39 protein-coding genes (2 of these 39 only partly in view) are annotated in these 57,671 nt (G+C 52.6%); 28 read left to right on the top strand and 11 right to left on the bottom strand.

From position 1 onward, the window contains the following. From MHH78_RS07830 to MHH78_RS07845, 4 genes are all read left to right on the top strand, one after another. Positions 1–404 carry the end of an ABC transporter permease gene (locus MHH78_RS07830; RefSeq protein ID WP_083685724.1) on the top strand. 565 nt of this gene lie to the left of the window's left edge, so 404 of the gene's 969 nt are visible here — the last part of the coding sequence; its start codon lies off the left edge, out of view; it ends in the stop codon at positions 402–404. Between the two features lie 21 nt (positions 405–425). Next, the gene (locus MHH78_RS07835; protein ID WP_036732546.1) at positions 426–1,301 is read left to right on the top strand and encodes a carbohydrate ABC transporter permease; all 876 of its coding nucleotides are present in this window, start codon (positions 426–428) and stop codon (positions 1,299–1,301) included. Between the two features lie 67 nt (positions 1,302–1,368). Next, positions 1,369–2,478, top strand: coding sequence for a glycoside hydrolase family 88/105 protein (locus MHH78_RS07840; protein ID WP_076085043.1), 1,110 nt, complete (start codon positions 1,369–1,371; stop codon positions 2,476–2,478). 101 nt (positions 2,479–2,579) lie between these two features. Next, positions 2,580–3,923 carry a glycoside hydrolase family 28 protein gene (locus MHH78_RS07845; RefSeq protein ID WP_341167050.1) on the top strand — a complete coding sequence of 448 codons (1,344 nt, stop codon included), beginning with the start codon at positions 2,580–2,582 and terminating at the stop codon, positions 3,921–3,923. Between the two features lie 483 nt (positions 3,924–4,406). On the opposite strand, the gene MHH78_RS07850 is transcribed toward MHH78_RS07845, so the two are convergent. Genes MHH78_RS07850 through MHH78_RS07860 form a run of 3 tightly spaced genes read right to left on the bottom strand, consistent with a single transcriptional unit; the run spans position 4,407 to position 6,133 of the window. Continuing rightward, positions 4,407–5,045 carry a hypothetical protein gene (locus MHH78_RS07850; RefSeq protein WP_341167051.1) on the bottom strand — a complete coding sequence of 213 codons (639 nt, stop codon included), beginning with the start codon at positions 5,043–5,045 and terminating at the stop codon, positions 4,407–4,409. Further along, the gene (locus MHH78_RS07855; RefSeq protein WP_341167052.1) at positions 5,042–5,551 is read right to left on the bottom strand and encodes a flavodoxin family protein; all 510 of its coding nucleotides are present in this window, start codon (positions 5,549–5,551) and stop codon (positions 5,042–5,044) included. Before MHH78_RS07855 ends, MHH78_RS07850 begins: the two co-directional genes overlap by 4 nt. A gap of 12 nt (positions 5,552–5,563) precedes the next feature. After that, complete coding sequence (locus MHH78_RS07860; protein WP_341167053.1) at positions 5,564–6,133, bottom strand: TetR/AcrR family transcriptional regulator; 570 nt, start codon at positions 6,131–6,133, stop codon at positions 5,564–5,566. Positions 6,134–6,337: 204 nt separating this feature from the next. Here MHH78_RS07860 and MHH78_RS07865 point away from each other — a divergent pair, with 204 nt between their 5' ends. Next, positions 6,338–7,354, top strand: a complete 1,017-nt coding sequence (locus tag MHH78_RS07865; RefSeq protein WP_341167054.1) for a ketoacyl-ACP synthase III — start codon at positions 6,338–6,340, stop codon at positions 7,352–7,354. 242 nt (positions 7,355–7,596) lie between these two features. Here the strand turns inward: MHH78_RS07865 and MHH78_RS07870 are convergent, their stop codons facing one another. Then, positions 7,597–8,622, bottom strand: coding sequence for a LacI family DNA-binding transcriptional regulator (locus MHH78_RS07870; protein WP_340958360.1), 1,026 nt, complete (start codon positions 8,620–8,622; stop codon positions 7,597–7,599). 315 nt (positions 8,623–8,937) lie between these two features. On the opposite strand from MHH78_RS07870, the gene MHH78_RS07875 reads away from it, so the two are divergent. Beyond that, a complete protein-coding gene (locus MHH78_RS07875) occupies positions 8,938–14,103 on the top strand; it encodes a carbohydrate binding domain-containing protein (RefSeq protein ID WP_341167055.1) in 5,166 nt (1,721 codons plus the stop codon). Between the two features lie 614 nt (positions 14,104–14,717). On the opposite strand, the gene MHH78_RS07880 is transcribed toward MHH78_RS07875, so the two are convergent. Next, positions 14,718–15,272: a GbsR/MarR family transcriptional regulator gene (locus tag MHH78_RS07880; RefSeq protein ID WP_036732568.1), complete on the bottom strand. Its 555-nt coding sequence runs from the start codon at positions 15,270–15,272 to the stop codon at positions 14,718–14,720. A gap of 255 nt (positions 15,273–15,527) precedes the next feature. On the opposite strand from MHH78_RS07880, the gene MHH78_RS07885 reads away from it, so the two are divergent. The 17 genes from MHH78_RS07885 (at position 15,528) to MHH78_RS07965 (ending at position 42,123) form a co-directional block, all read left to right on the top strand. Next, positions 15,528–16,727, top strand: coding sequence for a quaternary amine ABC transporter ATP-binding protein (locus MHH78_RS07885; protein ID WP_076085023.1), 1,200 nt, complete (start codon positions 15,528–15,530; stop codon positions 16,725–16,727). Beyond that, positions 16,724–17,560 carry an ABC transporter permease gene (locus tag MHH78_RS07890; RefSeq protein ID WP_036732574.1) on the top strand — a complete coding sequence of 279 codons (837 nt, stop codon included), beginning with the start codon at positions 16,724–16,726 and terminating at the stop codon, positions 17,558–17,560. The genes MHH78_RS07885 and MHH78_RS07890 overlap by 4 nt, the downstream gene beginning before the upstream one ends. A 15-nt stretch (positions 17,561–17,575) precedes the next feature. After that, positions 17,576–18,460, top strand: coding sequence for a glycine betaine ABC transporter substrate-binding protein (locus MHH78_RS07895; RefSeq protein WP_076085017.1), 885 nt, complete (start codon positions 17,576–17,578; stop codon positions 18,458–18,460). A 208-nt stretch (positions 18,461–18,668) separates the two neighbouring features. After that, positions 18,669–19,283 (top strand): TVP38/TMEM64 family protein, encoded by a 615-nt coding sequence (locus MHH78_RS07900; protein ID WP_076085014.1) that lies wholly within the window; start codon positions 18,669–18,671, stop codon positions 19,281–19,283. A 127-nt stretch (positions 19,284–19,410) separates the two neighbouring features. Next, on the top strand, positions 19,411–20,049 hold the full coding sequence (locus MHH78_RS07905) for a hypothetical protein (RefSeq protein WP_341167056.1): 639 nt from the start codon (positions 19,411–19,413) through the stop codon (positions 20,047–20,049). A 383-nt stretch (positions 20,050–20,432) separates the two neighbouring features. Continuing rightward, complete coding sequence (gene yunB, locus MHH78_RS07910) at positions 20,433–21,263, top strand: sporulation protein YunB (RefSeq protein ID WP_445668088.1); 831 nt, start codon at positions 20,433–20,435, stop codon at positions 21,261–21,263. 441 nt (positions 21,264–21,704) lie between these two features. Further along, a complete protein-coding gene (locus MHH78_RS07915) occupies positions 21,705–23,300 on the top strand; it encodes a response regulator (RefSeq protein ID WP_341167057.1) in 1,596 nt (531 codons plus the stop codon). Continuing rightward, the gene (locus MHH78_RS07920; protein WP_341167058.1) at positions 23,297–25,063 is read left to right on the top strand and encodes a sensor histidine kinase; all 1,767 of its coding nucleotides are present in this window, start codon (positions 23,297–23,299) and stop codon (positions 25,061–25,063) included. The genes MHH78_RS07915 and MHH78_RS07920 overlap by 4 nt, the downstream gene beginning before the upstream one ends. A 127-nt stretch (positions 25,064–25,190) precedes the next feature. Next, positions 25,191–26,594 carry an ABC transporter substrate-binding protein gene (locus MHH78_RS07925; RefSeq protein WP_340938224.1) on the top strand — a complete coding sequence of 468 codons (1,404 nt, stop codon included), beginning with the start codon at positions 25,191–25,193 and terminating at the stop codon, positions 26,592–26,594. Between the two features lie 100 nt (positions 26,595–26,694). Next, entirely contained in the window at positions 26,695–27,582 is an 888-nt protein-coding gene (locus tag MHH78_RS07930; RefSeq protein ID WP_076085002.1) for a carbohydrate ABC transporter permease, read from the top strand. 56 nt (positions 27,583–27,638) lie between these two features. After that, positions 27,639–28,409 (top strand): carbohydrate ABC transporter permease, encoded by a 771-nt coding sequence (locus MHH78_RS07935; protein WP_341170295.1) that lies wholly within the window; start codon positions 27,639–27,641, stop codon positions 28,407–28,409. 18 nt (positions 28,410–28,427) lie between these two features. Beyond that, on the top strand, positions 28,428–30,269 hold the full coding sequence (locus tag MHH78_RS07940; protein WP_341167059.1) for a glycoside hydrolase family 127 protein: 1,842 nt from the start codon (positions 28,428–28,430) through the stop codon (positions 30,267–30,269). A 33-nt stretch (positions 30,270–30,302) separates the two neighbouring features. After that, a complete protein-coding gene (locus MHH78_RS07945) occupies positions 30,303–31,193 on the top strand; it encodes a glycoside hydrolase family 43 protein (protein WP_341167060.1) in 891 nt (296 codons plus the stop codon). A 360-nt stretch (positions 31,194–31,553) separates the two neighbouring features. After that, positions 31,554–32,141, top strand: coding sequence for a hypothetical protein (locus tag MHH78_RS07950; RefSeq protein WP_341167061.1), 588 nt, complete (start codon positions 31,554–31,556; stop codon positions 32,139–32,141). Continuing rightward, the gene (locus tag MHH78_RS07955; protein ID WP_341167062.1) at positions 32,138–35,311 is read left to right on the top strand and encodes a non-contractile tail sheath protein; all 3,174 of its coding nucleotides are present in this window, start codon (positions 32,138–32,140) and stop codon (positions 35,309–35,311) included. The genes MHH78_RS07950 and MHH78_RS07955 overlap by 4 nt, the downstream gene beginning before the upstream one ends. Positions 35,312–35,335: 24 nt before the next feature. Then, entirely contained in the window at positions 35,336–41,770 is a 6,435-nt protein-coding gene (locus MHH78_RS07960; RefSeq protein WP_341167063.1) for a polymorphic toxin-type HINT domain-containing protein, read from the top strand. 14 nt (positions 41,771–41,784) lie between these two features. Then, a complete protein-coding gene (locus tag MHH78_RS07965; RefSeq protein WP_341167064.1) occupies positions 41,785–42,123 on the top strand; it encodes a hypothetical protein in 339 nt (112 codons plus the stop codon). 337 nt (positions 42,124–42,460) lie between these two features. On the opposite strand, the gene MHH78_RS07970 is transcribed toward MHH78_RS07965, so the two are convergent. The 4 genes from MHH78_RS07970 to MHH78_RS07985 all read right to left on the bottom strand — a co-directional run bounded on the left by MHH78_RS07970 (position 42,461) and on the right by MHH78_RS07985 (position 50,490). Beyond that, entirely contained in the window at positions 42,461–44,620 is a 2,160-nt protein-coding gene (locus MHH78_RS07970; protein WP_341167065.1) for a glycosyltransferase, read from the bottom strand. Positions 44,621–45,139: 519 nt separating this feature from the next. Then, positions 45,140–46,957 (bottom strand): tetratricopeptide repeat-containing glycosyltransferase family 2 protein, encoded by a 1,818-nt coding sequence (locus MHH78_RS07975; RefSeq protein ID WP_341167066.1) that lies wholly within the window; start codon positions 46,955–46,957, stop codon positions 45,140–45,142. After that, positions 46,957–49,026: a glycosyltransferase family 2 protein gene (locus tag MHH78_RS07980; RefSeq protein ID WP_341167067.1), complete on the bottom strand. Its 2,070-nt coding sequence runs from the start codon at positions 49,024–49,026 to the stop codon at positions 46,957–46,959. The genes MHH78_RS07975 and MHH78_RS07980 overlap by 1 nt, the downstream gene beginning before the upstream one ends. A gap of 162 nt (positions 49,027–49,188) precedes the next feature. Beyond that, a complete protein-coding gene (locus tag MHH78_RS07985; RefSeq protein ID WP_341167068.1) occupies positions 49,189–50,490 on the bottom strand; it encodes a DUF6385 domain-containing protein in 1,302 nt (433 codons plus the stop codon). 311 nt (positions 50,491–50,801) lie between these two features. Between MHH78_RS07985 and MHH78_RS07990 the strand changes: the two genes are divergently transcribed. From MHH78_RS07990 to MHH78_RS08000, 3 genes are all read left to right on the top strand, one after another. Further along, the gene (locus tag MHH78_RS07990) at positions 50,802–51,338 is read left to right on the top strand and encodes a hypothetical protein (RefSeq protein ID WP_341167069.1); all 537 of its coding nucleotides are present in this window, start codon (positions 50,802–50,804) and stop codon (positions 51,336–51,338) included. 23 nt (positions 51,339–51,361) lie between these two features. Next, entirely contained in the window at positions 51,362–51,940 is a 579-nt protein-coding gene (locus tag MHH78_RS07995; RefSeq protein ID WP_036724879.1) for a hypothetical protein, read from the top strand. Positions 51,941–52,023: 83 nt separating this feature from the next. After that, positions 52,024–52,695 (top strand): alpha/beta hydrolase, encoded by a 672-nt coding sequence (locus tag MHH78_RS08000; protein ID WP_076081537.1) that lies wholly within the window; start codon positions 52,024–52,026, stop codon positions 52,693–52,695. A gap of 179 nt (positions 52,696–52,874) precedes the next feature. On the opposite strand, the gene MHH78_RS08005 is transcribed toward MHH78_RS08000, so the two are convergent. Beyond that, entirely contained in the window at positions 52,875–53,903 is a 1,029-nt protein-coding gene (locus MHH78_RS08005; RefSeq protein WP_341167070.1) for a LacI family DNA-binding transcriptional regulator, read from the bottom strand. Between the two features lie 116 nt (positions 53,904–54,019). Between MHH78_RS08005 and MHH78_RS08010 the strand changes: the two genes are divergently transcribed. Next, complete coding sequence (locus MHH78_RS08010) at positions 54,020–55,720, top strand: alpha amylase N-terminal ig-like domain-containing protein (protein ID WP_341167071.1); 1,701 nt, start codon at positions 54,020–54,022, stop codon at positions 55,718–55,720. 60 nt (positions 55,721–55,780) lie between these two features. Here MHH78_RS08010 and MHH78_RS08015 read toward each other — a convergent pair whose 3' ends face one another. Beyond that, positions 55,781–56,896 carry a M23 family metallopeptidase gene (locus MHH78_RS08015; protein ID WP_341167072.1) on the bottom strand — a complete coding sequence of 372 codons (1,116 nt, stop codon included), beginning with the start codon at positions 56,894–56,896 and terminating at the stop codon, positions 55,781–55,783. A gap of 233 nt (positions 56,897–57,129) precedes the next feature. Here MHH78_RS08015 and lipA point away from each other — a divergent pair, with 233 nt between their 5' ends. Then, positions 57,130–57,671, top strand: partial view of a lipoyl synthase gene (lipA, locus tag MHH78_RS08020; RefSeq protein ID WP_341167073.1) — the 5' portion only. The gene runs 364 nt beyond the window's last position; the window shows 542 of its 906 coding nt (coding positions 1–542); the start codon lies at positions 57,130–57,132; the stop codon falls past the right edge of the window.

Here is a 57,671-nt window from a genome sequence, read left to right on the forward strand (position 1 = left end):
AGGTCATTTGGCGGGAAGCAGGCTGGGGCACGATTATCTATCTGGCTTCCATTGCTGCTATTGATCCGGGGCTCTATGAAGCTTCGCGTATGGATGGAGCCGGACGGCTCAGACAGGTCTGGCATATTACGCTTCCGGCCATCCGGGGAGTGATCATCACCCTGTTTATTCTGAAAATCGGTTCCGTTCTCGACCTGGGCTTCGAGCATGTCTACCTGCTGCTCAACTCCATGAACCGCGAGGTTGCGGAAATTATCGATACGTATGTCTACACCGCCGGTCTGCGGCAAGGGCAGTTCAGCTACAGTACAGCCATCGGCTTCTTCAAGTCGATTGTGGGCCTGATCATGGTCATGACCGTCAATAAGGTGTCCAAGAAAATAGGAGAAGAAGGCGTATATTAAAATGCCGCAGGAGGAATTCAAATGGTAGAAGACCGCACGTTCAGCGGCAGACTATTCTCTGCCGTCAACTTTATACTGCTTGCCCTTATCGCGCTGGTAACGGTGCTGCCGTTCATCCACGTTGTAGCAGGCTCCTTCACAACCAGTGCTGAGCTGGCTGCCAACAAGTTTGTGCTGATTCCGAAGGTATGGAGCTTAGAGGCGTACAAATTTATTTTCTCCACGAATACGATCTTCAGAGCCTTAGGGGTATCGATTGGAGTCACGCTGATAGGCACGCTGTTCAGTATGTTCATCACGGCGCTGATGGCCTACGGTCTCTCCCGCAAGGATCTGGACGGCCGCCGGGTGTTCAACTTCCTGGTGGTGTTCACGATGCTGTTCCACGGGGGAATGATTCCTACGTTCCTCGTGGTGAAGGAGCTGGGGCTGATCGACTCGTATGCGGCGCTGATTCTTCCTTCCGCGATCAGTGCGTTCAATATGATTATACTCAAGAACTTTTTTCAGAACATTCCGGAGGGGCTGGAGGAATCGGCCAAGATCGACGGCTGCAATGACTTCGGGATTCTGTTCAAAATCGTACTGCCCCTGTCGCTGCCGGCGATTGCCACGATCTCTCTGTTCTACGCCGTGACGTATTGGAACACGTATATGAGCGCCATTCTCTATCTGGATAACAGCGCCAAATGGCCGATTCAGGTCCTGCTGCGGCAGATTGTCGTGCTGGCCAGCGGGATGGATCACAGTGCGACACTGGACGGCACGGTTCCGCCGCCGGATCAGACGATCAAGATGGCCGTTATCGTGGTCGCTACGCTGCCGATTCTGATGGTGTATCCGTTCCTGCAGAAGCATTTTGCCAAGGGTGCGATGCTGGGCTCGATGAAGGGCTGATGACTGACAGATGTTGACGGACGCCGAGGGACGGTGGAACCTTCTAAACGATGAAAGGGGTATTATCATGATTGGCAGTCTGCCGCAAACACCGATTGAATGGGCGCAAAAAGCCTGTGATTCATTAATGGATACGTATCAGGCGTGGGAACTCCCGCCTGCACACCGCTGGCATTATCATCAGGGCGTATTCCTGTGCGGGATGGAGCTGCTGTGGAAGACGCTCCGGGAAGACCGCTATATCGATTATATTAAGCAGTATGTGGATGATCTCGTGGATGAGCAGGGGAATTTCGACTTTGCCCGGGATGAGCTGGATGCCGTACAGGCCGGGCTGCTGCTCTTCACGCTGTATGAACGGACCGGCAAGCGGAAATACCGGGAGGCGGCGGTCAAGCTCCGCCATCTGCTGCTGACGCTGAACCGGACCTCCGAAGGAGGGTACTGGCATAAGGACAAATATCCGAACCAGATGTGGCTGGACGGGCTGTACATGGCCGGGGTGTTCTCGCTGAAATACGCGAATACTTATAGAGACGATGCTTTGCGGGCCGAAGTCCTTCATCAGGAGCGCCTAATGCGCAAATATATGAAAGACGAGGCGACCGGCCTGCTCTACCATGCCTGGGATGAGAGCCGCCGTATGCCATGGTCGAATCCCGCCACCGGCTGCTCGCCGGAATTCTGGAGCCGCTCGCTTGGCTGGTACGGGCTTGCCGTCTCACAGTTCATGGATGAACTGCCGGAGACTGATCCTGGACGGGCCGAGCTTGCAGCCGAGCTAAGCGGATTCGTACAGGCGTTGATCCGTTATCAGGACCCGCAGAGCGGCCTGTGGTATCAGGTGGTGGATAAGGGACATGAACCTGATAATTGGCTGGAGACCTCCGGCTCCTGTCTGTTCGTCTACACGATTGCCAGAGCAGTGAAGTTGGGTATCCTTCCGGCTGAAGCTATAGATGAAGCGGCGGAAGCAGCGCGTAAAGGCTACGAAGGCTTAATTCAGGTGCTCCAGTGGGATGAGCAGGGCCGGCTGCTGCTGCCGGATATCTGCATCGGAACCTCGGCGGGAGATTACCGTAACTATGTAACCCGTCCGAAGGTCAGCAATGATCTGCACGGCGTGGGCGCGCTGGTGATGGCCTGTGTGGAGATGCAGGATTTGTATCCGGCATAAGCGGAGTGGAGTTAGAGGGCTGACGGTTCTGACATAGGCACAATAGAGCCGGAAGCTGCCTGGATCAGCCCGGCAGCGGATGACAAGAATGGAGGCGGACAGTGTATAACATAGTAGACTACGGAGCGCAGCGGGACAGCGGGTTGCCAGCAACGCAGGCGATTGCAGATGCTATTGCAGCGGCGGACCGTGACGGTGGAGGTACAGTGTATATTCCGGCTGGGACCTTCCTGACAGGTGCAATCCGTCTATACAGCAATATTGAGCTGCATCTCAGTCCTGGTGCGGTATTGTCCTTCAGTACCGATCCGGCGGATTATCCTGCCGTGGAATCACGGTGGGAAGGGGTGAAGCGGGAGGTTCATGCCGCCTGCATCTACGGAGCGGGCCTGACTAATGTCTCGATTACCGGGAGCGGAACCATTGACGGGAATGGAGAACCTTGGTGGAAAAAGCATCGGAACCGCCCGGAAGAGCTGGAGTATCCCCGTCCAAGACTGATTGGCTTCGACGATTGCAACCGGGTGACGCTCCGCGATCTAACGCTGGTGAATTCCCCAAGCTGGACGGTGAATCCGATAAATTGCAGCAATGTGATGATCGATAATCTGTCGATCCTGAATCCGGCAGATTCGCCGAATACCGATGGAATCAATCCCGAATCCTGCCGCGATGTGCGTATCAGCAACTGCCATATCGATGTAGGCGATGACTGTATTGCCATTAAGGCAGGCACCGAGGATACCCGGGAGCGGATTCCCTGCGAGAATATCACGATTACGAACTGCGTGATGGTTCACGGCCACGGAGCGGTGGTGCTGGGCAGTGAGATGAGCGGCGATATCCGCAATGTGACGATCAGCAATTGTGTATTTAAGCAGACGGACCGCGGCATCCGCATGAAGTCCCGGCGGGGACGGGGCGGGATTATTGAGGATATCCGGATCAGCAATATTGTGATGGAGGATGTGATCTGTCCCTTCACGCTGAATCTCTACTATTTCTGTGGGCCCCGGGGCAAGGAGAAATACGTCTGGGACAAGAACCCGTATCCGGTGACGGAGGAGACCCCGCAGTTCCGGCGGATTCATTATGCCAATATTACAGCACGCAATGTCCATGCGGCGGCGGGATTCCTGTACGGGCTGGCGGAGCAGGCGGTCTCGGAAATCACCTTCACCAACATCGATATCTCGATGGCGGAGCACGCGGTGCCCGGCCAGCCGGATATGATGGCAGGAATTCAGGACATGCAGCGTCGTGGCTTCTTCCTCGGCAATGTCCACGAGGTGCAGTTTCAGCAGGTCACAATTGAGAACCATGACGGCCCGGCCTTTTATGTTGAGAATGGGGAAGAAGTGGAGTTCCTGAACTGCCACTCCAGGAACACGGCCAAGCCGGAGAAGCTGGTGGAGCAGGTTACAGTATCGCTGGCGGAACGATAAAAGCCTGGGGGGCGGTGAGATCAGGGGTAGGCATTCCTTTGGGCATGCGAATAGAGGTTGTAAGTGAAAGAGCCTGGTCCTGTTGGGGGACCGGGCTTTTAAGGTTAAATAGAAGTTTGTACTATTTTACTTGAATTTTTAAGGCATAAATAGCAGTGCCTATTACCCCGTAGATGTAGGTGCCGGGACGATTGGGAACATTAAATTCGGCGGATAAGGGATAGTTGCATTCCATACATTTAAAAACAGTGAAAAGGAGGGTTTTCTGTTTCTAACTGTAGTTTGTACAACTAAATCTGCCCGAATGGGGGAGAAGCCCGGTATTGATGGATTTTAGGTGTACGAAATACAACTAAACGTATCATTGGTGCAATATCAGGTGATTTAAGTGTACGGAGTGCAACTAAGTCCTATATTAATTCCTCCACTCGTATCGTAATTGGGTACAGCAACCCACCAGTATGCAATGGGTTACACTTTTCGCTACATCCTCCGCCGCAGATCCTTCGGCTTCAGTCCGTTCTCCCTGGCTGTGCGGTGCCAGAAGGAACGGGTGGAATAGAATTTCCAGGCAAAGCGGGGGAAGTTCGGGCTGAAGAGCAGGGATTCCCCGGTGCTTCTGGACTGGATGCTCTCGGCCAGGCTATGCATGGCACGGCCCAGATTCTTCAGCGGCCCCCGGCCCAGAGGCACCTTATCCATGGAGCCCAGCATTTCCCCGGCGCCTTGGCCTATGGCTTGCCCGAAGTGAACACCGGCGCGCGCGCACCAATTCTTAAGGATCTCTACCGCGATGTGGTTCTGCTGTCCCTCGTAGAAGCCGTTGTTAATCAGCGCATAGACGTAAATCTCCCGTTCGCGCTCGGTCTTCAGATATTCTTCCAGGGTGACCAGCAGCTGGAACAAGTGTGACGGAATTCCGTCATAATACAGCGGGAAGGCCAGCACGAGCACATCCATGCCGCATAGCTCGCTGTATTGCCCGGGGGCGAGCGGTCTTTTATTCGGTGTATAGGTGTGCAGTTCATTCCCGTCCGCAATCAGCGGCTCCAGCATGGACAGCAGTATGCCCGAATTGCTGCCGTTTGGCTTGGGGCTGCCGTTAATCAGCGCGATGTTCATTGGAGGGCCTCCTTAATGTGCTGCGGGCTGGTGTGGAAATAGACGTTGTTCTCTGACGAATACAGATTCAGGCCGTTTGCCGCGACCAGCATTCGGGCCGTATGCTGCTCAGCCTCCGTAAGGTCACCGCCATAGAAATGTACGGATAATGTGAACTGGTGTTGATAGCGGGGCCGGTGATGTGTCTCCCCGTGTGTGGTGACAAAATAGGGCAGCATGTAGGAGAGGCTCCGGTTCAGCACATTCAGCACAAAGGGGCTATAGCTGCCGTACATACATTTACTGATGATCATAAGCTCATCGCTGCGGGAGAACAGCTCGCCCAGATTGTCGTAGCCATCTCTCTTAATGACGCATGTCCCGGGAGTCCGGGTCCAGCAGCCGAAGCAGCCCATGCACGAACGGATCGCACCGCTATCCGAGATGACCGTTACTTCCTCTTGCGCCGTATCCCCCAGCCAGCCCGCGAATTCTTGCTCCTGCAGATCGTGTATGATCGTTCTCAAGACTTCATCTCCCTAAAAGATAGATTTAAGCTCCAGCAGATCGCGCCAGTTGCCCGAATAACGCACTCCGTTATTAGTAAGCAAAGCCGTAATTCCATGCACCATGGACCAGAGTGTAACTAAGTGCTTGGTGAATTCTGGCTCCGGCAGCCCGCTGCTGCGGAACACTTCATAGACCGTTGTCCGGAATAGGGCAAATGGCGGATAGCTGTCAGAATCGTAGTTGTCCAGATCAATAACGATGCCTGAATGGTAGAACAGAAACTGGAAATACTGTGGATGCTCTATGAAAAAATCAATATAGGCCTGCCCCAGCAGGATAATCGTATCAGGGTTCTCCGCCTGTCCTTGAACGGAGGCATGCAGGGTGTCCATAAACTGGCTCGTGACATGTTCTCCCATGGCGGCTACCAGTTCATCTATATTTTTGAAATGGCTGTAGGGGGCGGTGTGGCTGACTGCACATTCGGCGGCTACTTTGCGCAGGGAAAAGCTATTCATGCCGTCCAAGTTAATCAGCTTGATGCCGGCTTCGATCAGCTGGTTGCGTAAATTGCCGCGGTGGTAAGGTTTATCTTTCAAGGTATGCATGCTTCCTTTCATACTTGCCTGTTATCTTAACATTGTAAAGATTGTAGCATGTGTTTGTGATCTTTACAATGTTAAGATGTGATTGCTGCTGGGCGATTCCGGGTATACATTTTGCAAAATAGTCAGGAGCAGGTTATAATTAGTACCAAGTACTAATATCAGATACTAATAAACTGAAAAGCTGAGGTGTTTCACATGACAGGTGCAAAAATAACAGCGATCGGATCTTACGTGCCGGCCCGCAGACTTACGAATCAGGACCTGGAGCAGATGGTGGATACCAATGATGAGTGGATTGTGCAGCGGACGGGTATCCGGGAGCGCAGGATCAGCCGCGCGGATGAATATACCAGTGATCTGTGTACAGCTGCCGTCCGGGATATGATGAAGCGTTATGGCAAAAGTGTGCAGGATGTCGATATGGTGCTTGTGGCGACCAGCACGCCTGACTTCTCTTTTCCATCTGTGGCGTCCATTGTGCAGAATACCCTTGGCATTCCACTGACTGCGGGAGCGATCGATCTGAGCGCCGCCTGCGCCGGATTCGTATATGCTCTGCATACGGCTCATGCGCTGGTGTCTTCGGGACTGCATCATAAGGTGCTGGTCATCGGTGCCGACACGCTATCCAAGATCACAGATTATACGGACCGCAGTACCTGCATTCTTTTCGGGGATGGAGCAGGGGCTGTGCTGGTGGAGAGCAGCGGGAGCGGGGCGTCAGACGACTTCATGGGATACCATCTCGGCAGTGACGGAAGCGGAGCGCAGCATGTCTATCGCACAGGGCTGGCGGAGAAGGTGAACGGAGTGGAGCTTGCCGGTTCAGGCATGCTGGTACAGAACGGGCGTGAGGTCTTCAAGTGGGCGGTCCGTACGGTTCCGCAGGGAGTACAGCAGGTGCTGAAGAACGCCGGAGCAGAGCTTGCGGAAGTAGACTGGTTCATCCCGCACAGCGCCAATCTGCGGATGATTGAACCCATCTGTGAACGGCTGAACTATCCGTTGGAGCAGGCACTGTACAGTCTTGAAGCCTTCGGTAACACCTCGGCTGCCAGTATTCCGCTTGCGCTGGATCTGGGCATCCGCGAAGGGAAGGTGCGCAGCGGCCAACAGGTGTTGCTGTACGGCTTCGGTGCGGGTCTTAGTCATGCGGGCCAACTGGTCAGACTGTCGCTGGACCCTCAGGCAGCTGAGCCTGCTCCGCTGTAATGCGGACAGGATAGAGAAGCAAGGACAGGCCAATGTGGGGGCCAAGCCGAAAAATGGTCCCCAAAACCAGAAAAACGGTGCCTTGAAGCTGTCCGGTAAATGAGCGATTATAGTATCGAAAGCGTTCTCAGGTAGTTGCGGAATGCAGCCAAGCTATTGTTCTGGGCTGGAGGGGAGGGATTGAAGGGCAGATCCGGGAAAGGCAGAAGTTCAGCGTTACGGCGATCCAGTGGTTTAGGCGTTCAGCGGTTCAAGCGGTTCAGCCCGCTGCCGCAGGATTCACGGACGATCAGCGCCGGTTCAACTACAAATGAGCCGCCTTCAGACTGGTTATTGATGAGATCGAACAGCATATGGGCGGCGAGCACACCCAGGCGTTCTTTGTTCTGGCGGATGGTAGTTAGCGTAGGGCTGGTATACTGGCAGGCCTCGATATCGTCACAGCCGATGATGGCCACATCCTCGGGAACACGCAGACCCTGCTCCTTCAAGGCGCGGACTGCGCCGAGAGCGAGGAGATCGGAGGCGGCGAAGACCGCTTTTGGCAAATCTCCCGATGCAATTAACGAGTTCATTGCCGCATACCCGCTGGGCTCGAAGAAATCGTCACCATGCACGAACCACTTAGGATTCATAACCAGGCCGAAGCCGGCAATGGCTCTGACATACCCTGCTTCGCGCCGGTTGGAGATATCCGAATCCGCTCTGCTGCCTATGAAGCCAAGCTCCCGGTGTCCGAGCAGGTAGAAATGCTCCACCACCTTGGAAGCAATCTGGTAATTATCTGACATGACATAGCCGGATTTCCTGCCGGTCAGCTCCAGGTCAACGCCGATGCAGGGAATATGGCTCCGGTCGAGTTCCTGTATCGCAGGCTCCATCTGTTCTCCCGAGATAATGACACAGCCGTCCACATGGAAATGCAGGCAACGCGAGTAGTAATCGCCGCTGTTAATGAACTTCTCATTCGAGAAGAAAATCAGATCATACCCCAGTACGCCCATCTGCTTCTTGAACGAATTCAGCACCTCTACAAAAAAAGGATGGGTAAATTCCACATTCAGCTCACCGGCAAAAATAACCCCGATCAGATTCGACTTCTTGGTAGCCAGCGTCTTGGCGGAGCTTGAGGGGGTATATCCGGTTTGTTCGATGATTTCGAGCACTCTTCGTTTCGTTTTTTCGGAAACATCGCTGTAATTATTCATGATTTTGGAGACAGTCGATACAGAGACCCCGGCCATTTCGGCGATTTTTTTGATATTCATTTGCATGGCTATGCTCACCCCCGCTTCATAGTTATAACAGGGCCAAAAGACGGGTATGCCAGGGTTTATCAAGGCTACTGACCGTTCACTTGGACACTCTCTGCTGTCAAACAGCAGTCCTTTCTAGAGTCTATTCAACTTGCCGAAACAAGTCAAAGGTTAATTGCGTTTAGAGGAATGGCACGGAGAAAAACGAAACCGATTTCGGTCAGGGGGTCTGAGGGTACTTTAGATTGAGCTGAGAGCAGCTTGAAGGCAGCGGGGCGATGGAAATGCGGTAAGAGGAGACTCTAATCCTGAGGAGGCATACACGGAATGAAAAGAAATATATCAGCGTTGTTAGCGGCCGCTGTCATCGTAACGGGACTTCTATCGCCGCTGGGCAGCGGAGGGGCTGAGGCGAAGTCTGTTCAGAGCAGACTGACAGCGTCTGCGGAGACCACAGCCGCCTTGCAGAGCGGGAGCTTGGCTGCTAATGATTTGAAAGCGTTTACCGATGTAAAAGAGGGCAGCTGGGCGGCACATGCGGTGCAGCGCTGGAGCCGCAGCGGGGTGATCTCCGGCTACGGGGACGGCAGCTTCCGGCCGGAGCAGCAGGTCACCCGGGCAGAATTCACGGCAATCGTCAACCGTATATTCGGCTATAAGGATATGGCGGCTGTGCTTCCGGCGGATATCCCGGCGGCGGCCTGGTACAAGGACGATATCGCCAAAGCGGTAGCAGCGGGGTATCTGAGTGCAGACGCACATCAGCGAATCGAACCTGCGGCTCCGTTGAAACGCGGGGAGGCGGTCCTTGCGCTCCAGCGGATACTGAGGCTGGAGACTGAGCGTCAAGCCAAGGGCATGTACAGCGACCTGGAGGGAGCCGACAGTGCAGTTAGCGCTGCGGCGGATGCTTTTACGGCAGCCGGTTATATGCAGGGCTATCCAGGAGGCTTATTCAAGCCGCACGGGAGGATCACCCGTGCCGAGCTGGCGAAGCTGGCGGATACACTGGTGCCGGAGCTGCGCTCCGCCGCCGGGGAAGTGAAGCTGGGCGAGGTGAAGGGCAATGTGGTGCTGAGCCATGAGGATATTACACTGAGGGACACTATCATAGAAGGAAATCTCTATCTTACCGAGGGGATCGGGGAAGGAGTGATCCGGCTTCAGGGGGTGCAGGTTACTGGCACAACCTATATTCGCGGCGGTGGCGGGCAGGGCGTGAGCCTTACGGACAGCGGCCTTGGGGCTGTGCAGGTGGCGAAGCCGAAGGGCAGTGTCCGCATCGTTGCCAGCGGGACAACATCCGCCGGAACGGTACATCTTGATTCTGGTGCTATCCTTGAAGAAGCTGCGCTTACCAGGGAGGGATTCGCTGGTGTTGTCCTCCCGGCAGGTGAGCAGACGGTCACTCTTATTGGCAATTATGGGGTTGTATCCACCGCTGATGCGGCTGGAGGCAACCTCACGCTGAGCTTGTCAGGCAAGCTATCCAAGCTGATCTGGGGCACTCCCGGCAAGCTGGTGCTGATGAATCAGGCGCAGGTGGCTGAGCTGCTCCTTACAGCCGGTGCCCGGGGCACTGTGATTCTGGGCAGCGGCAGCTTCGGCATCGTACTGAATCAGGCCGAAGCTGTCACAGCCGGGGGCGTCGCTCTCAAGCCGGGCAGCCGCAGCAATCTCAATCTGGCCTCGCCGCAGGCCAGCCAGCCGCCTGTTGCCGCCGGTGGCGGGGAGACGGCGACGGCTACACCGGAGCCCACGCCAACGCTCACACCAGAGGTTACGCCGGAGCCGACACCAATACCGACACCGGAGGTTACGCCAGAGCCGACGCCAATACCGACACCGGAGGTTACGCCAGAGCCGACGCCAATACCGACACCAGAGGCTACACCGGAGCCGACACCAATACCGACGCCGGAACCAACCCCAACGCCGACACCGGAGCCGTCACCAACACTAAGTCCAACGCCGACACCAGCGCCGACCAGTGATCCGTGGAGTCTGGTGTGGAATGATGAATTCGATGACAATGTCATTGATCCTTCGAAGTGGACCTATGATCTCGGAGACGGCACCGCTGTCGGGAATCCGGGCTGGGGCAATAATGAGCTGGAATATTACACCAATGATCCGAAGAATGTGAAAGAGCAGGACGGTAAGCTAATCATTACCGCACGCAAGGAGGCAATAGGCGGCAAGCCTTACACTTCCACCAGAATTAAGACCAATGGCTTGTACAGCAAAATGTATGGCAAATTCGAGATCCGGGCGAAAGCTCCGGCTGGCAAGGGGCTGTGGCCGGCGATCTGGATGCTGCCGGAGAATTATGTGTACGGCAATTGGGCGGCCTCCGGGGAGCTGGATATTATGGAAGGCTGGGGCAGCCGTCCGAATGTGGTTGCCGGAACGATCCATTATGGTTCCCAGTGGCCGGATAATGTCTATTCCGGCAAGGAGTATGTATTGCCTGGCAGTTCCACCATTGAAGAGTTCCACACCTACTCCATTGAGTGGGAGCCGGGAGAGATCCGCTGGTATGTGGACGGGGTGCTGTTCTCGACCAAGAATGACTGGTACAGCAAAAGCAGCGGACAGCCGGCTATCAATGCGTATCCGGCACCGTTCAACCAGAAGTTCCACCTGCTGATGAATCTGGCAGTCGGCGGCAACTTTGACGGTAACCCTACGGATGAGACCGTATTTCCGAGTTCCATGGAGATTGACTATGTCAGAATCTATGAGCTGACTGGACGCGAATACCGGCAGCCGGTACCGGTGGAGCTGGCGAAGGAGCCTTATCTGGAGGGAGCGAAGCCGCCGCTGGCAGACGGGAACTTCATTTATAACAGCGGGTTCACGGAGCAGGTAGAAGGAGATCCCGGGATGGGCATCCCGAATACAGCCCACTGGGTACTCTATAAAGATGAAGGCGCAGATGCGGCTCTATCTCTTGAGCAGGCAGGCGGCGTGAATCTGCTCAAGGTAAACATCTTGAAGCCGGGCGGCAACTCTTATTCGATCCAGCCGCAGGCGATTGTGTCGCTGGCAAAGGGCAGATTCTACAAGCTAAGCTTCGATGCCAGAACGGATACGGCCCGCGAGCTGACCGCCCGGCTGACAGGTGGCGCACCGCTTGGCTTCCCGTCTTATTCTCCAGCGTTCAAGGCAGCGCTGACCCCGCAGCTTCAGCATTACGAGACGATGTTCCAGATGAAGGAGAGCTCGGACAATGCCGCGCGGATCGAGTTCAATCTGGGGACCAATGCTTCCCCGGTATGGCTTGGCAATGCACGGCTTGAAGAGATCAGCAGCATTCCCTTCGATCATGACAGCGCCAAGGCGCCGCTCGGCAGCGGCAACCACCTCTACAACGGCAGCTTTGATCTGGGAGAACCGGACCGGATGAGCTATTGGCATATCGCTGCTTCAGGAGGTGCGGAGGTCACTCCGCGGGTTGAGGCTGACGGCCGCCTGAAGCTGGACATTACAGACGCAGACACCGGCGGCAGCGAGGTTACGCTGCAACAGAAGGGAATCTTCCTGGTGCAAGGCCAGGATTATAAGCTGACCTTCGAGGCCGATAGCTTCTCCGCAAGGACAGCTGTAGTCGAACTGCAAGGCAATGACGGCGTAGTCTATGCTTCGGAGCCGGTTCAGCTGAATGCAGGACATCAGCAGGTTGAAGCGCTGTTCAAGAATCTCGCGGGGGCCACGGATCATCTTGGACAATTCGTACTGCGGCTTGACGGGACAGCAGGAACGGTCCTTCTGGATCAATTCGTGCTGGTACGCACCAGCTCCTATTATGATCCTGATCTGACCTATTACCCGCTCTTGAACGGGGATTTCAGCTTCGGGCTTACGAGCTGGGAGCGGCTGCTGACAGAAGACGGCGGCCAGAGCACTGCCGCTGCGGTGGACGGAGCAGCCAAATTCAGCATTACGAATACCGGCAATCAGGCGTATTCGGTGATGCTTTTCCAGAATAACCTCAAGGCAGCGGCGGGCCTCGATTATGTGGTTGAATTCGACGCCAGTGCCAGCGTGGCCCGGCAGATCAATGTGAAGGCAGAGAATGCGAGCTATTCCCCTTCCATCGATAAGACGGTGGAGCTGACACCAGAGATGAAGCATTACCGGTTCGAATTCCGGCAGGGGGCGAATGATATGCTCTCGCTGAAATTCCTGCTCGGCAAGGTAGGCGGAGTGAGTGTTCCTCAGAGTCATGACATCATCATTGATAATGTCAGATTCGAGATTAAGGACGCCCCGGCGAAGCCGCAGGAACTGCTCGCAGATTCCACAGCCAACCGGGTATCACAGCCGATTGAGCTTATCTTCATCGATAAGCCAGAATGGTCAGGCAGCATTAAGTCCGTTAAGGTGAATGGCGTTACGCTTGCGGCGGAGCTGTACCATGTAGGAACGGGAGCAATTACAATTCAGCCTGCCGCCTTCCCGGCAGAGGGAAGCTATATCATTACCGTGGAAGCCGAAGGGTATGTCAACGTCAGTGTGGTTCAGACTATACTGGCGAATGATAACAATCTGGTCGTTAACGGCTCATTCACCGGCGGCGGCTCAGGCTGGTCAACCTGGTCCGGCGAAGGCGGAGCCTCGTCCTTCCAAGTGGTGGACGGAGCAGCGGAGGTGCTAATCACGGCGGCCGGGTCACAAGCCTGGCACACCCAGCTCTATCAGGAGAAAATCCCACTGGAAGCCGGCGCAACCTATGAGCTGAGCTTCAGAGCGAAATCTACCGTTCCCCGGCAGATTGTCGTGGAGTATAGCGGAACATCTGCCCAGGCAGCCCAAGCGAAGTTCGACATAACAGCTACCTGGGCGACTTACAGCACACAGTTCAGTGTGACGAATAACAATCCGCTGAAGCTGAATTATCTGATCGGCGCCACGCTGGGTGAAGATAAAACGGCGAACCATACGGCGCATACGATTTCTTTGGATGATATCGTGCTTAGAAAGGTAACAGACGGACCGGACACCGAGCCTGCCAGCGGCACACTGGATAACGGCACATTCGATGCGCAGCCGGCTCTTAAGGGCTGGACCCAGTACTTCGAGGGCGCCGGAAATGCCGCAGTCCAGAATGGCGAGCTTGAGGTATCGCTGGCCTTCACGGGATCTGCCAACTACGCCGCCCAGGTAGATTACAGGGATCTGAAGCTCACTCAGGGTAAAAGCTATACCTTGGCCTTCAGCGCCCGTTCGGATATCACCCGGTTGATTGAAGTAGCAGTCGAGCATTTCGGAGGGGATTACACGAAATATTTGCAGACAACCGCGGCTTCATTAACTGGCGAAATGCAGCGCTTCAGTTACACCTTCACCATGAACGGCGGGACCGATGCAGGTGTTCATCTGGTCTTTCTGCTGGGGCTGAATCCCGGCAACAGCGCAGAGACGAATGCCGCTATCGAAGCAGGCAATCATATCTACATCGATGATGTCAGTCTGATCGAGAACCCGTAAGCTAAAGAAAGAACGAACCATAGCAAGTGAAAACGGCCGCAATCCTTGAATTCAAGGGTCGCGGCCGTTTTGATACTTGTATGGAAACTATAGTTTCCCTGATAAAGCATCATATGGGATCAAATGAAAGTGAAAAACAGCATACATTGTGCTCAAACGCAGGCGATGGCCCGAATGTATGTGGAAAACAGTATACATTGTGCTGACACGCAGGCATGTGGCCCGAATGTATGTGGAAAACAGCATAGATTGTGCTCAAACGCAGGCGATGGCCCGAATGTATGTGGAAAACAGCATACATTTTCCAGCGTGCGGGTGTCCAGAATAGGTAGTTCCATTTCCCGCTTAAACAGCGGAGTGGACGGAACGATTGTGGAGAAGCGGCAGCGTTCGCCTCCCCGAATTTTCACCGCTAAGGAGAATCAATAAAATCTGGGGACAACAGCGATCGGAACAACGGTCCGTTCACGCAGCGTCCACCCAAGTGCTCACGTTAATCCTACTCCTCAATTCCTTTAACTCCAAATAAAAAACCTGTCCCAAGCGCCATTCCATGGCATTTTGAGACAGCCTTTTCAGCATGAGCAGAATAGTTTAAACGCCAATAGCTGATATTATTCTTTAGGGATTAATTCGAAAATCTTGCCGGTCTCCAGCGCTTCGATCAGCTTCAGCAGCCAGCGGTAATATTTAATGGCTTCCTCAATCTTGAGCTCGTCGGTGTGGAGCAGGCGCGACAGGTCGGGCTCGTCCGCGTAATCAATTTTCATTTGCCGGATTTCGGCGAGTGATTTGTTAAGGGCGGTCATATTCCCTTCAACTGCTTTTCTCCATTTAATAGAGAAGTAATCGCTGAAGTTCTGATGCCAGTCGGGAACCACCTCGAACAGATCCTTGCGGGTGCCCTTGCCCCAGACTTTATCGATCATCTTCAAATCCAGCAGGGTACGTACTCCAGTACTCATGGAGGTCTTACTCATGCCCATGGTGCTGCTTAGTTCATCCAGTGTAACCGGGCCCTCATTAAAGTACATGTAACCGTATAAATGCCCGATGGACAGGGTGATGCCGTATAAATCCATATTTTTGCCGATAGAGTCGATGACCCGTTCACGGGCTTTGCTGATTTTTTCTATTTGCTCGGGCAAAAGCCCCTCTAAATCGTTCATGATGTCCCTCCTGAGGAATAGGCTGACATTCTGCATGTCTCTCCTAGTGTATTGTAATCAAATCCCCGGCAAGAAGTAAAGAAATCATCATTAACGGAATACGGCGTTAAACAGAGTATTCTATACGTAAAGTTTGTAAAGTTAAAACTGTACACTAAATTTTAAGCGAATATGCGCTTTGCTTATTTTTTCGTAAGTCCGTTACACTAGGTCAGTAGCGTTAACCCGAAATTAAAGGGAGAGAAGGAGGTCACCATGGCAATTATAGAGGTGAAACAGTTAACCAAAGTATTCGGTCATGATGCAGCACGGGCGCTTCCATTATTAGAACAAGGCTGGTCTAAAGAAAAGATCGCCCGGGAAGCGAAGCTGACGGTCGGTGTGAATAAAGCCGAATTCAGCATTGAAGAGGGAGAAATATTTGTCATTATGGGATTGTCGGGCAGTGGTAAATCCACGCTCGTCCGTCTATTGAACCGGCTGATTGAGCCTACCGGAGGACAGGTGCTGTTCAAGGGTAAGGATGTTGTCAAGATGAATCCGGAGCAGCTTCGGGAATTCCGGCGGAAGAATATTGGTATGGTCTTTCAAAAGTTCGCGCTGTTCCCGCACCGCAGTGTGCTGGCTAACGCAGAATACGGACTGGAAGTCCAGGGTGTGGAGCGAAGCAAACGAACCCGGCTGGCGATGGAGGCTCTTGAGCTTGTGGGGCTGAAGGGCTGGGAGAATCACCGTCCGGATCAGCTCAGCGGAGGCATGCAGCAGCGTGTCGGCCTGGCGCGCGGTCTGGCCAATGATCCTGACATTCTGCTGATGGATGAAGCCTTCAGTGCGCTTGATCCGCTGATCCGCAAGGATATGCAGCAGGAATTGCTGGAGCTCCAATCCAGAGTGAAGAAGACGATTGTCTTCATCACGCATGATCTGGATGAAGCGCTGCGGATCGGGGACCGTATTGCCCTGATGAAGGACGGGGTCATTGTCCAGATCGGATCGCCGGAAGAAATTCTGATTCAGCCTGCGAACAAATATGTGGAACGCTTCGTGGAGGATGTGGATCTGTCCAAAGTATTGACCGCTTCCCATGTGATGCGCCAGCCGGAGATGATCCGTCCGGAACGCGGTCCCCGGGTAGCGCTGCAGCTCATGCGGGACAGCGGGGTCTCCAGCCTGTATGTCGCAGATAATGAGATGCGGCTGCAAGGTCTGCTGACAGCGGATAATGCCTCACAGGCCTTGAAGGAGAACCGCAGTATTCTGGATGTGATGCTGCGCGACATTCCCCGGGTTCAGCCGGATACCCTGCTGAATGATCTGTTCGAGCTAATGTCGGAGACGCATCTGCCCGTTGCTGTAGTTGGGGAAGGCGAGAAGCTGAAGGGCATTGTTATCAAAGGGGCCGTGTTGTCTGCCCTGGCCGGTAACGCGGTTCCTGAAGGAGGAATTGGTTCATGAATTTACCCAAAATACCGCTCGGTAAGGGCGTAGAATGGATTGAAAATTGGCTCACGACCTACTTCGGCCCTATATTTGATATCATTCATGCTGTGATTGGCGGAATGGTGAGCGGGATTGATGCGGCGCTGAATTTCCTGCCCGCCATGGTGCTGACCCTTCTGATCGCAGCTCTGGCCTACTGGATCGGCAAATGGCGGATGGCGCTGTTTGCGGTGGTCGGACTGCTCCTGATTGACAATCTTGGATTATGGGGGCCGTCGATGCAGTCGCTGGCCCTGGTACTGACAGCCTCTCTGCTGGCTGTAGTGATCGGGGTTCCGCTCGGAGTACTGTGTGCACAGAGCCGGACTTTCCAGAACATTGCCACCCCTATCTTAGACTTCATGCAGACGATGCCGGCGTTCGTATATCTGCTTCCAGCCGTGTCGTTCTTCTCGCTGGGGGTCGTTCCCGGCGTCATTGCTTCTATTATATTTGCTATTCCGCCAACGATCCGGTTAACGAACCTGGGGATTCGCCAGGTCTCACCGGAGCTGGTGGAAGCGGCGGATGCCTTCGGTTCAACCGCAGGGCAGAAGCTGTTCAAGCTGCAATTGCCGATCGCGCTCCCGACCATTATGGCCGGGATTAACCAGACGATTATGCTCTCGCTGTCTATGGTCGTCATCTCGTCCATGATCGGTGCCCAGGGTGTAGGTGCCTATGTATACCGTGCAGTATCACAGGCGAAGACGGGTGCGGGCTTCGAGGCGGGGATTGCGATTGTTATTATTGCCATCCTGCTGGATCGTCTGACCCAGAAGCTCTTCAAATCCAAACCACAAGAATAGGAGTGTATGATTAATATGAAAAGAATCCAATCGATAAAGCGCAGACCCCTGGTCTTGCTGATGCTGCTAATGGCTGTAATTCTGGTAGCTGGTTGTTCGTCCAATACTAACAGTACGGTGAAGCTGGCTTATGTGGCCTGGGATTCCGAGATCGCCAGTACGAACGTAGTTAAGGAAGTGCTGGAAACGAAGCTCGGCGTGAAGGTGGAGATGCTGCAGGTCGATGCCGGGCCGATGTGGGCCGGGATTGCGGACGGAAGCGCGGATGCCATGGTAGCCGCCTGGCTGCCGAGTACACATGCTTCTTATCTGGAGAAATACGGCAAGGACATTGAAGATGCCGGTGTGAATCTGGATGGAACGAAGACCGGGCTTGCTGTTCCCGCCTATATGGAGATCAACTCCATTGAAGATCTGAATAATGCGGAAGTAGCGGCAACGCTGGATAAGCGGATTATCGGAATTGAGCCGGGGGCCGGAATTATGACGGCCACGGAAAAAGCGCTCGAAGCCTACGGCTTGAGCGATTATACGCTGCTGGAGAGCTCGTCGGCGGCAATGGCGCAGGAGCTGCAGAAGGCTTTTGACAAGAATGAACCGATTGTAGTGACAGGCTGGACGCCGCACTGGATGTTCGCCAATATGGACCTCAAGTACCTGGACGATCCGAAGAATGTCTACGGCGGTGCCGAGCAGATTCATACCATGGTCCGCTCAGGTCTGAAGGAAGATATGCCGGATGTGCACAAGTTCCTGAGCCAATTCAAATGGACCGCAGAGGATATGGAGCAGGTTATGGTCAAGATTCAGGGCGGACAATCGCCTGAAGAAGCGGCCAAGGAATGGGTAGAGAGTAATGAAGCCAAGGTTAATGAGTGGACGGCTGGCATCTCTGCTTAAGTGAACTCTGTAGGGTTCAGTGATCTGGCGGCGATGACCGATGTGTGCTATGATGAGAGAAAATAAGCAACAATTCTGTAACTTGTACGCTTATGTCGCAGAATCTATAGTTAGATGTTCAATAAACACCCCGCAAGGGGTGTTTTTCTTCAACGTTAAAGAGCGGTTCCTTTACATGCTGCTAAGAGTCAGGAAAGGAGAGCGCTCCATGACCGAGATCATCAATGCCTGGATTGACTGGCTGCTGCAAAGTTTGGGACTTAGCGGCCCGTATATTGTTTTTGCTACCTTTCCGCTCGCCGTGCTGCAAAGCTTGTTCGGATTTTTCCCCCTGGCGATTCTGATTGTGCTCCATGTCTCTGTATTCGAAGTGATCGGCGGGATGGCTGTCAGCTGGCTGGCCTGCAACCTGGGCGCTGTAGTCGTCTATTTTCTCTTCCGGCGCTATCTCTTCGACTGGTTCGACCGCAAATGGGGCTACAAGCTCAAGAAGTATGAGAAATGGCAGACCTCTCTGGACCGTTACGGCATCTGGACCCTGGTGCTGCTGCGTACGATTCCGATTGTGCCCAGCAATATCATCAATCTGATGTCAGCCGTGTCTCCGATGAAGCCGGCGGCTTTTGTCTGGGGGACGGTGCTCGGCAATCTGTCTTATATCTGGCTGTTCGGTACGCTCAGCTCCTCGCTCATTGTCCCGCGTGAGGACTGGAACGGTTATCTGTTGTGGTATGGCGTATTTATGCTGATTCTGCTTGCTATCTTTGTCCGGCTGCATTGGGGGCATCTTCAGGAGGATAAGCGCAAGCGGGCGGGGCATTAGAAGAACGTTGCTGCGGTGTGCTGCCGCGGGGATGTTCTTTTTTTGTGGATTAGGAAATTATGATTTGCGTCCGATGTGGATAAGTTGTACATAAAGTTGGGGGTAAGTGTCTTGGAGCATCGGCAGGATGACTATATTCTGGATCAGTAATAGGAATGACTGCGCTAATTTCACCGAACAGCCGAATATGGTCGAAAAACCGACTACATTCGGTGCGGCAGAAGCGTGTGGGCCGGATAGGGTCGAAAAACCGACTACATTCGGTGCGGCAGAGGCGTGTGGGCCGGATATGGTCGAAAAACCGACTACATTCGGTGCGGCAGAAGCGTGTGGGCCGGATATGGTCGAAAAACCGACTACATTCGGTGCGGCAGAGGCGTGCGGGCGGAGTGTGGTCGAAAAACCGACTACATTCGGTGCGGCAGAGGCGTGCGGGCCGATGTATGAGGAAAACGAATACCATGTGGCACAGACAGTAACAAATTTAGAGAAATCCTGCAAGAAGTGCAACAATGCTGCTCCATACATGCGGCCGGTGAGGGAGACAACCCTCAGAATGGACCAGATATATCAAAGCGAAAGCCCCACATTGTGGGGTTATTTCGTACGGGTGCTGAATAGCTTAGTAGTACAGAGGCGGCTTGACCGCAGGAATGTCGGGAGGGACGGCAGGGCATGGGCAGAATCAGAAAATGGGGGAAACGGAGCACAGGCGTACCGCTCTTCGGGCGTCTGCGTCTGCCGGACTTCAGCGGAAGCGGTCTGAGGGGGTCTGGCGGGCGCCGCCAGGCCTTCAAGGCCAAACCGTCCAGAGCGGGAATCCGGCCGCCGGGCGCGGGTTCGGGAGCAAGGTTCGAAGCGAAGCCGTCAAGACCCGGCGTCGGGCTGGCTGGCCGGAGCTGGGGGCGGAGCGGGGGCTTCGTGGCGAAGCCCTCCAGGTCCGGCGTCCGGCTGGACGGGAGTGGAGCGGATTACGGGACAGCGAAGCCGTCCGGGAGAGCAGCGGGCGCTCCGGGCCAGCGGGTCTGGCGTAAGGCCGGGCGCGGTGGCGGAGGCTTCCGCCTGTTCGGCAGCAGGGAAGGGCAGCGGCAGGAAGCTGCCGGGGACAAGGGGCGGAAGCCGCGCAGACGGGGCAGATTCTGGATCGTTCTGAGCCTGCTGCTGCTTCTGGCGGTGCTGCAGGGGCTGCGTTATGTGGAGCAGCATCTGAAGCCGCCGATTCTCCATCTGGCACAGATCCGGGTGAAGCAGATCGCCACGGAATCAATTAACAAGGCGATTACGTCCCAGGTGGCGGACGGCGGGAATGCCGAAGCGCTGATTGACTGGAAGACAGACAAGAACGGCAAAATCTCCGGCTTCATGCTCAACTACAAGGAGCACATGCGGATTACCTCACAGGCCGCCGAAGTCATCCAGTCCACGCTGCAGGAGCTGCATAACCGGACGGAATATATTCCGCTCGGGCAGGCTCTCGGCAGCCCGCTGATTGCCTCCTATGGTCCGGATATTCCAATCAAGGTGGAACCGCAGGGGGCAGTGAAGGTCGAGCTGAACACACGGCAGCAGAATGCCGGAATCAATATGATTCTGGTTGAGGTCTATATTCATATTGTGACCGAGGTAGCGGTTGTAATTCCATTTGACATGGAGCCGCAGGTGGTGGATACCGAGATTCCCGTCTCCTACCTGATGGTAGTCGGTGACGTTCCAATGTACTACTATGACAATCAGGGCAAGCCTGTCGGCGAGAACGGCAGCAGCGCCCCGGGCATCGCCATCCCAGCCCCTTCGCTGAGTACTGAGAAGGGCAGCTCCGGCGTGGACAGTATACCAGCAGGCGCTAACAGCAGCTCCAACTCAGGCGGATCAGGCGGACATGCGGGCAGCGGGGAGACTGAGCCGCCTGCGGGAAGCGGCAACACTGCGCCGGGCGCAAACGCCGGGAGCGGCGGAGGGAATGCGGGCGGCACAGATTAAAGAACAGGAGATCAGAGTGTGAAATGAAGGGGCTGTCCCAAAAGCCATGAAATGGCTGCTTGGGACAGCCCCTTTGGGTTACTATACAGGAAATTATAGTGACTCCAATGTAGTCGAAAAACCGACCACATTGGGCGTGGCAGAGGTGAGGATCCAATGTAGTCGAAAAACCGACCACATTGGGCGTGGCAGAGGTGAGAGGACCCAATGTAGTCGAAAAACCGACCACATTGGGCGTGGCGGAGGTGTGAGGGCCCAATGTAGTCGAAAAACCGACCACATTGGGCGTGCAGAAGGCGCGCTGGAAGAACGTACGCATGATCTATTTCAAATCCACCGTTCCAACAGGAATCCACTAGGAATGAACCGCAATGACTTCTATAATAAGGGCAATGCTGCGGCTGACAGGGGCTGTAAGCCAATCTTGGGGGGCTGAGACTAATGAGAATATTGATTGTAGATGATGAGCCCAGACATCTGAGGGGGATGGTGAATCTGATCGGACGCCTTCGGCCGGAGGATCAGGTGGTGGCGGTGAAGGATGGCTTGTCGGCTATGGAAATGGTGAAGGCTCACCGGCCCGAAGCCATATTAACGGATATTCGCATGCCCGGAATGGATGGGCTTGAATTTCTTGAACGGCTTAAGCACGAAGGGTTCCAGACTAGGGTTGTAATGGTATCCGCTTACAATCTGTTCGAATATGCGCAAAAGGCAGTCCATTATGGGGCTTATGATTACCTGCTGAAGCCGGTGGAGATTGGCCAAGTAGCAGATGTCCTGAGCCGGATTGACCTTCTGCTGACAGCGGAACAGAGGCAGCGCCGTGAAGAGGAAGAGATGCAGCACCGGCTTAAGCTCGCTTCTTCCGCCTACCTGAACCGGCTCATGCTGTCCTGGCTGAACGGAAGTGCGTCCTTGGCCGAGCTGGCGGAGCTGGACGGTTATGATTGGCTGCGGGAGAGCGGTGTCGCAGTGTATTCGGAGCTGAACTTCTGCGGGGATAGCGGGGAGAGGCAGGACAGCGGCGTGTTCATCCGTGCTCTGGAGCAGGCCTGGAGCAGGTGGGGGGAAGCCATCACGATTCCCTTGAGCGGGATGACGGAGGACGGCCCTCTTGCCGCCGTTACCTTGATTACCCTGGAAGCCCTTACCGGGGACAAGCGGGAAGAAGCCCGGTCCATCGCTCATTCCTTGGCGGCGGATTGGACGCATACCGGAGAGCTCACCCACGGGATTGGCCCGGAATGCCGTTCCCTCCGGGAGGAAGCGCCGCGGTCCTATCTGGCGGCCAGAACGGCCAACAGTTACAACTTCTATGATTTCCGGCAGGGGCTGCTGTTTTCAGATGAGATCAAGTCTTCTTCCCGCGAGGCCGTTCCTGACTGGAGCAAGGTCTATGAGGCGTTGAAAATGGATGATGCTGCGCTTGTTCTGGAAGCTTATGTGGAAGCCCTCTGCCAGCTTGCAGACGGTGGACATGCCAGCCCTATGCTGCTAAAGGAGCAGGCATCGCTAATGCTGCTGCAGATCCGGAGTGAGCATCAGGACATTCTGGATAAGCGAGCGCAGCAGAAGCTGACCGGTACGGCTACGATGCTTATCCGCTCATGCCGCTCGTACCCGGAGCTGGTGGCCCAGTTGGGGCAGGCACTCCGGGAAGCGCATTTGGCCTTAGCCGTATCCCGGCAGGATCAGGGGGAGAGCATGATCGCTGAATGCCTAAGCTGGATACAGCAGCATATGAAGGAGGAGCTTACACTGGAGCGGGCAGCTGAGCATTTCCATTTTAACCCCTCCTATTTCAGTACACTGATCAAGAACAGGACGGGAAAAACGTTCTCTGAGCATGTGACGGCGGCCCGGATGAAGCGGGCCAAGGTGCTGCTTACCGGGGAGCCGCTCCGAATATATGAGATATCCCTGGAATGTGGATTTCAGGATACGAAATATTTTTGCCGCGTATTCAAGAAGTATTACGGCATGTCGCCCAAGGCCTATAAGCATGCGCTGTCGCAAAGGAAACGTGAGGCATGAAGATTACCTTCCGATACCGGCTGCTTGCCAGCTACATCCTGCTGATAGCGATTCCCCTGCTCGTTCTGGGGGCTTTGTTCTACCGGACCAGCCTGAAGATTATTACAGAGCAGGCGCAGAAGAATGTGTATGAGATTGTCAGGAAGAACAATGAAGTTATGGACACCAAGCTGCGGATCGTGGACCAGAACAGCATGTCCTTGTTCCTCGATAAGGATCTGTTCCGCATCTTCAACCAGCTGGACCCCGCGAATGAAGCGGAGCTGTTCGCAGCCGACCGGCAGGTGACGGCGGTGCTCGGCAAAACCTTTTCCCAGAACCAGGATATCTTTGCCTACCAGCTATGGACCTCCTACTTCACCTTCGGACAACCCCTGCCTCAAGGAGAACCGACGCAATCGGATATCTACCGTATGGCCCGGCAGGCCGGAGGGAAGCTGGTATGGATACCGACTTATGAGTTCGCGTCCATGTTCAACCAGCCCTATCTGCAAAGCGGGAATCTGGAATTCCGTTTTCTTTTCTCGGCTACACGCCTGCTGGATTTCACCTATCTGAGCAATACGAAGCTTGCCAAAATGGATGCCGGAGTGGAACGCCCCGTACTTGCCATAAGCTTCAAATCCGAGGTGCTTAAATCCTTGTATGCAGACAGCCTTCCGGGAAACTCGCGCTACATGGTGCTTGATCCGCAGGACAGGGTAGTCGCCAGCAGTGAGCCGGGTCAGGTTGCACAGATCTATAAGGAGGCAGGGCTGGACAAGCTGCAGCGGGAGAACAGCGGGGCACGGAGAATGAAGCTGGACGGCGAAGCGGTGATCGTCTGCTTCGACCGTTCGGAGGTGACCGGCTGGATGTCTGTGGTGTGGATACCGGAGGCAGGGCTGGTGAGCAGCTTTGTGCCGGTGATCCGCACCTCGATTACCGTGCTGGCCGTTGTGATGGGGATTGTGGCTCTGATCTTCGCCTTCTTCATTGCCGGCAAAATCACCAGGCCAATCAAGCGGCTGTTAAGCGCAATGAAATCGGTGGGCGAAGGAGATTTCCAGACCCGCGTGGATGTGGTGAGCCATGACGAGTTCGGCATTTTGACCCAGCGCTTTAACCGGATGAATGACCGGATTCACCTGCTGGTGACGGAGAATTACGAGATCAAGCTGAAGGAGAAGGAGGCTGAGATACAGGCGCTGAATATGCAGATGCATCCGCACTTCCTGTACAATACGTTGAATGTGATGAACTGGACGGCAATTGAGAATGATCAGCAGGAGCTTAGCAGGATGCTTGTCTGTCTGTCCAACATGCTGCATTATACCTCCCGGAAGACATGGGACGCCGTACCTTTGTCCGAAGAGATGAGCTGGATGAGTAATTACTTCTATATAATGTCGATCCGCTTCGAAGACAAGTTCACCGTGGAGTATGATATGGACCCTCGGCTCCTGGAGTACGATGTGCCGCGGCTGCTGTTCCAGCCTTTTGTGGAGAATGCGATTCTTCACGGCTTCGACCGGACCGAGTCAGGCGGCATTATTGGAATCCGCGGCTGGATTAACGGCAGAACCCGGCATTACGAGGTAGCTGACAACGGGCGGGGCATGAGTGCGGAGACGGTACACAGGATTCTGTATCAGAAATCTTCCTCCGTGGGCATTAAGAATACTATTGACCGCATTCAGATGACCTACGGGGGCGAGTACGGGATATCCATCTTCTCGACTCCGGGAACGGGCACGAAGGTAGTGATTACTTTGCCGCTATAAGCCAATCCCGGTCCACCAATCCAAAGAGATTAGGGTTATGTAAGCGCTATCTTATATTTTATAATAAATACATCATAGACTGCAGCTATGAACCCGTTAAACTTAGAAATCGAGAGGGGCTTGGAATATGTCGCAACCCAGGAAATCAGTCTTCATCACATTGGCTCTGGTTCTGATGCTTGCCGCTGTGCTGTCTGCGTGCTCGAAGTCTAATACTGCAAGCCCTGACACTTCCGCATCTTCCGGGAATTCCGGATCGAAGGAGAATATTAAGCTGCGGATGACGGTCTGGGGCTCACCGGAGGAAGTGGCTCCTTATAAAAAAGCGATTCAGAATTTCGAGGCCAAGCATCCGAGCGTCAAGGTCGAGCTTCAGCATATTGCCGCCGATTATGATACCAAGCTGACGACTATGGTCGCCGGGAATGATGTTCCGGACATTGCCATGATGGAATCGGGCACCATTGCTTTTCCGATGGCGGAGCAGGGCAAATTCTATAATCTTCAGGAATTCCTGGATACGGATGCCGATATCAGTCCGGATACGCTGGTTCCCAATATTACCTACTCGCTAGAGCCGGGCAATGTTATCGGGATCGGTCCGGGGCCTGAATCCTTCGGCCTGTTCTACAATGAGGATATCTTTAAGGAAGCTGGAATTGAACCTCCCCCGTCGAATGTGGCCGATGCCTGGACCTGGGATGAATTCGTCGAAGTCGCGAAGAAGCTCACAGTAGACACGAACGGCAAGACGGCAGACCAGGAGGGCTTCAATCCGGCAAAAATCAAGCAATACGGCGCAAATATCTCCACCTGGTGGGGGGTATACAGCAACTTTATCTACTCCAACGGAGGGGATTTCATCTCGGCGGACGGCAAAACCTTCGGCCTGAACCAGCCGGAAGCGGTGGAAGCCCTCCAGAAAATATCTGATCTCATGAATGTGCATCATGTATCCCCTTCACCGGTACAGTCTAAGAACATTCCCGCGACGAATGTGGCTCTCCAGACCAAGAAGGTGGCGATGACTGTAGACGGGCAATGGGCAAGCGCAGGCCTCGCCCAATCGAAGTTCAACTTCAATGTCGGGGTCATGCCTGTAATGAAGGAGCCGGTCACCACCGTGGTCTGCGGCATGTTCTCCATCTTCAAATCCACGAAGCATCCCCAGGAGACCTGGGAGCTGCTGAAGGCGCTGCTCGATCCTGAAGCTTCCATTGATATGCTGACAGCCGGAACCTGGATGCCTTCACCTAAGGATTGGTACACCGATCCTGCACTGCTGGCCAAATGGACAGAGAATCTGGATGCCAGACCGTCCGGCTATAAAGAAGCCATTGTGGATGTGATTCTGAGCAAGGGTCATCAGACGCCGACCGGATATGTGAAGAACTTCAACAATATTATGGACCTCGTCAATCCCGCCCTGGATAAGGTATGGCTCGGCCAGCAGACGGCCCAGGAGGCGATGGACTCCATCGCCGCGAAAGCCCAGGCCCAGATTAAGGGGCGGCGCGATATCAAGGAATAATCAACTGCGAAATCACAGCATGGAGCGGCGTCCGTTGCCTCGTTCGCCGCTTTTTGTGCACTGAAAGAATGGATATGCGATTTCGAGACTGGAGGCCGGTATGCGAAAGGGAATGTTCTATGGGCTGTTATTCACGGCCCCCGCCATCCTTGGATTTGCCATTTTTACGCTGGGTCCCATGATCGCAAGTCTGGTGCTCAGCCTGACCGACTACAATGTGTTCAAGGAACAGACCGCCTTTGTGGGTCTGGATAATTTCACACGGCTGTTCTCAGGGGAGGATGAGCTGTTCTACAAATCGCTGGGGATCACCTTCTATTTCGTGGTGCTGCGTGTCCCTGCGGTGATTCTCCTCTCCTTCGGGATTGCGCTGCTGCTGAATCTCAATGTGAAGGGAAGGGCGATCTTCCGTACGATCATCTACCTTCCGAGTATTGTGCCGGCGGTGGCCTCGGCCATGATCTGGATGTGGCTGCTTAACCCCGATCTGGGCCTCATCAATTCGCTGCTGAGCCGTCTGCATCTGCCGACCAGCAACTGGCTGTACGGGGAAGGGAGCGTCATCCCGTCGGTGGTCCTCACCACGCTGTGGGGCATCGGCAGCACGGTGATTATTTTCCTCGCCGGACTCTCTGGCATTCCCCGGCAGTATTACGAAGCGATTGAGGTGGACGGGGGCGGCTGGTTCCGCAAGCTGAGCCATGTGACGGTTCCGATGGTCACCCCGACGATCTTTTTCAATACCATCATGACCATTATCGGTTCCTTTCAGGTCTTCAACGAAGCTTACATTCTGACGCAAGGCGGACCGAACAACCAGAGTCTGTTCTATGTATTTTATCTGTGGAGAACAGGCTTCCGGGATGCCGAAATGGGCTATGCATCTGCGCTGGCCTGGATCTTGTTCATCATCATTCTGTTCTTCACCTTCATCGTGTTCAGAACCTCGAAGTCGTGGGTGTATTACGAAGGGGGGGACCGGACTTGAGGCCATCGAAGCTTTCACTTACCGCAGGCTACGGAGCGCTGATCCTGATCTCCGGCATGTTCATCATTCCGTTTGTCTGGCTGATCCGCAGCTCGCTGATGAATTTGTCGCAGATTTTCACCATGCCTCCCGAATGGATACCGAAGCCGTTTCAATGGAGCAACTTTCACAAGGCGCTGACGGTGCTGCCGTTCGATGTGTTCTTCAAGAACACGCTGATTATCGTAGTTACGGTGCTTGTGGGGACCGTGATTACCAGCAGCATCGGAGCGTTCGGATTCTCACGGATTCAGTGGAAGGGCAGGGATAGAGTGTTCGCGATCCTGATGACCAGCATGATGCTGCCGGCGGCGGTCACGATTATCCCGAGCTTCCTCGGCTGGCAGATGATGGGGTTATACGATACGCTGTACCCGCTCATTGTACCCGCTTATTTCGGAGGGGGGATCTTCAATATTTTCCTGCTCCGGCAATTCTATTTGACGATTCCGCGCGATTTCGATGAAGCTGCCTTTGTGGACGGGGCGAATTACTGGCAGATCTATACCCGGATCATCTTTCCCTTAAGCCGTTCGGCGATTATCGTCGTTGCTCTGTTCAGCTTCCTGGCGTCGTGGAATGACTTCATGGGTCCGCTGATTTATCTGAAAAGCGACAGTCTCTTCACCCTCGCGCTGGGCCTGCAAATGTTCCAGGGGACCTACACCGCGCAGTGGGATCTGCTGATGGCGGCCTCGGCCACGGTCGTGCTGCCCTGCGTCATTGTATTTCTGGCCGGACAGCGTTACTTTCTGGAGGGTATTACCTTAACGGGATTAAAAGGATAAAGGAGGCGGGAAACGGAAATGGCAGAGCAACAAGCGAGGATTCATGCCTGGCAGGGCGTGTCTTTTACGGGAGTCACCATAGACGATCAGTTCTGGCTGCCGCGTCTGAAGGTGCTCCGGCAGACCACGCTGCCGGACTGCCTGTCCAAATGTGAGGAGACCGGCCGCATCAGGAACTTCGCCAAGGCCGGGGGACTGCTGGAAGGGCATTACGAAGGGAAGTATTATAATGATTCGGATGTCTACAAGGTGCTTGAAGGCGCGGCCTATGTCCTGATGTCAGAGCGGGATGCGGCGCTGGAGGCTGAGGCTGACCGGATCATCGGGCTGATCTCGGCTGCGCAGGAAGCAGACGGTTACCTGTGCGCTTATTTCACCCTGGAGAATCCAGAGGGCAAATGGACGGACATGGAGAAGCACGAGATGTACAACGGCGGCCATCTGATCGAAGCGGCGGTTGCCTACTATGAAGCGACCGGCAAGCGTGAGCTGCTGGAGGTGGCCTGCCGTCTGGCCGATCATGTTGACGGGGTGTTCGGCCCCGGCAAGCGGCACTGGGTGGAAGGGCATGAGGAGATCGAGCTGGCGCTGGTGAAGCTTTACCGCGCCACGCAGACTGAGCGCTACTGGAAGCTGGCCTTGTGGCTGCTGGAGGAGCGCGGCCATGGACACGGCTCGGGCGCGATCTGGGACAATCCCGAATGGGGACCGGCCTATTGCCAGGACGATGTCCCCGTCCGCGACATTAAACAGGTCACCGGCCATGCCGTCCGGGCGGTATATCTGTATACGGCAATGGCGGATATTGTCCATGCTTCCGGCGATTCCGCTTATGCGGAGGCTCTTCACCGGGTCTGGACACATACGGTGGAGCGGAACATGTATGTAACGGGCGGCATCGGGCCGTCCAGGCACAATGAAGGCTTCACCTCCGATTATGACCTGCCCAATGAGACCGCCTATTGCGAGACCTGCGCCGCCATTGCCATGGTGTTCTGGAATCACCGGATGAACCTGACGTTCGGGGACGGCAAATATGCCGATGTGGTAGAACGAGAGATGTATAACGGCGCTTTGTCGGGGATCTCCCTGTCCGGGGATCAGTATTTCTATGAGAATCCGCTGGCTTCACAGGGCGGGCATCATCGTGTGCCCTGGTTTGAAACCTCCTGCTGTCCGACCAATCTGGCCCGCTTTCTGCCTTCCCTGGGCCAATACGCCTATGCTGTTACAGAGGACGGCCTTGCGGTGAATCAATATATGAACAGCGAAGCGGAGCTTAGGCTTGCCGGCGGGCTGGACGTCAGGCTGAAGCTAAGCACCCGGTATCCCTGGGATGGCCGGATAGAGCTTGAGGTGAACCCTGCTGTAAGCGCCGAATTCAGTATCCGGCTGCGGGTGCCGGAGTGGTGCAGCGGGTACCGGGTGGAGGCAGGAGGCATCAGCATCGGGGAGGCGGAAGCCTTGACGCATCAGGGGTATCTGGTGCTGGACCGGAAGTGGTACCCGGGAGATAAGGTTGTGCTTGAGCTGGATATGCCCGTGAATAAGGTGCGGGCCCGGACGGAGGTGGAGGCCGACCGAGGGCGTGTTGCCGTGCAGCGGGGACCCGTTGTATATTGTCTGGAGCAGACGGACCATCCCGGATTATCGTATGATGGATACTCCATTCCGTCCGGGGCGAAGTTCCGGGTGGAGCACCTGCCGGAGCTGCTGGGCGGGGTAACGGTGCTGCTGAGCCGGGATGCAGACGGCAGGCCGCTCAGGTTCATCCCCTATTACGCGTGGGACAACAGAGCGCCCGGTTTCATGCAGGTCTGGATTCGGGAACCGGAAGGAAGCGGCCTGTACAGGTTTTGAATTCGCTAGTGCAGAGCAAAGGAGGAGATTCCCTTGCGCGGAATTACGAACCCGGTTATCCCGGGCTGGTATGCTGACCCGGAGGCCAGAACTTATGGGGGCAGGCATTATGTGTATGCCACTAGATCCTTCACGGAATATACCCGGCAGATGAATCTGGATGCCTTCAGTTCCGAGGATCTGGTTCACTGGACGACCCACGAGGGGATCATCGAAATGGAGGATTTCCCCTGGATCTGGAGAGCGGTATGGGCTCCGACCCAGATTGAGCATCACGGCCGGCATTATCTGGTCTTTGCCTCGAACGATATCCAGAAGGACGGCGAAGCCGGCGGGCTGGAGATTGCTGTTGCGGATGCTCCCGAAGGCCCCTACAGAGGCTATCTCCACCGGCCGCTGATCGGCGGATTCGTTCACGGCGCGCAGCCGATCGACGCTCATCTGTTCAAGGATGATGACGGTGCAATCTATCTGTATTACGGGGGCTGGGGCCATTGCAACGTGGCCCGGATGAATGAGGAGATGACGGGGTTTGTTCCGTTCCCGGACGGAGAGGTCATCCGTTCCGTCACCCCGCCGGGTTATGTGGAGGGGCCGTGTATGATCAAGAAGGACGGCCTGTATTATCTGATGTGGTCAATGGGCGGATGGACCAATGGGACCTACCGGGTCGCTTATGGCGTAAGCGACAACCCGCTTGGTCCATTCCCGAACCTGGGGACCATACTGGAGAGGCAGGAGCCGGTGGCGGAAGGCCCCGGCCATCATGGATATTTGCATCTGCCGGACCGTGATGAATGGCTGATCGTCTATCACCGCAGACTCATCGGAGACCGGGAGCCGGGCAACCGCATGTTATGCATCGACAGACTGGAACTCGGTGCAGGCGTTATCAAGCCGGTAAGGATGACCGACCGGTGGTAAGCTTGTCGGCTTATCGTAGGTGAATACAGGAGGAATGAGGCCTTGGCTATGACGGGGCCTCTTTTGTCGTGGTGCTGGAGAGGAATGCGTCATGGTGTCTCCGAGCTGGTTCGGGAATCTGCTATGGCCGCCGATTGATGATGCAGCGGTTCTAGTCGTGGCTGGTTGCTCCTCCACAGAGCGGGGGACTTTAAGAACGAATGTTCACATATCAAGAATGAATTCGACATATTTCGACAAATTACACCTATTCTCAAAACTCTTCTATTTAAACTATAATGAATGTCGCATCTGAAAATTAATTAGTTTAATTTTGAATCAATCATTTTAGACTTGGCTCAAAAAGAATGGAGTAGGTTCATGAACGTAAGGTTAAAGGTGACACTCCTAATTGTCATGGTTCTGGCAATTAGCATGGGCGGTTATTTTGGACTACAGGATTTCGGCAGAAAGGAGAGCCTTGAAACCAATAGAAATGTTGAGTTAAACGCCAAAACAACAGTATCTGAATCTGCCCAGCAGCCTACAAACAAGCCTGCTGTTACAGAACCTGACATTGGTGGAAGTAATATGCGTTATTCTGAAGAGATGGAAGCTTGGAACAAGCAAAGTGAAGGGATTGCCATATCTGCTATACCTGAGTCTGAAGTACTTTCGCCAGAGCTTACAAACGCATTAAATGAAGCTATTTCAGGTGCTGAAGAAGAAGCGGAATTAAGTAAGTTCATACAACAATATTCCGGTGAGGATTTGGAACATAACCAGAAATTGATTGCCTTGCTTATTGATGACAATCAGCTTGAGCAGGCTTTGGAGCTGGCCACGTTAGTTTGGCAGAGCAATCCCGGTGTAGAGGAGGCCAAAGCTCAATATGCCAAGGCCTATAAATTGTGCAACACAATTATTTTGAACAAGCAGAACGAAATTATCTCTGGAGGAACACAATGAAGTCTATCCTACGCTGGTTTTCTTTTGTCATAGTTTTATTGATCGGAATGAATGTGGGGAGTAACATTAACATTTCTTTCGCACAAGGCGAAGAAAATGCTTATAAGTTAAAGCCGAAGTACCTTATCAATAATTCTAACTTTGAGATGATATCCGCAACAGTTACTGAAGATGAACACCATTTCTCAACGGTGGGAAATTTCCGGACAAGCAAAGATTTTGATGTAATGTATTGGGAAGCAGAAGATGTACATAGCCATCCAACTCTCAAATATCCGACCGATGGAGATTTTTCAGACTTGGTATTAGAGTACAAATATGCACTAAGTGGTGACGCAACTCCGCTAAATGGAGTACCATCACCAACCTTGACTATTGTAACAACGGATAATAAGGCATATTACATACGATTATGGAACTATGTAGTCGATCGTCCTGTGGAGGACTGGGAGAAGGAGATTAGTGATTCCCTAAATATTGACTATTCTTTTCCAGTTGGCAGAGAAGTGGGGAAGGCAAGCGGAACAGAGGGTACGATTCGCATCGACTTTAACAATATATATGCAGGTTGGGTGCCTTTCGTACAGGCAAAGGATAGTGAGGGGAGTTTATCCTGGATTCCGAATCCGGATTGGATTAAAGTTCCAGTCACTAACATTAAGCGCCTTGAATGGGCTTTTGTCCCTCAAGAATATGATTACAACGAAGAAGAAGTAAGGTACTTTACTGAATCGAAACCGTTCAAGATTGATTTTTTAGATTGGAATGTCTACGGAAATGCATTTTTAATGAACGAGCAGCCCTATGTGCCTGAAGGAAAAGTCAGGATCAGTGACGGGTATGATGACACCTACAACCTCACACCTGAACGAATTGCAGGTGATTATGCCAGACTAGGCTTTGGGAATACAGTTGATTTCTATGTGGGTGCTTCGCATTTCTACGATAAGGTCTATAACGGAACAAGTGGAATGGAGTTGATTACGGACCATCCCTTTAATAAGGCCTTCGAGAGCTGGTATACAAGCTATGTGAAATTTTTGTCAGCTAATGATACCAAGGTGATTTCATCAATTTCTATGGAGAATGTTGATGCACCGGCATCCTGGTGGCAGAGGACATGGGATGGGAAAGGTGCCGAAACACTCTGGTCTCCTGCGCCCAAGCTCTTGAGTTTTTCGAATTCAGAAGTTCAAGCCTACTACAAAAAGTACATTCTTGGCTTGTCCAAAATACATACTGACAATAACATGACTCCGATTATTCAACTTGGCGAGCCATGGTGGTGGTACATGGATAGCTTACCTGGCAGTCCGCCTACCTTCTATGATGCATCTACTAAATACTTATACCAGCAGAAATTCGGCAAGCCGATGTATGAATTCAAATCTGCTTACGACTCTACTAGTGGTCATGAAAAGATGCTCAATTGGCTCAGTGAACAGAACGGGAACTTCTCCCTCATGCTCAGAGATACACTTAAAGCTGTATATCCGCAAGGCCAGTTTACGGTCTTGTTGTTCATCCCTACAGTAGTTGATCCTGAATTGGCTCCTAAAATGATGGGTATTGTGAATTTCCCTATAGCGCAGTGGAAGTCGCCGAATCTGGATTTCTTTATGATCGAAGATTATGACTATCTGATTGCCAATAATATGGAGAAGCATAGACAGGCATTGACGGTTGCACAAAGGAGATTGGGGTACGCTCCTGAGCAAATTCATTACCTTTCAGGCGCGGATTCAACGAATAACAATGCAATCTGGAAGAATATTGACCAGGCTATTAATGATGGAATAAACATGAAATTCTCAGGGGTCTATGTGTGGGCTTACCCGCAGGTAAAGAGCAGGGGATGGGTACAGCCTGTAATTATTGAATCTTCAGTTCCTCCAGGATTACAAAAGAGTGACGCCATTCAGGTTCATCTAAGCTCAGCAGGAGCAGATTCGATCATTTATACCTTAGATGGCCGTGAACCAACACTGTCAACAGGCAGTTTGTATACTGGAGATCCTATATCCATTTCAAAAGATACAAGAGTTAAGGCGATAGCAGTGAAAAATGGTGTTGCCAGCAAAAATGTAGAATTTGATTATCTGTTTGACCGGAAACAGTATCAATATGATGGCAGAAACCGATTGCAATGGGTCACTCTGTTTGAGGATGATCAAAAGTACCGGATTTCTTATGTCTATGATAAAAAGGGAAGCCAGACTAAAAAAATTGTGAATAAGATCTTCAATATGTGGGGCGAACAGAATATTATTCCGGTCATGCTTGGAGACAAGTCGCCGGATGGCAGTGTGGCTAGTGCGAGCAGTAATTTTGGTGCCGATTATTTACCATACAAAGCCTTCGATCACTTGGACCTGGAGCAGGCTTGGATTTCTAATAGTACTGTAGAAGGCTGGCTCGCATTCAAATTTCCAAGCTCCAAAAATGTGATTTCTTATAAGATCTATCCGAGAAATGAGATCACGGCCATTAATGCTACCCCCAAATCATGGACCTTTGAAGGGTATGACGGAAGTCAATGGAAGGTCTTATCACAGGAAACGAATGTAACAGACTGGAAGATCAGAGAGGCAAAAACGTTCAATGTGTCACAGAATGGAAGCTATGCTGAATATCGGATCAACATCACAGAAAATAACGGATATTGGTATACAAGTATCGGTGAGGTTGAAATGACTGAGGGCGATGGTAATGGATCAGGCGGTATTAAGCAGAATATTATTCCGGCAATGACCAGTAATATTAGCTTGAACGGTGTGGCTGAAGCGAATAGTGAATTTGGCTCCGGATATGCAGCCTACAAAGCTTTTGACCATATTAATTCAGAACAGAGCTGGATCACAAACGGATCAGTGCAGGGCTGGCTTTCCTTCCAATTCCCGCTTGCAAATACGGTTAGATCCTATAAAATCACAGCCCGTTATGACGAATCAACACTTAACTCGGCTCCCAAAAGCTGGACCTTTGAAGGATTTACAGGCTCGGAGTGGCGTGTAATTTCCTCGGAAACCAATGTTACCGGCTGGCAATTAAATGAGGCTAAGACCTTCACTGTGCTAACCCCGGGCAGTTTTGCTAAATACAGAATTAACATCAGCGAAAATAATGGTCATAGCTGGACTAGCATTGGTGAGCTTGAAATGATGCAGTAAATTAGAATAGAGGAGTCAGCCGGGATGAAGTTAAAAAAAATATTGAATAGAAGTAATCTGGCATTTCTGATGATTGTTATGCTGTTATTTGGGATCTTTGGAGATATGGCAAATCAGATGGTGATTGCTAGCGGAAAAGATAGGACTATAGAAACGGATAGTACGGCAGATAGTGAAGCCGTTCAAATTGATTATGCTGAGCCAAAAGGGGTATATACGCTCACTTTTCAGGATATCATCAACAGATTTAACACCACCGAAAGCTTTGTTTTGGAGCAGCAGAATGAAGGTTTTAGCTTAAATGATATTTATGATATTTTTTTCAAGGCTGAGGAGCAGAAGATAGGCTATGAAGAGTCGCGGCTAAAGTTATATCCTTCTGAGATTAATAATTCCCCGACGGTTACGACCGAAGTTTATAGTGAATTACCAGATCCGTTGTTTCGTGATGTACCAATCATTGAAATGGATACTGTAACTGAAGATGTGTATAGCGAAGAAGTTATAGAAGATATTATAGAAGATACTATAGATGATGAGCCAGGTCTAATCACAGATTCTGATGACTCTTCAGTTGAAAAAGGCAGTACTGTATCCGAGGATGTATACGCTGGAAAAGCAAAAATGTTTAGCGCAATGGCACGTGAGAACACGCCAGTTATTGAGAAAGCACCAGTATACAATAAAACTTCCTTTAATGAGGCACCATACACTCTGGGAATTAACAATGAATCCGTTTCAAGCCTATCTGGTGGATTGTCCCTGCATAATGATGATTTAACCTTACCGGGAAGAAATGGTCTTTCCTTCACATTAACCAGATCATACGATACAAACTCTGCTCAATTTTATGGGATGAACTATGGGTACAATGTTTTTCCTTATGACTACTATGAGTGGGGCGTTCAATATGATGCCTTGAAGAAACCGCTAGTCACTAAATATGATGTGTATATGAGGGAATATGTGCGGACTGAATATGATTTTGACCGTAATGGTGTCACGGATTCTGTAAGCAGTAGCACTGAATTACCCGCGAGGATGGTAGGCTCTTATGACACTGAAGAAGCTGCACGTCAACTTGTAAATCAGATCCCCAACACGACCTATACTGTTAACTCTGACACCGTAGAAGTGACAAGTTCTTCAACTAATTCGAGCAACAGCTTCAATTCCTATATTCTATACAATGCGAATGGATATAGTGGAACATTATATACTACAGGAAGTTCTTATCAAAGTGGAGGCTCGTATACGCCTGCACAATATACAACAGGTAGCGGGAGTTGCCAGAATAACATATCAGGTATTTACAACAAAGGGGTCTGGACACCAACCAGTTCAGGGACTGCATGTCCCACTACGTATTACTATAGTGCAAACGGCTATACCGGTAACTTGCCCAGAACCAGTACAGATACGCTAAAAGAATGCCCTTCGCCCACATCTAAAACGACCAATGGCGTGTGCACCAAGATGTATGTTGCCAACTATTCGGGTACAGTGACAAAGCCGGCAAGTGCAGATACACGCATATATACACAGGATTACAGAGGACGTGTAACCCGGCCTTCTTATACAAGTAATGAACGTTATGAGGATTGGATTGCCGACGGAAATTCGAGAATTAGAAAGATCTATTCACGGTATGGAGCGCCTTGGGTTCAGCAGCATACGGAGGAAGGTACTGTAGGGTCCATAGTGCAATTGAGGGGCACTACATTTGAACAGTATACGGAAGCCTCAGCCTACCAAAACTATTTGAATACAATGGGCAATACGTTCATAGGTTCTGACGGTTCGGCGAATTATTATGTGGCCTCTTGGCCTAATGCTCAGACGTATTCTTTCAAAGCGGGTACAAGAAATGGTGTTGAATATTATAATTCTACAGTTAAATCTAAAGTAGATACTATGTATCCTATCGGTAAAGGCTGGAGCTGGAAGCTGCCTTATGTGGACATAGAGGATGGAAAATCAATTGTCCATTTAACAGACGGCGGAAGCTACGAAGTTGAGAATTCGACCCTGAAAGGCTATGAGTGGCAAGGGGTCACCTTTACAGCAGATTCATCGGTTACAGTAAATGGAGAAGCTTCGCAATATGTTCTGACTAGTGAAAATGGCAAGCAGAAGCAATTTTTCACTAAAGACGGGCAGATTTTGCAAATATCAGATGCTTATAATAATTCAGTGCAGTTCCAATACGAATATAATAGCTACTATGGAACCGAACTGCTTAGCCTGATCAGAGATGCTATTGGCAATACAATAAATATTAATTATACAGCATCTGCGGTCACGTTAAGTAAAGGAAGTCAGACGGTTGTCTATAACAAGCATTCGCAAGACGGAGTAGAACTGCTGGATTCGGTTAAAGATATCGGGGGACGAATCACCACCTATAACTATCAAATTAAGGCTGCCCAATTCAATTTATTCTCTTCCTATGCGGAAAGAGCGGTGTCTAATCCTTATGCACTTTTATCTAAGGTGCAGTACCCGACCGGAGCATCCACAGAGTACACCTATGAAACACAACCGGTAAGGCGATACAACGGGGAATATTCATTTAATGAAGCCTACCGTCTATCCTCAAGAAATGATGTGATAACTTACGAGAACGGCATCACTAAGGAATACAACCGTCATTCGTTATTTTACAATAACAGCGATATGGGCGCGTCTCCTAATCAGGATATAGAGTTCTCTACAACCATTAATGATGGGTTAACGAATACCACATTTAATTATAAAAGAGACTACATTGATAGTGGAACACCGTCTCAGTTCTATCTGGAATCTTCCGTTCAAAGTGCGGAGGGCACAGAAAAGTATATGAATTACACTTATGGAAAGTATGTGGGGACAAGAACATATCCTGCAGTTGTTCCCACTGGTGTAACTGCTTCAACGAATAAAGCATCCGATGTTCTTACAACAAGCAGTAAGTATGATGATTATGGAAATATAACCGAATCTGTAGATGCCAAAGGCAGAACAACAACCTATACTTTTGACAGTAAACATCTTCTTCAAACGGTCATGAGTCCGGCAAACACAGGTGTCGCCCGCTATACGGGCTATACACGAAACGAGCAGGGAAGTATAACTCAAGTTGTTATTCGAAAAGATAATGCGTATGGAGAAATACTACAACAGCTTAATTTTAATAATTTTGATGTTTACGGAAATGCGTCTGAACAGTCCATTCTTAATGGAAGCAAGACAATTACAACAACCACAGCATTTGACAACAACCATGCCTTTCCCGTTTCGCAAAAGGTTATGGTAAGCGATGTAAATCATCAGGAGTCGCAAATTGTCACGGGTTCAACCTTTGACCCATTAACCGGGTTACAGACATCGTATACCAACGGTAATCGGAATCAAACGGACTATAGTTATGATTCGCTCGGCCGCATTCTTAAGGTTGCTCATCCAGATGGCGGCACTCTCAGTGTAGTGTACGATGATATAAACAATACCGTTACTGTAACTGATGAAGCTGGCAGCGTATCTGTAACGAAATGGAACGCACTGGGCATGGAAATTGAGACAGGTTTGCTGGAGAAAGAAGGGTATAAGAAGAAAACCAGTACCGCTTATGACGGATATGGGAGAGCCGAGTGGAGCCAGGATGCCACAGGCAATAAAACACAGTATAAGTATGATGCCTGGAGCAGGTTAACAACGCTTATCCATCCAGATATGACGGAGAATACAACACTATATAATGAGACGCAGCATACGAATACAGTTATTGATTCTGAGAATTATAAAACTATTGAAACCTACGATAAATGGGGACAATTGATTAAAAAAGAGGAGCAGGCTACACCATCCAGTGCAGTAAATATTCTGCAAAGTATAGTGTACAACAATGGTAATGATCAGATTGCAGAACTTTTGGATGCGAACGGAAATAAGACAAGCTATGAATATGATTACACCGGGAATTTGGTCTCTGTCACGGATGGCAGCGGGGAGTTAACACGCTATACGTATGACATGCAAGGAAATCAACTCTCGACAGTATACCCGGATGGACAAATTAAGAAAGCCAGCTATGATGAACTGGGTAGAGTGCTAACTACAACTGATGAACTGGGGCTAATCGAGCAATTTAGTTATGATGCCAACGGGAATCTGTTGACGAGTCAGGATCGCAATGGGGATATTCAAACCTTCTCCTATGACAAACTGGATCGTTTGAAAGAAAATGTTGCCAGTGATGAGACGGTCTCATTCACATATGATACCGCGGGCAAACGGAGAAGCATGACCGATGGAACGGGGACTACCCGTTATAATTATGATTCATACACGGGCTTCTTAACGGAAGTGCAATATGCAGATGGCTTGACTCTGGAAGTTACGGAATATGATGCAAAAGGCAACCGTAAACGAATGGTGGGGCCTTTCGGCAAAACAACAGAGTACAAATACAACATAAACAGCCAGTTAGAAAGCGTAGGAACTAACGCAGAACAACCTATAACGAACTATAGTTATTACAAGAATGGTCTGCTTTTACAGGCGGCAAGTGAGAATGGGGTTAACAATTCATATCATTATACAGGGGTTGATCTGAAGTCGGTCGTCCATACGAAAATAGGTAATGTTCTTAATCAGTATAACTATCAGTATGATCCGAACAAAAATATTAAGAGTATCGCTCGCAATGGCCAGTCTGCAATGGACAAGGATTTTACTTACGATCAGGTGAATCGTATTAAGGCTGCAACGGGCGATGCTGCCGGATCATATAGCTATGATACTAGAGGAAACCGGATTACCCAGGAATCTGCAAATGACAGCTTGATCTCTTTAAGTAACTTGCAGGATACGGAGTACACGTATGACAAACGAAACCGGCTGAAGGAAGTGAAACTGGGCGGAAAAACTGTTCAGTACGAATACAACGGCGATGGCTTGCTCATTAACCGTACAGAAAATGGATTAACGACCCGCTACTATTATGATGGAGACCAGATTATTGCTGAGGCCAATGTTGTTAATGACATTCCACAAGAGGTCGCTAGCTACATTCGCGGACAGAGGCTGGAAGCCGTTGTGTACAATGATGGAACTAAGGCATATCCACTATATAATGGACATGGGGATATAGTTGAACTGCGTGATGCCCAAGGTGAAATACTAAACCGGTATGATTATGACATTTGGGGAAATATCACTCTAAAAGAAGAGCAAGTTCATAATCCGTTCCGTTACTCTGGGGAATTATGGGATGAGACCACAGGCTTACAATACCTCCGTGCCAGATGGTATGACCCGAGTACGGGGCGGTTCATTACAGAAGATTCGTATACGGGACAGCTGGATAACCCGCTTAGTTTGAACTTGTATACCTATGTTTTAAATAATCCGCTGAGATTTATAGACCCTAGCGGTAATATGGCCACGGAGCCCTTTGAGGTCCATCAACTTAGACTATTGCTGCAAGATGCGAGGGGCAAAACGTGGGGGAGTAAAGCTAATAGCAATTATCAGCTATACAAGGGTTTTATATGGGACCGGTATAATTTTGCATCATTCATGGACACCAACACTTACAATTACTTGTATGGATTAGTAACAGGGACAAGTGCTTACAAGAATGGTGCTGGCAAAGCAGACTGGGCAACCGGCCAGCTCGTCAATGCATACTATGAATCGGTTGAAGCAGAATATGTGGCAGCCGTAGCTATGGGTGCAGCTGTAGGTGTCAGTATGCGAGGCAGCAGCGTAAGCTCCAATAAGACGAAGGGTGGATGTAACTGCTTTGTAGCCGGAACCAAGGTTCAAACCGACGAAGGCGAAAAGAATATCGAAGACATTGAGGTCGGAGATAAAGTGCTTTCGAAGGATGAAGAGACGGGTGAGGTGGCTTATAAGGAAGTAGTATATACTTTCCATCATAATACTAACGAGATATACAAAATTCATGTTGGCGGTCAGACAATTGAAGCAACTTTTAATCATCCTTTCTATGTGATGGGCAAGGGATGGTTGTTTGTAAAAGAACTTAAAGTTGGAGACTTGCTTGTACAGAGTAATGGGAATACACTCAAGATAGGCAACATTGAACTGGAACGTAAGCCTGTCACGGTTTACAATATGACGGTAGATGAATTCCATACGTACTTTGTAAGTAATCTTGGGATTTGGGTGCATAATAGTGAATGTAGTTTAACAATCTCAAAGACGGCGGCTAGGGTAGCAAAAAAACTATCTCCTGAAGCGAAAAAAGGATACGAAGCTGCAATTAAAGGCCTTGAAAGTGGAGATTTGAGAGGGTTAAATGCACACCCACTCTCAGGTAATAGAAAAGGCCAATGGGCAGTGGATATTAAAGGCTCAGGGGGGGGCCGTGGGGATGCAAGGGTAATTTACACAAAAGATTCTCAAGGAAATATTAATGTAGTAGAAGTTATAACTACTCATAATGATTATTAAATTCGAGGTGTTGAATGAAACTTAAGCATGTTCTTTTAGAAGTTTATTGTGAAAATAACACTTCTCACCCCCCTTTATGTTGTAAAGATGGGATTGGTAATCCTGGATACCATTGTTTATCTGAGAATTGTCCGAATGTCAGTTATACTTATGCTCCCCATGAGCTTGCATATGCAGGAGAATTTGGGGTGGTACCTGATTCAAGGGCATGGATCGGGTTTGGGGGGGACATGTTCCCTGATGACAAAAACGAGAACAAAGAAGTTGAACTGAAAGAATTATGGGAACGTATATGTAGACAGAAAATTCAAGAAGCTTACGAGGAGTATATGGATAAGAAAAAAGAAATGTAAGATTTTTTTCTAAGACCTTAAGGAGATCTTAAGGTCTTTCTTTTTTCCCTGACTCAGTCGAATGAGTTGTATAGGTTATGATTACATAGATAGATGACACAGATATCAACTTATTTATTACTCAAAACTATGTTGCACATATTGGGCAAAAAAATTTATGTTTTTTCAGTATCATATGGTCTTAATGGATGGGTATTTGCTAGGGAGTAGAATATTTGTAACTAAGCAGAAAGTTTTAAAGTTGACCTTGAGGGAGCCCCCCTCAGGGTCTTTCGTTTCTATGAGCGTTTTAAGAGAATGAGTAAAGCTTTGAAACCAAGCGGAGCTTCAGACATTGTTACCTCCCGTCATCCCCACCCTGAAGCACCGACTTCACAAGCAGCAGCCACGGAATGCTGCCAGTAGCAGCGATGCTCCCCTCCGGGTGAACCTCCGCGGCAAGAAGCAGCATGTAATAACTGAGGCCAGTGATTGCGGCAGCGCTGCCGGATTGCAGTAGCGTCTGTTCATCGTCTGACGTAAGCTGTGGAGCTTGCCCGCAGGATTGAGCTATGGCTGCATAGAGCAGCCATTCGGCAGCATCCCCGGGCAATCTATGGTGCTGAGCTTGCCCGGTATATTCCGCACACCACTGTAATCTAAATGAAGCAGGTGCATGCAGCATTCCTTGCAGCAGCGGCAGGGGAAGTCTGCTCCAGAGAAAGCGTGCAGCGATAGTGGGCCTGCCAAGCACGAGCAATGTGTCCCAAGCACCTGTTTGAAGGAGAAGCTGTGCTGCGTAAGAAAAATCCGCGAAGCTCAGCGGTGTGTCTGCGCGGTGTTCCGAATCGGCTAAGCTGCCGATATCGGGGGCCGGGAAGGAACATTCTGCCGGAACAGAAGGGTCTTCTTGTTCTTCGGTTTGGCATTGTGGCAGCTTGGAATGGCTGGTTTCAGCATGGGGGGAGGCGACTTGGTGCTCCTGCATGCTGTTAGAGCCTGCCTGATGCTCCGCCGGGCCGGGCTGCTGCCCCGCCAGCCGGCGGTGCATGGCTGCAAGCCCGGGCGGCAGCTCCGCCAGCCGCCCCAGGCCTTGTCCTGCCGCGGCGATCCCGCCGCTGCGGCAGGACAAGGCCCACAGATAGCCGGATACCCACGGGTCATCCGGCGTATCCTCCCGCATCCGCACAAGCGCGGCGGATGCGGCCCCGGGCTGTTCCGGGTCCCGGAACAGCGTCCCCAGCAGCACCTGAAGCACCTGCCGGATATCCTCCGGCAGATGCGGTGCTGCGAGAAGCGCCGCCAGCCACGGGGCGGCGCGGGCATTGAGTGCGGCCGGCACGAGCCGGATCAGCACTCGCCGGGGCAGGGCAGGGAGCAACTGTCGCGTGAACACCGTCAGCTGCTCCGCTTGCCCGGACAGCAGGCATAGCGTGGCCAGCTGCTCCCAGGCGGTTACGTCATCAGGCGCGTAGCCGATCGCCTGTCTGTAATGCTCCATTGCTTCCTCGTAGAGGAACAGCCGCTCGCAGATCCGCCCGGCGGAAAGGCGGGTGCGGTAGGTTCCGCTGCCGGAAGAGGAAGGGTATTTATGTGCGGTATCCCCGCTGTCCAGCGCCTGCTGGAGCAGAGGGTACGCCCGCCATACCTGCCCTTGCTCCAGCAGCAGACCCGCATAGCTCTCCAGCAGATCAGTGAAATCTGCGTACAGCCCAATCCCGGCCTCATAGACAGACTCCGCGTCCGCAGGCCGCCCGCCTGCTTGGAGGGCAAAGGCTGTTTTGAGATACAGGTCGGCGGTATAGCCGGATTCGGGCTGAGCTTCTTCCAGCAGCGGCAGCAGCAGGCCCGCCGCAGCCTGATATTGCCCCTGCTGGTAATATTCCGTGCCCAGTGCGTACCGCAGAGGAACGCTATCCGGTTCAAGCCGCAGAGCAGCGTGGATCAGCTGCAGATTGCGGCTGGCTTTATTTTTGCGCTGAAGCTCATCATCCAGATAGCCGTAATGGTGGACAGGCAGACGGGCATAAGCAATATGTCCTCCGGGGAGGCTCCAGATGCTGGAGGCTACCTCTTCATGAATGCTGCCGCGAAAACAGATACGTACATCGTTTCGGAAGAGTCTGCACACATTGTCTGTCACGTATTCGCGCCCGGAGGCATCACCTACATAATGAATAAAAGGCAGGAAATACCCGTCCGCATGCTCCGATTCCAGCAGAAGCTTTAACTCCTCTGGCTTCCAGTCAGCAAGGGCTTCATCTGCATCCAGCACCAGAATCCACCCATAGGAGGCCAGCTGTAGGGTATGATTACGGGCTTTGGAGAAATCGTGTTCCCAGGGCAGCCTGATTACCCGGGCACCGAACCTGCCGGCGATAGCCATACTGTTATCCTCTGATCCGGTATCAGCGATAATAATCTCCGAGACCATACCCTGAACAGACAGCAGGCATTGCTCCAGATGCTGCGCCTCATTCCTTACGATCATGCAGAGCGAGATCCCGGGAGTATCCATGGTCTGTAAGCTCCTTCCTAACAGCATCTGATTGAAAAAGCGGGAGTGCAAAGCAAGCGGGTATACCCCTTATGGACTGGAGAGCCGTTATTTTCAAAAAAACAGCACTTTTTACGGAGTTGCGGACTCAGAGGAACCTATTATCACTCTAACCGATGATTTAAGGCAGCATATCCGCCTTTAAGTGCCGTGGAGTCCGTAACTCTTGCCAGTCATGCATTTTCTGCAAAATAAACGTCCCTCAGTCCGCAACGCCCAGGCAACTGACACTCTGCTGAATAAAAACGGACTATGCAGGGATAGTTGCAGAATGTACATGTAAAACGAGCGAAAAGGGAAGCTTTCATTGTATAACTGTAGTCTGTACAACTAAATCTGCCCAAAAAGGGGAGAGGGAAGAATCAACGGATGTTTAAATGTACGAAGTACAACTAAACCGGAAATTGGCGAGCAATCAGGCGTTTTAGTTGTACCAAATACAATTAAGGCTTATCGCAACTCCGATCATCTGATGACATACTAATCGGTTGATCTGGGAAGCGGAAGAGTGAGACGCGCAGCCGCAGCCGCCGGTGAATATATTGCCGAAGTTACGAGCGTAGCCAGAACCTTGTCAGCTAAAAGAATCAAGGGCTGCACAGCCGCAGCAATAGCAGATAAGGGGAGTGAGGTGTTCCCGTCCGCCGGGTTAACTGCAGGATGATTTAGCAGCCCGGTGATATCATCGTAGCTCAGCTCAGCTGCGGAAGCTGCTTCCGCCCGCTGCAACAGCTTCAACAAATCAGCGCTAGGCGGCACCTCAAGCGCTGCATCATCTACCGCTCCAGCACCTACCCCAGCATCGATCTCACCCGCACTCTGCGCCGTAGCATCCACCGCTCCCGCATCTTGCAACACGCCATCGATCTCATCCGCACTCTGCGCCGTAGCATCCACCGCCCTCACATCTTGCATCACGCCATCGATCTCATCCGCACTCTGCGCCGCAGCATCCACCGTTCCCGCATCTTGCATCACGCCATCGATCTCACCCGCACTCTGCGCCGTAGCATCCATCTCTCCCGCCACCACACCAGCCCTCACCCCGCCCTCAAGCATATCAGCAGCCGCTGTGTAACAGCCATCCCTTACCAGCAGGCGCAGTAGCTCCTGGCGCTGCTCCGTCAGGATGCCGGGCAGCTGACCGGCCAGCCAGCCGTGAAGCTCAGGTTCGCGGCCCGTGCATTTGAACAGGCGCGTGAGCCGGGGAATCAGCAGCCAGGGGTCCGGCTGGAGCTGGGCTGCCCTGGTGAAGCAGGCTGCCGCTTCATGGTCTTCGCCGATCTGCTGGCAGACCTGCCCCAACAGCGTGTGGGTGAGATAGGTGCCTATCCCGGATTCCGTATGGTAGAGGGGAGGTGAGGCACCGATCCGCAGTGCCCTGCATAGCGCAGCCTTGGCTTCGGCTAAGGCTGAGACCTGCAGCAGCAGCGCACCTTTGAGATGGTGAAGATCGGGATAGTCCGGGAAGAGCGAGCTTCCCTGCCCGCACGCCTCCAGCGCACCCGGGTAATCGCCGGTTACCGCCAGGCAGCGGGCCTTGTATTTATAGAGCAGGTGAATATAGCTGGTCCCCGGCTCGGCCAGGTTCAGCGAGGTGCCGATATGCTCCAGCGCCTGCCCGTAATCGCCAAGCCGCATATACTCAACCGCCAGATTGAAATGCTGAAAAGCATCTCCAGGACTCTCCTCCAGCTGCTGCTTCAGTAATCCGAGATTACGGCTGATTTTATCTTTTCGCTCCACGACCCCGGCGGCATAGCCGTAGTGATGGACAATGACGGTGCCCATATGCATCGCGGCATCCGGAGTCTCCTGCACAATGACAGCCGCAATCTGCTCATGAATAATGCCGCTGAAGCGATAATTCGGGCGGTTCTTGAACATTCGGAGGATCGGGTTAACCGTAAGCGTCTGCGAAGCACGCTCTGTCCCCTGGTGATTATGAATCCGCACAAAAAAAGCCTCATACTCCGTATGCTTCGCGCATACCAGCAGCTCATCCCGGCTCCCCGGCTCCAACTCCTCGTCTGCATCCAGCACCAGAATCCAGGTGCCGCGTGCCAGGGCCAGCCCGGCATTGCGTGCGGCGGCAAAATCCCCGTTCCACGGGTAATCGATGATCCGGGCACCGAAGCTGCGGGCAATGGATCGGGTGGCGTCGGTGGAGCCGGTGTCCACAATGATGATTTCATCCGCAGCCCCGCGCGCACTCCGCAGACAGCGGGCCAGGTTGTCGGCTTCATTTTTGACAATCATGCATAAGGAAATCAGCGGTTGGTGTGGTTTCGTGGTCATTAGCTCAGACCCGCTCCTCTCTGCCGCTGCGTGTAATTCCACTTCGTATGCCAGGGGGTGCAGCGCAGCACAGAGATGGATTGGGCAACCGCTGCCCTGTCCTCCTGAAGCGGACCCTGAACCGGCTGTCCCACCCCCTGGAGACGTTCTACAGCTTCTGCGAGACGCTGCTCCGCCAGATGCAGATAACAGAGCGCCAGTCCGGTGCTAACTGCATCGTCTGCAGGGGATTCCCCCAGGGCAAGCCGGTACCAGCCGGCAGCTTCCGCATAATGCCCGTTATCGATGAGCAGTTCTCCGAGATACCGCAGGGTTGCGCCTGAAGCTTCCTTGCTGCCTGCAAGGCCGATGAACAGTTCCCCCGCCTCTGCACGCCAGCCTTCCTCATAGAGCGCTTCTGCCAGAGTGCTTGTATGTGCCGGGAAGCGTTCAACCAGCCGCTTGCCCAGCGCGATGAACTGGTGCTTCACAGCGAGCCGGATCACCTCGGCAAGCAGAGTGGATTCCCCGAAGGCGGCGAACTCCGCTTGCTGCACGGCAGCATCGGACGACAACCTTGCGTCGATCTCCAGCAATGCGGAACGCACCTCCGCAGGTGATTGCTGCCACAACTCCTCTTGCAGCTTCTCGCCCAGTTCCCATGTCAGCATGGCTTCAAGGAGCCATAGCTGCCGCACCGTTTCTGTGTCCAATCCTCCGGCTGAGAGCTGTAGATTGCCGGCCCGCAGCTTGGCGGCTGTCTTCCTGAACGAATGATATTTTCCGGTAATGATCCAGGAAGACAGCAGGAACAGCAAGGTGTCCTCCTCCAGCGGGCAGACCGCAGGCGGCAGCTCTGCAATTGCCTTATAAGCGCCCAGCTGATATAAAGTACCGATAATTGCGGTTCTGGCAGCACGCTGTGCTGTGCCGGTCAGCTGTATCAAGAGTGCGGCGATCTCTCCCTCCGGCACCTCCAGCTCCTGAAAAGCAGCAGCGATCCCCTCCAAAGCGGGGAGATACAGGGAGTGCTGCTGAAGCGCACGATGGTACAGCTGCGCGGCTTCCTTTTGCTTCCCGAGCTGCTGGAAAATGGCCCCCATCCGGTGCAGCGGGCGGAAGCTGTCCATGCCCTGTTCAGTGACGTATGCTCTGCGCGGAGCCGGGGCAGACGAGGTATCTATGGCGTGCTGGTAAGACTGGACGGCGCGCTCATAGAATCCTTGGCTCTCCCAGGACTGGCCCTGCATGTAATGCAGGTCGGGATAATCTCCATAACGTGTCAGCTCGCGGGTCAGCAGGCTGTCGACCGCTTTCACATGACCGGCGGCCAGATCGATTTTGCACAGATCGCGAATGATCGAGGGACGGTAAGAAGCCTGAAGCGGAGCGAGGGTAAGACTCTGGCGCAGCAGTTCTCCGGCTTCCTCCAGCCGTCCGTCCTGACAGCAGGTGACTGCCAGATTATAACGGCTGAACACATCGTCAGGCTCTTCTGCAAGCGCAAGACGCAGCAGCTGCTCGTTGCGGCTGATTTTATGTTTGGCGCTCATGACCGGGGGCAGGTAGCCGAAGTGAAGAATCTCAACTGGACTGGCCTCGATGGCGGCGGACCCATGTTTTGTGAGAATAGAGGACTCTACACTTTCATGAATTCTCCCGCAGAAAAGATAGCCCTGCCCACCCCGGAACAGCCGCACAGGATGGTGATACAGACGATCCTCGGGCCTGCTACCCAGCAGGTTCTCTATGCGCACCGTGTACGCTTCGGCTGTGCTGCCTCCGAGAATCTCCTTGATTGAATCTATGGAAGTCTGAAGGATTTCATCTGCATCCAGGACCAGTATCCAACTGCTGGCCGCATGGGAGAGACCGGTATTGCGTGCGTCTGAGAAATGGTGGTTCCACTGGGCTTCAATTACCGTTGCCCCGTATCTCCGGGCGATTTCCACGGACTGGTCCGTGGAGCCGGTATCGACCACGATGATTTCATCGGCGCCCTGCAGACTAGCTAGGCAACGTGGGAGCAGCTCGGCTTCATTGTTGACTATGAGCTGTACTCCTAGTGTAGGTTTGGCAGATTGATTCAAGATCGTTCCTCCTTCGCGGGCCTTAATTCCTCCGGGTATTCTGCAAAAATAAGAATGTATATGCGTTGCTGCCGTCTTATGTAGATGCGGAATAACGCACAGCCAAGAGTACATGGGTATCCATGCACTCTTGGCTCCTGCATCGTATGACGGAAATTATGCTTACGTTCCTTGTGCATCAAAAATAACATTAAGCGTAGAAGCCGCACCCGGCGTGGCGGATTGATAGGAGAGGCGGGTGTATTTCAGGAACCGGGCAGGCACAATAACGTCTACAGAACCTGCTGGCAGCGGATTGTCTCCGGTCGTATCGACGAAATAGTTGGTTCCGTCTGCACTGATCTCGACCCGTGTATTCACCGGATTGGCTCCGGTATTCACAATGAAGTAGGAATAGGTGCCAAGGACACTGGTATTGTTGGCCGGCAGCGGCGTATAGGTATCCGAGGTTGCAATTGCCGTTGTAGGCAGCTCAATGAAGCTGCGCTGGGAAATAGACGTTACGCTGCTCAGCGTACCGGCAGTGATAGTTGCACCAAGCACGCTAGTAATCGTACCAGCGAGGATGTTGGTTACTGTACCAGCAGATGATAGAGTACCAGCAGTGATAGTCGCACCAAGCACGCTAGTAATGGTACCATCCAACAGGTTAGTCACTGTACCAGCAGATGATAGAGTACCAGCAGTGATAGTCGCACCAAGCACGCTAGTAATCGTACCAGCGAGGATGTTGGTTACTGTACCAGCGGATGATAGAGTACCAGCAGTGATAGTTGCACCAAGCACGCTAGTAATCGTACCAGCGAGGATGTTCGTTACTGTACCAGCAGATGATAGAGTACCAGCAGTGATAGTCGCACCAAGCACGCTAGTAATGGTACCATCCAACAGGTTAGTCACTGTACCAGCAGATGATAGAGTACCAGCAGTGATAGTCGCACCAAGCACGCTAGTAATCGTACCAGCAAGGATGTTGGTTACTGTACCAGCGGATGATAGAGTACCAGCAGTGATAGTCGCGCCAAGCACGCTAGTAATCGTACCGTCTAAGAGGTTGGTCACTGTACCAGCGGATGTTAAAGTACCAGCAGTGATCGTTGCACCAAGCACGCTAGTAATCGTACCGTCTAAGAGGTTGGTCACCGTACCAGCAGATGTTAAAGTACCAGCAGTGATAGTTGCACCAAGCACGCTAGTAATCGTACCAGCGAGGATGTTCGTTACTGTACCAGCGGATGTTAAAGTACCAGCAGTGATCGTTGCACCAAGCACGCTAGTAATCGTACCGTCTAAGAGGTTGGTCACCGTACCAGCAGATGTTAAAGTACCGGCAGTGATCGTTGCGCCAAGTATACTAGAGATGGTGCCGTTCAAAATGACGGTGGTCAGGTTCCCGCTGGTATCCGTAGTTAGCGGCCGGTCGATCAGGGTCGAGGGGTCCCGGCCAAAAATAAGTGTGCGCAAATTATCCGGATTGGCCTGAAATGAACTGAAATTTGGCAAATGGAGTCATCCTTTCTGTGGGCGATTTCTGCCGTCAGCCTGCTCATGAAAAGACCCAAACCGTCGTCTGGGTCCATAAGCATGTATAGGCTGCCGGGTTAATAGAGAGAAGCATGAGTTGGACAGGACCATTCGAATGGTGTGATATTAGGATATGGAGCTTTTAAGAGAATGACTGGGTTAGCCCTGCAAAAATACGCAGCCGCCAAACAACCTGCCGGACAGCTTCGCATACTATGAAAATATGCTAGACCGACAGAAGGAGTGAGAATATGCCGAATGAGACTGTATTTAATCAGAATAGCCAGCCGCTGTATACCGAGCAGGTTAACACCTATATTGCACCCGGGATCGATACTCTGCCTGAAGCGGGAGCCGCGATGTCAGGTTTATTGTTTGGGATTCCTTTTGCCTCCACGGTGGGTACTTCAACCCCGCTTGTCCTGCAGATAGCTAATCCCGGCGGCAGCGGACGTACCTTGTATATCTCCCGCATCATCGCAAGCACGGGAACAGCGTCGGTCACCTTAACCTTGCTGCGTAATGCAACGGTGGGGGGGATGGCGGTCACTCCGGTCAACTATAATTTCGGGAGCTCGGTCACAAGCGTCGGCACTGCCCGGACCGCAACGGCTGCGCCTACAGGTTCTCCGGCAACATTAATGTCGATGCTGCTGGCCATAGGTCCGGTCATCCTTAATATGGATGGCAGGATTATCCTGCCTCCCGGCAACTCTCTTACGATCTCGGTAACCATTGCGTCAGGGAGTACTGCGGCAACAGGCAACATCAGCTGGTGGGAGTTTTAGTACGGAAGAGGAGGAGAAGAACCATGCCCAACAACTATGTAATCAATGACAATGACCAGCCGGTCTATGTGGAAATGACGAACACCTTCCGTGCCCCGGATATCAGTGCCCCGCCAGAGATCAGCGCTTCGCAGGCCGCCGTATTATTCTCGGCGAATGCCTCGAACTCGGCAACGATCGTGCTGTCTCTTCTCTCGGCCGTCATTTCGGTCCGCATCAGTAATCCTGCGGGCAGCGGCCGGACCTTGTATCTGTCCCGGATCAGCGGCAGTATCGGCGGCACCTCGGTGCTGACCTCGATCTCTGGCAGCTTTACCATTGTCAAAGGAGGCACAATTTCTTCGCCGTCCACGGTGACGCCGGTAAATAATAATCTGGCCAGCGCGGCAGCAAGCAGCATGACGGTCCAGTCCTCCACCGCAGCTATTTCCGGGGGGACTGTGCTGGCGAATGTTCAGATTGCGCCGGGAGTGTTCAACCCGGCTTTTACCGGCAGCATTATCGTCCCTCCGAACAATGTCATCAGCATCAGCGTAAGCTCCTCAAGCGCGGCAGTCGGGACGATTATATCTGCATTAAGTCTGAACTGGTGGGAGAGATAGCAGTCCGTGCCCGCTTGACTTCAGGGTGACAAAGGTTTATTTTTCTATAAATGGATGAATCAGAGGATTGGGGAGGAGGAAGCATGGAGACTTGTCTGTTTATACACGGCTTCACCGGAGGTGAATACGAGATTTCTCCGCTTGCGCAGTTTCTGGAGCGCAGCGGCTATGTGTCCAGAATGTTTACCCTGCATGGACATGGAGGCGGCAGAAGGGAGCTGCTTCATTCAAGCCGGGGGGACTGGCAGCTAAGCGCCGAGGAGGAGCTGAAGCAGCTATTCTCAAGCTCTGACAAAGTACATCTGATCGGCTTCTCTACCGGAGCGCTGATTGCATCTCGGCTATCCGTTCAGTATGCTTCCAGGATTCAGTCGCTCACCTTGTTGTCAACCCCGGTGTATCCGCTCAACCCGGCCGAGATTCTGCGCACACTGGTCCGCCCGGAGATGCTCCGGAATTATCTCAGCAAATGGGGTTCTACACCCATGAGAGCCACGCGGGAGTTCCAGCGGCTGGTGCGTGAGAGCTTCGAGGTCTATCCGCAGCTGAAGGTGCCGACCTTGATTGTACAGGGCAGGCGGGATCATCTCGTGAAATTCAAAAGTGCGGACTATCTCCGGCAGACGATTCCCTCGGAACGCAGACAGGTGCTGATTATGGAGCAAAGCGGACATATGGTCTGCCATAGCGCGGAGAGTCCCGCCATGATGGATGAAGTGCTCCGGTTTATCCGCCGCGCCGGCGATTCCGGGTAGACGAAGAACCCTTCCAGGGCTGGAAAGGGTTCTTCGGTCTGTCGCTGCTTCTATGATTATACGTTGACATTGAGGAGGGGGCGTGGTATTTTCAGCTTAAGGAAACCGGTTTCCTATTGAAGAGAATGATTACCGTCCTCCCGCTATTCTTCTATTCCGTTATTGCGTGATTCCGTTAGTTATTCCGCAGCAGCCCCGCCGCTTCGCTTGGAAGATAACCGGGGAATCAACTCCGGCTCCAGCAGTTGTCCGCTCACGGCAGCTTCTTTGTTATCCAGCTTGTCCATTAATAATCGTCCTGCGGATGCGCCGAGCTGGAAGGTATCCATATCGAGTGAAGTCAGCGGAGGAGTGGTGTAGGGGGACAAGGGATATTCATCGAACGTGGCAATGCCCAGCTGTGAAGGAATGGAGATATTCAATTTCCGGGCCGCCTGCAGCACGCCGTAAGCAGAGAAGTTGCTCATGCAGACGATGGAGCCGGGGGGATTCGCACTTTGCAGGAGCTGCTTGGCTGCCTGATAGCCATCCTCCTGGGCCGCCCGGCCATTGATGATCCATTCGCTCTGCACAGCCATTCCCGCCTCGCTGAGTGCCCGCTGATAGCCGGCTGCACGGCGCAGGAAGAGCGGCTCATCCTTCTCGCCGCCGATGAAGGCCACAGACGGGTAGCCCTGGTCCAGCAGATGCCGGGTCAGCATGAATCCGCCCAGCTCATTGTCGCAATCGACCCAGATTCCCGGAGCGTTGATCTCACCGATGGAGATATAGGGGAACTCAAGCCGGTTCAGCTCCGCGCACAGGTCAGGAGTCAGCACCGAGGTGTTGGCAATAATGCCGTCCACCCGCTTATTCAGCACCAGTCTCTGCAGGAAATGCCCCTCCGCATGGTCATGCTGGATATTGGCAATGGTCAGCTCGTATTTCAGAGGACCAATGACGCTCTCTACCCCGCCGATAATGTTATAAAAGAACTGATTGAGAAACTCGCTTTCCTTGGACATATCTATCAGGATAGCTATCGTATTGCTGCTCTGTCTGGCAAGTCCGGTGGCGATGCTGCTTGGGGTATAGTTCATCTGCTTGATGATGTCCCGGACCCGGGCCTTCGTTTCCTCGGATATTTTGGGAGAGTCGTTCATGACCTTGGATACAGTGGATTTGGCGACACCCGCTGCCTGGGCGATATCCTTAATAGTAACTTTCATAGCTTTCCCTCCCGTCCTTACGGTATGGTACGCCCTAATGGCGAACCTTGTTCTACCTGTCATAATAACACAGTTGCTGAGGCTGCTCTATGCGGCATAAAAGGAGACTATACAGTATGCTTACCCGGTTATTCGTATATCACACAGCGGAGGACCCTTTTGCCTTCCCGGCAGGCCCCCGTCTGCTTAAACTCAGACTATTCGTGCAGAGCGGACAGTCCTTGTCCTGCACGGTTGTCCACGCTGACCGTTATGATTCACCCGGTCATGAGCTTCCGCAAGAGATGGAGCGGATCGGCTGTGCCGGAGCGTATGACATTCATGAAGCCCTTATTCCGGCCGAGACTGGCAAATGCCGGTATCTGTTCCACATCGGGAATCCCGCAGGTGAATACATATGGTATGGGGAGCGGGGAAGCTCGGAGAACAGGGACCAGGCGGGTGCCTTTCAATATGCCTATATTCACCGCCCGCAGGCTATTGCGCTGCCTGCCTGGAGTTCAGACGCGGTGGTCTATCAGATTTACCCCGAGAGCTACCATCAAGGGACACTTCAAGGTATTACAGACAAGCTTCCCTACTTACAGCAGCTTGGCATTACTGCTATTTATATGACGCCTATCTTTGAATCGCCTTCCGGGCATAAGTACAATACTTCCGATTACTATAAGGTAGACCCTGGATTCGGGACGCTTGAGGATCTGAAGATGCTGGTCGGGACTGCTCACCGGCTGGGAATGAAGGTTCTGCTGGATGCGGTCTTTAATCATTCCGGCGATACCTTTTTTGCCTTCCGGGATGTATTGGAGCATGGGGAGGCCTCACGCTATAAGGACTGGTTCTTCATTCATTCCTTCCCGGTCAGCACTAAGCCGGCTCCCGGCTATGAGACCTTCGCCAAGGCGGAGGCGAGTATGCCGAAGCTGAATATGGATCACCCCGAGGTAGCGGATTACATGATGGACGTTGCCAGGTATTGGGTGCGGGAAGCCGGGATCGACGGCTGGAGACTGGATGTGGCTAACGAGGTGACTCCGGCCTTCTGGACAAGACTGCGGCGGGAGCTGAAGGCGGAATTCCCGGACCTGCTGCTGATCGGCGAGATTATGCATGCTTCCGGGCCCTGGCTGCGGGGAGACCAGTTCGACGGCGGGATGAATTACCTGCTGCGGGATGCGGTGCTGGAGTTTTTTGCAGCGCAGTCTGCGGGGCCGTCGCGGTTCATGGAGCAGCTGCTGCACCAGGAGGCCTTGTACAATGATCAGGCCAATTCAGCGATGTTCCAGCTGCTGGGCAGCCACGATACGCTGCGTTTCCTGACCGCCTGCAAGGAGGGGGGCCGGGGCTGGGACCGGGAAGCTACGGCAATGAGCCGGATGCGGCTGGCTGTCTTTTTCCAGATGACTTATATTGGGCTGCCGATGATCTATTACGGGGATGAGGTTGGAATGGAAGGCGCTACAGACCCGCATTGCCGGCGGCCGATGCTCTGGGAGGAGCAGGCTCAGCATACCGGACTGCTGGACTGGTACAAGCGGCTGATCTCGCTGAGAACAGAGCATGAGGTGCTGCGCCGTGGGGCCTTCCGCCCCTGGTTCACAGATGAGACGCGGGGGATCCTTGGCTATGTCCGGCGCAGCGGGCAGGATCGGATGGGGCTAATTATCAATAACTCCCCCAACCGCTACCATCTGGAGCTGCCCGCCTACCGTTCGGACACCAAAGTGCTGACTGAGCTGTTAAGCGGACTCACCCTCCGCAGCTCAAGCAAGCTTCTTGTGGAGATCGAGCCGTTTGGCTGTCTGATGCTGCAATAACCTGTAACCTCTGTCCACGGTTAAAGAGTAATGGACTCTGAGGGGCGCAGCAAGCAGGTGTTATTTCTTCTTTTTGTTCAGTCTCAGCAGCCGGAATTCCTTGTTCTCCCATTGCTTGAGCAGCGGATAAGGATCGAAGGCCCACTCCGTAATGCCGCGGTCACGGTAGATGCCATAATGCAGGTGGGGCGGGAACTTGCCCTGTGTACCCGGGCTGCCATAGCCGGAGCTGCCCACCCAGCCGATGGTCTGTCCCGGAGTGACAATATCCCCTCGCAGCAGGGACTTCTCATATCCCATCAGGTGGGCATAATAATGGTAGCGGTTCTCGATATCGCGGATACCGATGCGCCATCCGCCGTAGCGGTTCCAGCCCTTGGTCTCAACAATGCCGAAGCAGGTGCTGCGCACCGTCAAGCCATGCGGCGCGAACAGATCCGTGCCTTCGTGAATGCGCGCGCCGCCCCAGCTCCGCCCGGTTCCCCAAGTGCTGCGGTAGGCATAATTGGTCCCGATTGGCAGCGGAAATGCACTACCGGACAGGTCCAGCCGTCCGAAATGCTCATATAGCTTGGCGAACTGGGAGACGCGCTGGGCGGCCCGCCCGTTGTGATAATACTCCCAGATCCCTATATTGAAATCCGTAGCGGAATCCCCGTACTTGAGCAGGTGGCGGGCCATGCTGTAGAGCACATCGGCATCGCTCTCGGGATCGGCGATGCCGTCCCCTGATCCATCCACCCCGAAGCCGCCGAAGAAGCGGATGGAGTCCGGTTGCTTATCGTCCTGATCCGGGTTCAGCGGGCCGGACCATACAGGCGCCGGAATCATAATTCCGGTAAGCCTTGGCTTGGCCGCTGCAGAAGGGCTTTCTGCGGCGGCTGTTTTTTTGCTCTTCCTGGCGATGGACCGTTCGTACTGATCGATGGCAGCGAAGCGGTACCAGGGAATGCCCGTTGCCGCGCCCATCTGCTCAAAGAGCTGCTTACGGTCAGCAGCGGCAGTCTCTTTGCTGTCTGCGGGAGCAGGAGCAGGACTGCCCGAGCTCAGTTCGGGAATTTTATAAGAACGGGCAGCTTGGGCACTTTCGGCAGGACTGCCGCTCCAGAGCAGGGCGGCGGCAGACATGCACATCAAGGTTCTGCGGGTGTAGGGGCTCTTTATTAAGGCCAGCATGATCTCATCCTCCTGCGTTTGGGCGCATGAATTGCATATATGTTTGCGGAAGCGGCACTCGGGCCAGGTGCTTTTCTTTAGATTGAAGCAAAAGGACTTTTTTTATCCATGACTGCTCCAAGGTTCACAAAAACAGGCAAAGGACTACTTCACATGCTATAATATGAGGCAGCAACTTTTGACTGTGAAATAAATTGACATGACATTCAGATCGAAAGCGGGGTCTCATCACTTTGACTAATCGAACAGCCAAACAGCCCAAGCCAGACTGGATCAAAATCAAGTTAACCACCGGTGAGGAATATCAGGAAATCAAGGGTATGATGCGCTCGAAGACGTTACATACCGTATGCGAGGAAGCACGCTGCCCGAATATTTATGAATGCTGGGCTAACCGCACGGCGACCTTCATGATTCTGGGGGATATTTGTACGCGCGCTTGCCGCTTCTGTGCGGTGAATACAGGCCTGCCGACCGAGCTGGACCTGCTGGAGCCGGAACGTGTGGCAGAGGCTGCCGAAGGCATGCAGCTTAAGCATTGTGTGGTTACGAGCGTGGCCCGCGATGATCTGAAGGATGGGGGTGCGGCGATTTTTGCCGAGACTGTGTCCGCGATCCGTAAGCGCCTTCCTCTATGCAGCATTGAAGTGCTGATTCCTGATTTTCTGGGGGACCGCGAGAGTCTGGAGACCGTAATGAACAGCAATCCGGATATCCTCAATCACAATATCGAGACCGTGGAGCGGATGTCGGACCGTGTACGGGCCAGAGCCAA

Origin of the sequence: Paenibacillus sp. FSL H3-0333, assembly GCF_038002805.1 — a bacterium.
Classification (GTDB): Bacteria; Bacillota; Bacilli; order Paenibacillales; family Paenibacillaceae; genus Paenibacillus_AQ; species Paenibacillus_AQ silagei.

Excerpts from the sequence above, each read along its gene's own strand:
- MHH78_RS07835 (WP_036732546.1), top strand. The coding sequence starts at position 426 with ATGGTAGAAGACCGCACGTTCAGCGGCAGACTATTCTCTGCCGTCAAC.
- MHH78_RS07840 (WP_076085043.1), top strand. The coding sequence starts at position 1,369 with ATGATTGGCAGTCTGCCGCAAACACCGATTGAATGGGCGCAAAAAGCC.
- MHH78_RS07850 (WP_341167051.1), bottom strand. The coding sequence starts at position 5,045 with ATGAACATCGCGCTGATTAACGGCAGCCCCAAGCCAAACGGCAGCAAT.
- MHH78_RS07865 (WP_341167054.1), top strand. The coding sequence starts at position 6,338 with ATGACAGGTGCAAAAATAACAGCGATCGGATCTTACGTGCCGGCCCGC.
- MHH78_RS07870 (WP_340958360.1), bottom strand. The coding sequence starts at position 8,622 with ATGAATATCAAAAAAATCGCCGAAATGGCCGGGGTCTCTGTATCGACT.
- MHH78_RS07875 (WP_341167055.1), top strand. The coding sequence starts at position 8,938 with ATGAAAAGAAATATATCAGCGTTGTTAGCGGCCGCTGTCATCGTAACG.
- MHH78_RS07880 (WP_036732568.1), bottom strand. The coding sequence starts at position 15,272 with ATGAACGATTTAGAGGGGCTTTTGCCCGAGCAAATAGAAAAAATCAGC.
- MHH78_RS07885 (WP_076085023.1), top strand. The coding sequence starts at position 15,528 with ATGGCAATTATAGAGGTGAAACAGTTAACCAAAGTATTCGGTCATGAT.
- MHH78_RS07890 (WP_036732574.1), top strand. The coding sequence starts at position 16,724 with ATGAATTTACCCAAAATACCGCTCGGTAAGGGCGTAGAATGGATTGAA.
- MHH78_RS07895 (WP_076085017.1), top strand. The coding sequence starts at position 17,576 with ATGAAAAGAATCCAATCGATAAAGCGCAGACCCCTGGTCTTGCTGATG.
- MHH78_RS07900 (WP_076085014.1), top strand. The coding sequence starts at position 18,669 with ATGACCGAGATCATCAATGCCTGGATTGACTGGCTGCTGCAAAGTTTG.
- MHH78_RS07905 (WP_341167056.1), top strand. The coding sequence starts at position 19,411 with ATGACTATATTCTGGATCAGTAATAGGAATGACTGCGCTAATTTCACC.
- MHH78_RS07915 (WP_341167057.1), top strand. The coding sequence starts at position 21,705 with ATGAGAATATTGATTGTAGATGATGAGCCCAGACATCTGAGGGGGATG.
- MHH78_RS07920 (WP_341167058.1), top strand. The coding sequence starts at position 23,297 with ATGAAGATTACCTTCCGATACCGGCTGCTTGCCAGCTACATCCTGCTG.
- MHH78_RS07925 (WP_340938224.1), top strand. The coding sequence starts at position 25,191 with ATGTCGCAACCCAGGAAATCAGTCTTCATCACATTGGCTCTGGTTCTG.
- MHH78_RS07930 (WP_076085002.1), top strand. The coding sequence starts at position 26,695 with ATGCGAAAGGGAATGTTCTATGGGCTGTTATTCACGGCCCCCGCCATC.
- MHH78_RS07935 (WP_341170295.1), top strand. The coding sequence starts at position 27,639 with ATGTTCATCATTCCGTTTGTCTGGCTGATCCGCAGCTCGCTGATGAAT.
- MHH78_RS07940 (WP_341167059.1), top strand. The coding sequence starts at position 28,428 with ATGGCAGAGCAACAAGCGAGGATTCATGCCTGGCAGGGCGTGTCTTTT.
- MHH78_RS07950 (WP_341167061.1), top strand. The coding sequence starts at position 31,554 with ATGAACGTAAGGTTAAAGGTGACACTCCTAATTGTCATGGTTCTGGCA.
- MHH78_RS07955 (WP_341167062.1), top strand. The coding sequence starts at position 32,138 with ATGAAGTCTATCCTACGCTGGTTTTCTTTTGTCATAGTTTTATTGATC.
- MHH78_RS07960 (WP_341167063.1), top strand. The coding sequence starts at position 35,336 with ATGAAGTTAAAAAAAATATTGAATAGAAGTAATCTGGCATTTCTGATG.
- MHH78_RS07965 (WP_341167064.1), top strand. The coding sequence starts at position 41,785 with ATGAAACTTAAGCATGTTCTTTTAGAAGTTTATTGTGAAAATAACACT.
- MHH78_RS07970 (WP_341167065.1), bottom strand. The coding sequence starts at position 44,620 with ATGGATACTCCCGGGATCTCGCTCTGCATGATCGTAAGGAATGAGGCG.
- MHH78_RS07975 (WP_341167066.1), bottom strand. The coding sequence starts at position 46,957 with ATGACCACGAAACCACACCAACCGCTGATTTCCTTATGCATGATTGTC.
- MHH78_RS07990 (WP_341167069.1), top strand. The coding sequence starts at position 50,802 with ATGCCGAATGAGACTGTATTTAATCAGAATAGCCAGCCGCTGTATACC.
- MHH78_RS07995 (WP_036724879.1), top strand. The coding sequence starts at position 51,362 with ATGCCCAACAACTATGTAATCAATGACAATGACCAGCCGGTCTATGTG.
- MHH78_RS08000 (WP_076081537.1), top strand. The coding sequence starts at position 52,024 with ATGGAGACTTGTCTGTTTATACACGGCTTCACCGGAGGTGAATACGAG.
- MHH78_RS08005 (WP_341167070.1), bottom strand. The coding sequence starts at position 53,903 with ATGAAAGTTACTATTAAGGATATCGCCCAGGCAGCGGGTGTCGCCAAA.
- MHH78_RS08010 (WP_341167071.1), top strand. The coding sequence starts at position 54,020 with ATGCTTACCCGGTTATTCGTATATCACACAGCGGAGGACCCTTTTGCC.
- MHH78_RS08015 (WP_341167072.1), bottom strand. The coding sequence starts at position 56,896 with ATGCTGGCCTTAATAAAGAGCCCCTACACCCGCAGAACCTTGATGTGC.